The sequence below is a fragment of the Limnochorda sp. genome (genome assembly GCF_047459355.1).
In the GTDB taxonomy this organism is placed as follows: domain Bacteria; phylum Bacillota; class Limnochordia; order Limnochordales; family Limnochordaceae; genus Limnochorda.
Genome location: NZ_VSCV01000017.1, coordinates 1 through 50,214 on the forward strand (window position 1 = coordinate 1; position 50,214 = coordinate 50,214).

General features: G+C 72.5%; 36 protein-coding genes. 21 read left to right on the plus strand and 15 right to left on the minus strand.

The window, feature by feature from the left end; all coding sequences use genetic code 11:
- On the minus strand, window positions 1-1,847 hold a 1,847-nt coding region (gene pepF, locus FWJ67_RS07270; RefSeq protein ID WP_414482663.1), incomplete at its 3' end, for an oligoendopeptidase F.
- A gap of 31 nt (window positions 1,848-1,878) precedes the next feature.
- Entirely contained in the window at window positions 1,879-2,637 is a 759-nt protein-coding gene (locus tag FWJ67_RS07275) for an SDR family NAD(P)-dependent oxidoreductase (protein WP_304171830.1), read from the minus strand.
- 447 nt (window positions 2,638-3,084) lie between these two features.
- On the opposite strand from FWJ67_RS07275, the gene FWJ67_RS07280 reads away from it, so the two are divergent.
- Together FWJ67_RS07280 and tatA are read left to right on the plus strand one after the other, a co-directional pair.
- On the plus strand, window positions 3,085-4,149 hold the full coding sequence (locus FWJ67_RS07280; protein ID WP_304171828.1) for a glycoside hydrolase family 130 protein: 1,065 nt from the start codon (window positions 3,085-3,087) through the stop codon (window positions 4,147-4,149).
- Window positions 4,150-4,244: 95 nt separating this feature from the next.
- Complete coding sequence (gene tatA / locus FWJ67_RS07285; protein WP_414482373.1) at window positions 4,245-4,454, plus strand: twin-arginine translocase TatA/TatE family subunit; 210 nt, start codon at window positions 4,245-4,247, stop codon at window positions 4,452-4,454.
- 212 nt (window positions 4,455-4,666) lie between these two features.
- Here tatA and FWJ67_RS07290 read toward each other — a convergent pair whose 3' ends face one another.
- From FWJ67_RS07290 to rlmD, 5 genes are all read right to left on the minus strand, one after another.
- Entirely contained in the window at window positions 4,667-5,929 is a 1,263-nt protein-coding gene (locus FWJ67_RS07290) for a glutamate-5-semialdehyde dehydrogenase (RefSeq protein ID WP_414482664.1), read from the minus strand.
- Window positions 5,929-7,074 (minus strand): glutamate 5-kinase, encoded by a 1,146-nt coding sequence (proB, locus tag FWJ67_RS07295; RefSeq protein WP_414482374.1) that lies wholly within the window; start codon window positions 7,072-7,074, stop codon window positions 5,929-5,931. Before proB ends, FWJ67_RS07290 begins: the two co-directional genes overlap by 1 nt.
- A 20-nt stretch (window positions 7,075-7,094) precedes the next feature.
- On the minus strand, window positions 7,095-9,947 hold the full coding sequence (ppc, locus tag FWJ67_RS07300) for a phosphoenolpyruvate carboxylase (RefSeq protein ID WP_414482665.1): 2,853 nt from the start codon (window positions 9,945-9,947) through the stop codon (window positions 7,095-7,097).
- 120 nt (window positions 9,948-10,067) lie between these two features.
- Entirely contained in the window at window positions 10,068-11,459 is a 1,392-nt protein-coding gene (locus FWJ67_RS07305) for an MFS transporter (protein ID WP_414482666.1), read from the minus strand.
- Between the two features lie 49 nt (window positions 11,460-11,508).
- The gene (gene rlmD / locus FWJ67_RS07310; protein ID WP_414482337.1) at window positions 11,509-12,879 is read right to left on the minus strand and encodes a 23S rRNA (uracil(1939)-C(5))-methyltransferase RlmD; all 1,371 of its coding nucleotides are present in this window, start codon (window positions 12,877-12,879) and stop codon (window positions 11,509-11,511) included.
- Window positions 12,880-13,104: 225 nt separating this feature from the next.
- Between rlmD and wecB the strand changes: the two genes are divergently transcribed.
- From wecB to FWJ67_RS07345, 7 genes are all read left to right on the plus strand, one after another.
- On the plus strand, window positions 13,105-14,313 hold the full coding sequence (wecB, locus tag FWJ67_RS07315; RefSeq protein WP_304171813.1) for a non-hydrolyzing UDP-N-acetylglucosamine 2-epimerase: 1,209 nt from the start codon (window positions 13,105-13,107) through the stop codon (window positions 14,311-14,313).
- 96 nt (window positions 14,314-14,409) lie between these two features.
- Window positions 14,410-15,093, plus strand: a complete 684-nt coding sequence (locus FWJ67_RS07320; RefSeq protein WP_414482336.1) for a hypothetical protein — start codon at window positions 14,410-14,412, stop codon at window positions 15,091-15,093.
- Window positions 15,094-15,096: 3 nt separating this feature from the next.
- A complete protein-coding gene (locus tag FWJ67_RS07325; protein WP_414482335.1) occupies window positions 15,097-16,227 on the plus strand; it encodes a GerAB/ArcD/ProY family transporter in 1,131 nt (376 codons plus the stop codon).
- Window positions 16,228-16,230: 3 nt separating this feature from the next.
- Complete coding sequence (locus tag FWJ67_RS07330) at window positions 16,231-18,018, plus strand: spore germination protein (RefSeq protein WP_414482667.1); 1,788 nt, start codon at window positions 16,231-16,233, stop codon at window positions 18,016-18,018.
- Window positions 18,015-19,307 carry a Ger(x)C family spore germination protein gene (locus FWJ67_RS07335; protein ID WP_414482333.1) on the plus strand — a complete coding sequence of 431 codons (1,293 nt, stop codon included), beginning with the start codon at window positions 18,015-18,017 and terminating at the stop codon, window positions 19,305-19,307. Before FWJ67_RS07330 ends, FWJ67_RS07335 begins: the two co-directional genes overlap by 4 nt.
- Window positions 19,300-19,524, plus strand: coding sequence for a hypothetical protein (locus tag FWJ67_RS07340; RefSeq protein ID WP_304171805.1), 225 nt, complete (start codon window positions 19,300-19,302; stop codon window positions 19,522-19,524). The genes FWJ67_RS07335 and FWJ67_RS07340 overlap by 8 nt, the downstream gene beginning before the upstream one ends.
- Before the next feature lie 228 nt (window positions 19,525-19,752).
- Window positions 19,753-20,679 (plus strand): metallophosphoesterase, encoded by a 927-nt coding sequence (locus FWJ67_RS07345; RefSeq protein ID WP_414482332.1) that lies wholly within the window; start codon window positions 19,753-19,755, stop codon window positions 20,677-20,679.
- A 36-nt stretch (window positions 20,680-20,715) separates the two neighbouring features.
- On the opposite strand, the gene FWJ67_RS07350 is transcribed toward FWJ67_RS07345, so the two are convergent.
- On the minus strand, window positions 20,716-22,317 hold the full coding sequence (locus FWJ67_RS07350) for a gamma-glutamyltransferase family protein (RefSeq protein ID WP_304171801.1): 1,602 nt from the start codon (window positions 22,315-22,317) through the stop codon (window positions 20,716-20,718).
- Window positions 22,318-22,506: 189 nt separating this feature from the next.
- Here FWJ67_RS07350 and FWJ67_RS07355 point away from each other — a divergent pair, with 189 nt between their 5' ends.
- From FWJ67_RS07355 to FWJ67_RS07365, 3 genes are all read left to right on the plus strand, one after another.
- Entirely contained in the window at window positions 22,507-23,721 is a 1,215-nt protein-coding gene (locus FWJ67_RS07355) for an acyl-CoA dehydrogenase family protein (protein ID WP_414482331.1), read from the plus strand.
- A complete protein-coding gene (locus FWJ67_RS07360) occupies window positions 23,718-25,064 on the plus strand; it encodes a CaiB/BaiF CoA transferase family protein (protein ID WP_304171797.1) in 1,347 nt (448 codons plus the stop codon). The genes FWJ67_RS07355 and FWJ67_RS07360 overlap by 4 nt, the downstream gene beginning before the upstream one ends.
- A gap of 186 nt (window positions 25,065-25,250) precedes the next feature.
- A complete protein-coding gene (locus FWJ67_RS07365; protein WP_414482330.1) occupies window positions 25,251-25,817 on the plus strand; it encodes a hypothetical protein in 567 nt (188 codons plus the stop codon).
- Window positions 25,818-25,887: 70 nt separating this feature from the next.
- Here the strand turns inward: FWJ67_RS07365 and namA are convergent, their stop codons facing one another.
- Entirely contained in the window at window positions 25,888-26,937 is a 1,050-nt protein-coding gene (namA, locus tag FWJ67_RS07370; RefSeq protein ID WP_304171793.1) for an NADPH dehydrogenase NamA, read from the minus strand.
- Between the two features lie 107 nt (window positions 26,938-27,044).
- On the opposite strand from namA, the gene FWJ67_RS07375 reads away from it, so the two are divergent.
- Complete coding sequence (locus FWJ67_RS07375) at window positions 27,045-27,974, plus strand: MBL fold metallo-hydrolase (protein WP_304171792.1); 930 nt, start codon at window positions 27,045-27,047, stop codon at window positions 27,972-27,974.
- Here FWJ67_RS07375 and FWJ67_RS07380 read toward each other — a convergent pair.
- A complete protein-coding gene (locus tag FWJ67_RS07380) occupies window positions 27,971-29,158 on the minus strand; it encodes an acetyl-CoA C-acetyltransferase (protein ID WP_304171790.1) in 1,188 nt (395 codons plus the stop codon). The genes FWJ67_RS07375 and FWJ67_RS07380 overlap by 4 nt on opposite strands.
- Window positions 29,159-29,290: 132 nt before the next feature.
- Here FWJ67_RS07380 and FWJ67_RS07385 point away from each other — a divergent pair, with 132 nt between their 5' ends.
- Both FWJ67_RS07385 and FWJ67_RS07390 read left to right on the plus strand, forming a co-directional pair.
- Window positions 29,291-30,223 (plus strand): anion permease, encoded by a 933-nt coding sequence (locus FWJ67_RS07385; protein ID WP_414482342.1) that lies wholly within the window; start codon window positions 29,291-29,293, stop codon window positions 30,221-30,223.
- Between the two features lie 58 nt (window positions 30,224-30,281).
- Window positions 30,282-31,148 (plus strand): CheR family methyltransferase, encoded by an 867-nt coding sequence (locus FWJ67_RS07390; protein ID WP_414482341.1) that lies wholly within the window; start codon window positions 30,282-30,284, stop codon window positions 31,146-31,148.
- A gap of 67 nt (window positions 31,149-31,215) precedes the next feature.
- Here the strand turns inward: FWJ67_RS07390 and FWJ67_RS07395 are convergent, their stop codons facing one another.
- Window positions 31,216-31,347, minus strand: a complete 132-nt coding sequence (locus tag FWJ67_RS07395; protein WP_304172845.1) for a hypothetical protein — start codon at window positions 31,345-31,347, stop codon at window positions 31,216-31,218.
- A 265-nt stretch (window positions 31,348-31,612) separates the two neighbouring features.
- Here FWJ67_RS07395 and FWJ67_RS07400 point away from each other — a divergent pair, with 265 nt between their 5' ends.
- The 5 genes from FWJ67_RS07400 (at window position 31,613) to FWJ67_RS07420 (ending at window position 42,250) form a co-directional block, all read left to right on the plus strand.
- Window positions 31,613-32,641, plus strand: a complete 1,029-nt coding sequence (locus FWJ67_RS07400) for a thiamine pyrophosphate-dependent dehydrogenase E1 component subunit alpha (RefSeq protein WP_304172847.1) — start codon at window positions 31,613-31,615, stop codon at window positions 32,639-32,641.
- A 31-nt stretch (window positions 32,642-32,672) separates the two neighbouring features.
- Complete coding sequence (locus tag FWJ67_RS07405) at window positions 32,673-33,659, plus strand: alpha-ketoacid dehydrogenase subunit beta (protein ID WP_414482340.1); 987 nt, start codon at window positions 32,673-32,675, stop codon at window positions 33,657-33,659.
- Window positions 33,660-33,688: 29 nt separating this feature from the next.
- Window positions 33,689-35,122 carry a dihydrolipoamide acetyltransferase family protein gene (locus tag FWJ67_RS07410; protein WP_414482339.1) on the plus strand — a complete coding sequence of 478 codons (1,434 nt, stop codon included), beginning with the start codon at window positions 33,689-33,691 and terminating at the stop codon, window positions 35,120-35,122.
- Between the two features lie 512 nt (window positions 35,123-35,634).
- The gene (locus tag FWJ67_RS07415) at window positions 35,635-38,727 is read left to right on the plus strand and encodes a PD-(D/E)XK nuclease family protein (protein ID WP_414482668.1); all 3,093 of its coding nucleotides are present in this window, start codon (window positions 35,635-35,637) and stop codon (window positions 38,725-38,727) included.
- Window positions 38,720-42,250 carry a UvrD-helicase domain-containing protein gene (locus tag FWJ67_RS07420; protein ID WP_414482669.1) on the plus strand — a complete coding sequence of 1,177 codons (3,531 nt, stop codon included), beginning with the start codon at window positions 38,720-38,722 and terminating at the stop codon, window positions 42,248-42,250. Before FWJ67_RS07415 ends, FWJ67_RS07420 begins: the two co-directional genes overlap by 8 nt.
- Window positions 42,251-42,321: 71 nt before the next feature.
- Here the strand turns inward: FWJ67_RS07420 and FWJ67_RS07425 are convergent, their stop codons facing one another.
- Together FWJ67_RS07425 and FWJ67_RS07430 are read right to left on the minus strand one after the other, a co-directional pair.
- Entirely contained in the window at window positions 42,322-44,115 is a 1,794-nt protein-coding gene (locus FWJ67_RS07425) for an ABC-ATPase domain-containing protein (RefSeq protein WP_304172858.1), read from the minus strand.
- Between the two features lie 52 nt (window positions 44,116-44,167).
- Window positions 44,168-45,979, minus strand: a complete 1,812-nt coding sequence (locus FWJ67_RS07430) for a M3 family oligoendopeptidase (protein ID WP_304172861.1) — start codon at window positions 45,977-45,979, stop codon at window positions 44,168-44,170.
- Between the two features lie 236 nt (window positions 45,980-46,215).
- Between FWJ67_RS07430 and FWJ67_RS07435 the strand changes: the two genes are divergently transcribed.
- Window positions 46,216-47,184 (plus strand): aldo/keto reductase, encoded by a 969-nt coding sequence (locus FWJ67_RS07435; RefSeq protein WP_304172863.1) that lies wholly within the window; start codon window positions 46,216-46,218, stop codon window positions 47,182-47,184.
- Window positions 47,185-47,209: 25 nt separating this feature from the next.
- On the opposite strand, the gene acs is transcribed toward FWJ67_RS07435, so the two are convergent.
- Both acs and FWJ67_RS07445 read right to left on the minus strand, forming a co-directional pair.
- The gene (gene acs, locus FWJ67_RS07440; protein WP_304172865.1) at window positions 47,210-49,282 is read right to left on the minus strand and encodes an acetate--CoA ligase; all 2,073 of its coding nucleotides are present in this window, start codon (window positions 49,280-49,282) and stop codon (window positions 47,210-47,212) included.
- Between the two features lie 102 nt (window positions 49,283-49,384).
- On the minus strand, window positions 49,385-50,214 hold an 830-nt coding region (locus FWJ67_RS07445; RefSeq protein WP_414482670.1), incomplete at its 5' end, for a SulP family inorganic anion transporter.

Consider the following 50,214-nt stretch of genomic DNA (forward strand, 5'->3'; position numbering starts at 1 on the left):
TCCAGCAGCCGCTCCAGCTCCTGGACCAGCTCGTGGAAGGCTTGGATCGCCTGGCGGACGGGCTCCGGGCTGGTCATGTCCACCCCTGCCCGTTGGAGGACGGCCAGGGGGTAGTCGGAGGAGCCGCTGCTCAAGAAGGCCAGGTAGGCCTCCACAGCCGGCTGGCCTTCCTCCAGGATCCGCCGGGCCAGAGCCTGGGCGGCCGAGAAGCCCGTGGCGTACTGGTAGACGTAGAAGTTCATGTAGAAGTGGGGGATCCGGGCCCACTCCAGCCGGATCTCCTCGTCGTTGACCACGGCTGGTCCGTGGTAGGCCGCGTTGAGCTCGCCGTACAGCTCCGCGAGCCGCTCGGCCGTCAAGGGCCGGCCCGCTTCCGCCTCTTGGTGGATCTGCTGCTCGAACTCGGCGAACATGGTCTGGCGGAAGAGGGTGGTCCGGAAGGTGTCCAGCTGGTGGTTGAGCACGTAGAGCCGCCGAGCCCGGTCCGTCCACCGCTCCAACAGGTGATGGGCAAGAAGCGCCTCATTCAGGGTCGAGGCGACCTCGGCCACGAAGATGCAGTAGTTGGCGTAGACGTAGGGCTGGGCCCGGTTGCTGAAGTAGGTATGGAGCGCGTGGCCCATCTCGTGCACCAGGGTGAAGAGGTCGTCGAGGGTCTCCTGGTAGTTGAGGAGCACATAGGGGTGAACGCCGTAGACCCCGGTGGAGTACGCGCCGCTCCGCTTCCCCCGGTTCTCGTAGACGTCGATCCAGCGGCTCCGGAAGCCTTCCCGCAGCACCCGGACGTACTCCTCGCCCAAAGGCGCCAGGGCCGCCGCCGCCAGCTCCTGGGCCTCCTGCCACGGGATGCGAACGGTCACCTCGGGGACGATGGGCGTGTAGATGTCGTACATGTGGTGCTCGTCCAGCCCGAGGGCCCGCTTCCGGAGGGCCATGTACCGGTGGAGGGCGGGCAGCCCCTGGCGGACGGTCTCGATCAAGTTGGTGTAGACACTGACGGGGATGTTGCTGGGGAAGAGGGCCGCCTCCAAAGCGGACCCGAAGCGGCGGGCCCGGGCGAAGAAGATGTTCTTCTGGACCTGGGCGGCCAGGGTCGCGGCCAGGGTGTTCCGCTGCTTCTGGTAGGTGGCGTAGAGCCCTTGGAAGGTCTCCCGGCGGACCCGGCGGTCCCGGCTCTCCATCAGCTTGAGAAACCGGGCGTGGGTGATCTCCACCTCCCGCCCCGCCTCGTCGCGGACGGTGGGGAAGCGGATGTCCGCCTCGTTGATCATCTGGAAGATCTGGGCGGGGCTCTGGCCCACCTCGCCCGCCATGGCCAGGAGCCGTTCCTCGGCCTCGGAGAGGGTGTGGGGCCGGCGCCGCTGGATCTCATCCAGGGCATGGCGGTACCCTTCCAGGCCGGGCGTCTCCTGAAGGAAGCGCTCCAGCTGCTCCGGCGGAATGGCCAGGATCTCCGGCGTCGCAAAGGCGACCGCGCTCTCCAGGCGGACCAGGAGGTTCAGGGCCCGGGCCTGGCGGCCCTGGCTCTCGGGGTGGGTGGTGTCCTCATCCAGGCGCATGTGCGCGTAGCCCCAAAGGGCCTCGGCCCGCTGGCCCACCTCGTCGTTCAACTGGAGGAAGGCCAGGAGCTGCTCGCCCGACTGGCCCAAGGTGCCCCGGAAGGCCGCCAGCTTGTCGATCAGGCCTTCCAGCTCGTGAAAGGCCGCCTCCCACGCCTCATCGTTGGGGAAGATGTCTTCCAGGCGCCAGCGGTCCTCTTCGGGAATGCTGGCCCGGTCGGGCACCTCCACGGTGGTCTGGGCCCCGGAGGGGCCTTCGGCGGCCCACTGGAAAGGATCCTTTGCCATCGACTCCACTCCCCCTGGTGTCTGGATGCTCCTAGAACGCCCGCGACTGGCCGCCGTCGACGGTGAGGCACGCGCCCCGGACCCAGTTGGCCTTGGGCGAGACGAGGAAGGCGGCCACCCAGCCCACCTCCTCGGGCCGGCCGAACCGTCCCGAGGGGATCTCCTGCTCGACAAAGGTCTGGATCCCTTCGGGATCGGCCTTCAGGCGCCGGTCCCAGGAGCCGCCGGGGAAGAGGATGCTCCCGGGCGCCAGGCAGTTGACCCGGATCCCCTGAGGGGCCAGCTCCCGGGCTAGGCCCTTGGCCAGGCTGATCTCCGCGGCTTTGGCGGCGTTGTAGACCAGCCGACCCCCCGCCTCCCGGCCCCAGATGGAGGCGATGAAGAGGATGCTCCCGTACCCTTGCTGCTTCATGCCCGGCACCACCAGGCGGGCCAGGCGCAGGTTGGCCGTGGCGTTCAGCTCGAAGGAGGCCTGCAGGGAGCCGATCTCGTCCTCCGCGGGCGGCGTGCCCCCGGCGTTGAGAACCAGGATCTCGGGCGGTCCCAAGCGCTCGGTGGTCTCCCGGACAAAGGCTTCCGCCTCGCTGGCCACGGTGATGTCCACCGGCCGGGCGAAGACCGGTACCCCCAGCTCCCGCAGCTCGGCGGCCGCCTTCTCCAGGGCCTCCGCGCCCCGGGCGCCGATGGCCAGGCTCGCCCCCTCTTCGGCCAGCGCCCGGGCGATGGCCAGGCCCAAGCCGCGGCTCGCCCCCGTCACCATCGCCACCCGGCCCTTCAGCTCCAGATCCATGGCCACCCTCCTCTGGTCCGCCGTGGGCGGCCGACCCCGTGCCTTGTGATGCGGAGAACGGAGCCGGCCAGGGACGCACGCGCGTCTCGGATCTTATTATACTCTGGGGAGGAAGGCAGCCGGAGCCCATCCCCTCAACGGAAGGCTGGCCGCTTCCGAAGGGATTCATGAGAACGGAATGAAGAACGAGGTGTCGGGAGGGGCGGCCCCAGGGGCGCGAGGGCGCGCTTGGGGGAGCTTGGACCCGCCGGTTCACCAGGTTTCCGCAACCGAGGGAGAGAGCGTGTCTTCTCCCAAGGAGTGGCCGTTGACCCTCCCACCTTTCTATGTGAGGATTGAAGCCGATCGTCACTTTATTAAACCTAGCTTGGGGCGCAAACGGAGGGCACTTCTAGGGCCGTTCCCGGTTGGTCGCCACCGGCGTGGGCAGAAGGGGTTCTCAGACGAATGATCCGACGGAATCCTCACAACCCGATCATTACACCGGCGGATGTGCCTCCGTCCAGCCCGGAGATGGAGGTCATCGGCGCCTTCAACGCGGGCGCGGTGAAGGTGGGCGATGAGATCCTGCTCCTGCTGCGGGTGGCCGAACGCCCGGTGAGCGATGATCCCAACTACGTGGCCTTCCCCGTCGCTCGGGAAGACGGCGAGGGGGTGGAGATCCTTCGGGTGCACCGGGACTCGCCGGAGATCGACCTGTCCGATCCCCGTTCGGTCCGGTACCGGGGGGATCTGTACCTGACCTCCATCTCCCACCTGCGGGTGGCCCGGAGCCGGGACGGGGTCCGCTTCCACATCGACCCCGCCCCCACCATCCTGCCCAGTGGGCGGTACGAGGAGTACGGTATTGAGGATCCCCGGGTCACCTATCTGGAGGGCCGGTACCTCATCGTCTACACCTCCGTCTCCCGCCGGGGTGTGACCGTCTCCCTCATCGAGACGCCGGACTTCACCACCTTTGAGCGGCTGGGGGTCATCTTCCCGCCCGAGAACAAGAACGTGGCCATCTTCCCGGCCCAAGTGGGCGGCCGTTACGTGGCCATGCACCGGCCCATGTCCCATGGACTGGGCAGCCCCAACATCTGGCTGGCCTACTCCACCGACCTGCGGCACTGGGGGGACCACCGGCAGGTGATGGGCCCCCGGCGGGGGATGTGGGACGGGGTGCGGATCGGCGCGGGCGGCGTCCCCTTCCTCACCCCCGAAGGGTGGCTCGCCATCTACCACGGGGCCGACGGCCAGAAGTACTCCCTGGGCGGCGTGCTGCTGGACGGGGAGAAGCCCCACGTGGTCTTGGCCCGCTCCCAGGAGCCGCTGCTCACGCCCGAGGAGTCGTATGAGACCAGCGGGTTCTTCCACAACGCGGTCTTCACCTGCGGCACGGTGGTGGAGCCCGACGGGACCCTGAGGATCTACTACGGCGCCTCCGACGAGTCCATCGCGCTGGCGGAGACCACCGTGGATGCGGTCCTCCGCTCCCTGGAACCGGTGGCGGTGGGCGCGGCCGGCTGAGGTCCCAACCCTCGGCGTAGGCACCAGCCATCTCCGGCAGGTATCGGGCCCCCCGGCCCCGAAGGGGATCAGGGGAAGCCGGAAGGGGTGTGCCTATGCGTGTCGGACCCATGGAACTGGTCATCATCTTGGTGATCGCCCTGATCATCTTTGGGCCGGGGAAGCTGCCTGAGGTGGGCCGGGCCATCGGCAAGGGGATGCGCGACTTCAAGGAAGCCCTGTCGGGCGGCGGCGCCGAGACCGCCAGCAGCCAACCCTCGTCGGGCAGCGGCGACCAGGCCGGCAGCTCCGATCAGGCCAGCTGAGCAGCCAGGTCGGGTGGTGAAGACGTTCTGATTCCCGGGCCGCGAACGGCCCGGGCTTCTTCGCGTGGAGCCGGAGGCGTGCCGCCTCCGGCTTCTTGGTGCCCGTCCTGACGCCCTGGGGCCGGCTTCTGGCCCCTCCACGGCCAAGGCAGGCCAGCAAGGCCCGGGGCGGGCCGGCCCCGCCCCGGTTGGGGTTCCCGCCGGGCCGAGGCTCAGCGGATCTGGCCGTCGCCCTCCACCACGTAGCGGGTGGTGGTCAAGGCCTCCAGTCCCATGGGGCCCCGGGCGTGGAGCTTCTGGGTGCTGATCCCCACCTCGGCGCCGAAGCCGAACTCGCCGCCGTCGGTGAACCGGGTGGAGGCGTTGACGTAGACCGCAGCCGCGTCCACCTCCTCCTGGAAGCGGCGGGCCGCCTCCAGGGAGCGGGTGACGATCGCCTCCGAGTGGCCCGTGGTGTACCGGCGGATGTGGTCCAGGGCCTCGTCCAGGTCGTCCACCACCCGGACGGCCAGGATCAGGTCGAGGTACTCGGTGGCCCAGTCCTCGTCGGTGGCAGGTTCGGCCCAGGGGAGGAGCTCCCGGGTTCGGGGGCAGCCCCGCAGGGTGACCCCGTGGGCCCGGAGGGCCTCGCCCACCCGGGGCAGGAAGGCGGCGGCCACCTCCCGGTGGACCAGCAGGGTCTCCATGGCGTTGCAGACGCCGGGTCGCTGGACCTTGGCGTTGACCGCGATGCGGAGGGCCATCTCCAGGTCGGCGTCCTGGTGGACGTAGGTGTGGCAGTTGCCCGCGCCGGTCTCGATGACGGGCACCCGGGCCTCCTCCACCACGGAACGGATGAGGGCGGGCCCGCCCCGGGGGATGAGGACATCCACCACCCCGGGCGTGGTCATCAGGGCCCGGGCGCTCTCCCGCCCGGCGGGCAGGAGGCTGACCAGCTCCGCCGGCGCCCCGGCCGCGCGGGCGCCTTGGCGGAGGGCCGCGACGATGGCCTGGTTGGAGCGGAAGGCCTCGCTGCCGCCCCGCAGGAGGATGGCGTTGCCCGCCTTGAGGGCCAGGGCGGTCGCCTCCGCGGTGACGTTGGGCCGGGCTTCGTAGATGAGGCCCACCACGCCCAGAGGCACCCGCACCCGGTGGATCCGGAGGCCGTTGGGGCGGGTCCAGCTCTCGCCCCGGCCCAACGGATCCGGACGATCGGCCACCTGGCGGAGTGCGCCGGCCATCTGGGCGACCCGCTCAGGGGTGAGGGTGAGCCGGTCCCGGAACGCGGCGGGCCGGTCGGCCGCCTCGGCCAGATCCTGGCTGTTGGCGGCCAAGATGGCCTCCGTCGCCCCCAGAAGCTCATCGGCCATGGCCCCCAGGAGCTCGTCCCGCTCCCGGCTGCTGGTGCCCGCGAGCCACCGGGCTGCCTGACGGGCGCCCGCGGCCAGCTCCCGGACCGTCTCGACCATGGTCGCCATCCCATCCCGTTCGTCCATCAGTTATCCCCCTCCAGGAGCACCAGGTTGTCCCGGTGGATCAGTTCAGGGTGGGGGAGGCCGGCGATGGCCTCCCGGCGGGCCTCACCCGTACTGGCCAGGAACTGGGCCAGCTCCTGGCTGCCGATGGTGATGAGTCCCCGGGCGATCTCCCGCCCCCCAGGCTCCAGGACCGAGACCAAGGCGCCGGGGCCGAAGGAACCGCCCGCCTCGGTGACGCCTACGGGCAGCAGGCTGCCGCCCCGGTGGAGGATGGCCTCGCAGGCGCCCGCGTCGATCCTGACCCAGCCCCGAGGCCGGTCGTGGAGGGCGATCCACCGTTTCCGGGCGGGGAGGCCCCGCTTGGCAGGGAAGTAAGTGCCCGGCGGCCGGCCGGCCAGGAGCTCCTCCCAGGTCTCGGACGCTTCGGCATGGGCCAACACCGCCGCCACGCCGGAGCGGGTGGCCATGCGGGCCGCCTCCAGCTTGGTGGCGATGCCGCCCGAGCCCAGCGGCCCCGCCGGTCCCGCGGCCTCGAGAAGCTGGGGGCTGATGTGGGGGACCACCCGGATGCGCCGGGCCGCGGGATTGGTCCGGGGGTCCGCGTCGTACAGCCCATCCACGTCGGAAAGCATCACCAACAGGTCCGCATCGACCAGGATGGCCACCAGCGCCGAGAGGGTGTCGTTGTCGCCCCAGCGGATCTCCTCCACCGCCACCGTGTCGTTCTCGTTGATGATGGGCAACACATCCCACTCCAACAGGGTGGTGAGGGTGAGGCGGGTGTTCAGGTAGCGCCGCCGGTCCCGCACGTCGGCCCGGGTGAGGAGGACTTGGGCCACATGCACCCCCGCCGGGGCGAAGAGCTCCTCGTAGGCCTGGATGAGCCGGCCCTGCCCCACCGCGGCCAGGGCCTGCTTCTCCCGCAGGTTGGCGGGGGCCTGGTGTCCCAGGACGCCCCGGCCGGCGGAGACGGCTCCCGAGGAGACCAGGACCACCTGGTACCGCTCCCGCAACCGCACCAGCCGCTGGACCAGCCGGGCCATCCGGTCCCGGTCCAGGCCGCCGGCGGGCAGGCTCAGGCTGCTGGAACCCACCTTCACCACCACCCGCTGGACGCCCTCCAGGGTGATGGGTTCGTTGGCTTCGATGGCTGCTCCGTCCATAGGTCTCTCCTTTCCCGTGTCTAGCCCGAGTTGCGCAGGCCCGCGACCACCCCGTTGATGCTCCGCAAGATGGCATCCTCCAAGAGCTCCCGTTCGGCTGGGTCTCGGGCGGCCCGGTGCCGGCGGATCAGTTCCACCTGCAGGTAGCTGAGGGGATCCACGTAGGGGTTCCGCAGCCGGATGGACCGCTGGAGGACCGGCTGCCCGTCCAAGAGCTCCCGGCGGCCTGCCAGCTTCAACACCCACTCCCGGGTCCGGAGGAACTCGGCCTCGATCCGGGCGAAGACCTGGTCGCCGTTGGGGGCGAGACGCGCGTACAGGCGGGCCACATGGAGATCGGCCTTGCTCATGGCCATCTCCAAGTTGTCCATCAGCGGCTGCCACCAGCTCCAGCCCCGGGCGATCTCCCGGAGGAGCTCCAGGTTCCCCGGAGCCTCGTGGGCGAATCGCTCCAGGGCCGTCCCCACCCCGTACCAGCCGGGGATCAGGTGGCGGCTCTGGGTCCAGGCGAAGACCCAAGGGATGGCCCGGAGCCCCGCCAGGTCCCGGGTGCCCGGCCGGGCGCTGGGGCGGGAGCCGATCTTCAGCCGGCGGACGTAGTCGATGGGGGTGGCCTGGCGGAAGTAGGCTTCGAAGCCGGGCTGCTGGAGAAGCTCCTGGTAGGCGGCCAGGGCCAGGCTGGAGAGCCGCTCGGCCGCCGCCTCCCACGCGGCCGGCTCTTTCGGGGCGGCCGCCCCCCGTCCGGGCAGGCTGGACCAGATGGCCGCGGTGAGGAGCTGCTCCAGGTTCCGGTGGGCCAGCTCCGGCTGCAGGTACCGGGAGGAGAGGACTTCCCCCTGCTCGGTGATCCGGACCCGGGCGGGCAGGGAGCCCGGGGGGAGCCCCATCAGGGCCCGGGCCGTCGGGCCGCCGCCCCGGCCGATGGCGCCGCCCCGTCCGTGGAAGAAGGTCACCTCCACCCCCGCCCGCCGGCCCGCCTCCAGGAGCCGCCGCTGGGCCTGGTAGATCTCCCAGTTGCTGGTCAGGTAGCCGCCATCCTTGGTGCTGTCCGAGTAGCCCAGCATCACTTCCTGGTGGTCGCCGCGGGCCACCACCTGGGCCCGGTAGGCGGGGAGGTTCCAGGCCTCCTCCAGGATCGCCCCCGCCCGGCGGAGGTCGTCGATGGACTCCACCAGGGGGACCAGGTCCACCCGGCTCTGGGCCGGATGGGGCGGCTCCCAGCGGAAGAGACCCGCCTCCCGGGCAAGGAGGAGCGCCTTCCAGAGGGCCTCAGCCTCATGGACCTGGCTGATCAGGTAGGCGCCCGCGGCCTGGGGATCGATGGCCTCCTGGGCCCAGCCGATCACCTGGAGACTCTCCAGAACCTCGACCAGCTCGGGGTCGAGGGGCGTCTGCGGGCGTGTCTTTAGGAGGGGCGGCCCCGCCAGCAGGCGGTTCCAGTCGGCGGGTGTCTGGGGCTTGGGGAGGCCGGCCGCCTCCAGGAGCCGCTCCGCCGCCCACTCCACCCGCCGGCCGTCCTCCCGCACGTCCATGGCCGCGAGGTGGAAACCGAAGAGCTCCACCTGCCGGAGGAACCCGTCCAGCTCGGCCAGCCGGGGCCCGGCCGGGGAGCTGGCGGCCAGGGCCTCCCGGATCAGGCGGAGGTCCTCGAGGAACGCGGCCGAGTGAGGGTAGGCCCGGGGATCGGCGGGGCCCGCCGGGCTGCCCCGGAAGGGGCTGAAGGCATCCAGATCGGCCACCCCGTCGGGATCGGGCGCGGGCCGGGCCAGCTCCAACCGCCAGCGGACATAGGCCCATGCCTCCCGGAAGGGCTCGCCGGGAAAGCGAACCGTCGCCCACCGGTGCACCTGGGGGAAGTCGGCCCGGTACCGCTCCAGCAGGGGCTCCAAGAGGCGGGCGGCCACCCCCATCCGGACCGACTGGCTCATGCGGCTCCCCAGCCGGTCCACGTGGTGGAGGTAGCGGCCGAGGACCAGCCGCTTCTGGGCCAGGAGGGCCTGCCGGGTCACCTCAGGCGTTACGTGGGGGTTGCCGTCCCGGTCGCCCCCGATCCAGGTGCCGAAGCGGAGAAGACTGGGCACCCGGATGGGGGCGTCGGGGTAGGTGGCCTGGAGGGCCTCCTCCAGCTCCGCGAGCAAGCGGGGCGCCACCTCCAGGAGGGTCCGGTCGAAGTAGAAGAGCCCCTCCCGGATTTCGTCCAGGACCGTCGGACGCCGCTCCCGCAACTCGTCGGTCTGCCAAAGGAGCCGGATCTCCTCCCGCATCTCATCCAGGAGGCGCTGGCGGTCCGCGGGCACCAGCCGGGGATCATCCAGCCCTTCCAGGAAGGCGGCCAGCCGCTGGTGGTGGTCGATCACCGTCCGGCGGAGGGTCTGGGTCGGGTGGGCGGTGAGGACCAAGGTGATCCGGAGGCGGTCCAACACGGCCTGCACCGCCTGAGCCGGGAAGCCTGCCTGGCGGAGCTGGGCGGCCAGGTAGGCGGGCGAGCCCTCCTGGCCTTCGGGGCGCTCCAGGCGGACCTGGAGCCGGCGCCGGGCCCGGTGCCGTTCCTCAGCCAAGTTGACCAGCTGAAAGTACAGGGAGAAGGCCCGGATCAGGTGGCGGGCCTCCTGGTGGGGGAGGCAGGCGATGAAGGCCTCCAGCGCCGCCTCCTTTTCGGGATCGGCCCCATCCCGTAGAGCTTTGCAGGCGCGCCGGAGGGACTCCACCTGCTGGGCCAGAGTCGGAGAGACCTCTTGGGCCAGCACCTCCATGAGGAGCTGGCCCACCAGGCGGACATCCCGGCGCAAGGGCCGGTCCTGGGGGCGCCAGCGGACGGGGCGGGCGCTGGGCCCGACCGAGGGTTGGAGCCAGCGGTCGCGGGGATCGTTCACCGATGGGGCCTCCTGTTTCCCTTGGGTGGGGCCGCCGGGCGGGCCGGGGCGGCCCGCGGCCGTTGGAGTTGAACCTAATACTTACGCCAGTCCAAGGCAGGCTCCTGCCGCCTTCGCCCCTTAGGAGGAGTGGGCTGAGGACGGGGGGTGCCGGTCACCCAGCCTGGACCGGCGCCGCCGGAGCCAGTAGGGCCGCAGGTGCTTCAGCTCCACCGCCGGGGTGTCGGGCACCCGGACGGACCGGGCGAAGAGGGTGAGGGCCAAGAAGCGCAGGACGCCCGAGAGGACGAACATGCCCCGGGTGCCCAGGAAGCCGACGAGGACGCCGCCCAGCATGGGCGCCAGGCCCTGGGCGACGCCCACCATGGTGTTGTAAAAGGCGACGGGCCCCGCCTGCTGGCCGGGGGGGAGGAGGCGCAAGAGGAGGGTGAAGGCAGCCAGGTTGTACCCCGCCCAGGCCAGGCCGCCGGCCATCTCTACGCCGAAGGCCCAGCCCGGGGCGGGGGCCAGGGCCCAGAGGAGGGGGACGGAGGCCGCCCCGATGCCCGCCAGGACCATGATGTTCCGGTCGCCCACGGTGATGGTCCGGTGGCCCCAGTACCGCTGCCCCACCATCTGCATGGCCATGGCGCTGGCGGTGACCAGCCCCCAGATGGCCTCATCGCCGCCCAAGACCTGCTTGAAGTGGACGGCAAAGAGCGGCGCCGGCAGGTTGACGGAGAAGGTCCAGAGGAACGAGGTGAGGACATACCGGCGGAAGGGCTGCTCGGGGCCGAAGAACCGGGCCGCCCCCCGGAGCCGCTCCCGCCACCCCAACTGGGCCCCAGGGGAGACGGACGGGGTCGCCGGCGGGCGGTCCCCGGTACCCGAGCCGGCCGCGGGCGGGGACGCCGGCAGGGGGATCTCGGGCATGCGGGAGGCGTTGATGAAGGAGAAGAGTCCCGCCAGGGCCGCCAGGCCAAAGAGGGCGGTGTAACCGGCGGGGTAGCCGCCCAGGCGGACGAGCCAGCCCCCGAGGGCCGAACCGATGAGGGCGGCCAAGCTCGAGAGCATGTTCCGGTTGGCGAAGTACCGCCCCCGGAGGCGCATGGGAACCGCCTGGGCCATGAGGGCCGTCCAGGCGGGCGCGGCCATGCTGATCATGGTCGTCCGCAGCGCGAGCAAGCCGATGAGGAGCCCGACGGCCGCCTCCGTGGGCAGGCCGAGGAAAGGCAGGAGCCCGGGCAGGAGCCAGAGGAGCCGCCCGGCGTTCCCCAAGCGGTAGAGGCGCCGGTGGCCGAGCCGCTCGGCCAGCCGGGCCGCCGGAATCTGGACCAGATTGCCCAGCAGGGTGGGGATGGCGGACACCAGGCCGATGAGCGCGGGGCTGGCCCCCAGGTTCAAGGCGTACATGGGGATGAAGGGGACCATCATGTTCTCGGACCCGTTGCTCCAGACCCCTTCCCAGAGGCTCGCGTGCATGGCGGCCCGATTGGGCTGCCCCAGCCGCTCCGGCGCCCCCCGCCCGCTCACCCCCCCGCCTCCCCCCACCCTCGAGCTGGCCACCGTCCCCGCCCCCGCGTCAGCCCGCCGCCTCGATCCGGTCGAGCCGCACCACCGTCTCCACGTGGGGCGTGTGGGGGAAGAGATCCAGCGGCTGCACCTGGCTCACCCGGTAGCCGAAGGGGAGGAGGTGGGTCAGGTCGTCCCCCAGGGTCTGGGGGTTGCAAGAGACGTAGACCACCCGCTGGGGCCGGGCCCGGCCGATCTTCCGCATCACCTTCCCGCCGGCCCCGGAACGGGGCGGGTCGAGGAGGATGAGCTCGACGCCGCCCAGCTGCGCCACCGCCTCGGGCAACAGGAGCCGGACAGGCCCGGCGAGGAAGCGCGCGTTGGTCAGGCCGGCCTCCCGAGCCAGCCGGCGCGCGTGCTCCACCGCCTCCTCCACCCATTCAATCCCGATCACCTGGGCCGCCCGCTCGGCCAGAGGAAGGGAGAAGGTCCCCACGCCGCAGAACAGGTCCAGCACCCGGTCGGCCGGTCCCGGCTCCGCCAGGGCCAGGGCTGTCGCGAGGAGACGCTCCGCCTGCTGGGTGTTGGTCTGGAAGAAGCTCTCCACGCCGATCCGGTACCGCCGGCCCCCGAGTTCCTCTTCGATGGCCTCCTTCCCCCAGAGGCGGTGGACCTGGCTCACCGTCAGGGCATCCGAGGGTGAATCGTCCACCACCCAGAGGAGGCTGGCCAGCCCTGCCACCCCCTGGCGCAGGGCGGCCACCAACCCCTCCTGGTCCGGGAGTTCTGGGGCCGGGCTGGTCACCAGGGCGACCATCCGCTGGCCGGTGGCCCGGCCCTCCCGCAGGATGAGGGCCCGCAAGAAACCCGCGTGGGTGCGGGGATCGTAGGGCTCCAGCCCCTGCGCGGCCGCCCAGCGCTCCACAATGGGGACCGCGGCCAGAAGCCCCCCGGGCGCGAGCAGGCAGCCCCGCGCGGGGACCACCTCCTGCCAGCGGCCCCGCCGGTGAAAGCCGAGGAAAGGCGTGCCGTCCGAAGCCCGGCCAAAGGTGAGCTCCAGCTTGTTCCGGTACCCCCACGGCTCCTCCATGCCGAGCACCGGGGCGATGGGCCCCTCCACCCCCGCGCGGGCCAGGGCCTCCTGAACCTGCCGGCCCTTGAAGGCGAGCTGGCCGTCGTAGGCCAAGTGCTGCAGGCTGCAGCCGCCGCAGGGGCCGTAGTGGGGGCAGGGAGCCTCGACCCGCTGGGGCGCCGGCTGGAGCACCTCCACCACCTGCCCCTCCACCCGCCGGCGGCGGCGCCGGACCTCCCGGACCCGCACCCGCTCGCCGGGCAGGGTGCCGTGCACCCGGTACCGGTCCCGGCCCAAAGAGGCCAACCCGGCGCCGTCCCGGTCCAGCGCCTCGATGACCAGTTCGACCATCTGGGCCTCCGCGCCCATGCCCTGTCCCCCTTCATGCGACCCGCTCTGGATCCCCGTTCGCTCTCAGCCCAGGGCGACCCTGCTGCCGGTGCCTGGTCTTCCCGGGGAACGCTGGCAAGGGTCTAGCCTTTCCAGGATCGGGGTCCAGAAGGGAGGCGGGGTGGGGTCGTGGAAGAGGCTGCCAGGCCGCCGCCCCGTCCCTGGGGGCTGGGACGGCGCCGGCCCTGGTGGGGAGGGACGTTCATGAAGGTGATGGTGGTCTTCGGCACCCGGCCCGAGGCGGTCAAGCTGGCGCCGGTCATCCAGGAGCTGGAGCGGCGCCGGGTCCAGGGCGCGGCCGTCACCACCCGGGTGGTCTTGACGGGCCAGCACCGGGAGCTGGTGGCGAGCATGCTCGCCCTCTTCCAGATCGAGGCCCATGAGGACTTGAAGATCATGCGCCCCGGCCAGGGCCTCACCCAGGTGACCGTCCGGGTGCTGGAGGGGCTGGAGCCCATCCTCCAGCGGGAGCGGCCCGACTGGGTGGTGGTGCAGGGGGACACCACCAGCGCCTTCGCGGCGGCGCTGGCCGCCTTCTACGCCCATGTGCCCGTGGCCCACGTGGAGGCGGGCCTGCGGACCTCCAGCCTCTGGCTTCCCTACCCTGAGGAGGCCAACCGGCGGCTCATCACCCGCCTGGCCACCCTCCACCTGGCGGCCACCCCTTGGGCGGCGGCCAACCTCCAGCAGGAAGGGGTGCCGCCGGAAGCGATCCGGGTGACGGGGAACCCCGTGGTTGATGCCCTCCACCAGATCCGCGCCCTCCCCCTGCGGGTGGCCCCGGACCAGGAGAAGCGCGGGGAGGCCGATCCCCTGGCGGTTCCACCCTGGGCGGACGAGGCGCTCCGCTGGCTGGGCGAACCAGGCAGCCTGGGCATCCTGCTCACCTCCCACCGCAGGGAGAACTGGGGCGAGCCCCTGGAGCGGATCTGCCGGGCGGTGCTCCACATCCTCCGGGCGGAGCCCCGGGCCCGGGTCCTCTTCCCCTGCCATCCCAACCCCCGGGTGCGGGGGGTGGCCCAGGCCATCTTGGGGGGCGAGGCGCGGGTCCGCCTGACGGAACCTTTGGGCTACCTGCCCTTCTTGAAGGCGATGGAGCGGGCCAGCCTGATCCTCTCCGATTCGGGCGGCGTCCAGGAGGAGGCGCCGGCCTTCGGCCGGCCGGTCCTGGTCCTCCGGGAGGAGACGGAGCGGCCTGAGGCGGTGGAGGCGGGGGTGGCCAACCTGGTGGGAACGGACGTGGACCGGATCGTCACCCGGGCCCTGGAACTCCTCCGGCAAGCAGGCGCCAACCGTCAGACCCTCCCACCGGCCAGCCCCTTCGGCGACGGCCGGGCGGCCCCCCGGATCGTCAGCGCTCTGCTGGGCGAGCCCGTCGAACCCTTCCAACCCAGCCCTGGGCCGGGCGCATAGGCCCGCCTTTGGGAGCCCACCCTAGGCCCGGAAGGCCAGCCCTGGCGGGGCAGGCGCCGCCAGGGCTCAGAGCCTGCCGCGGGGGTGGTCGGGCTGTTGAGCGAGGCGGATCGGGCTGAGATCGCGGCGGTGGTTCAGGAGGTTTTGGCCAGCCGGGAGGCCGGCCGCCTGGGGCGGGGGGCCCCCCGCCGGGCCACCCGGAAGGTGCGGGCCGGGGGCGGGGAGCCCCAGGTCCCGGCGGGTGGCCCCAGCCTCGCGGAGGTGATGGCGGCCCTCCAGGAAGTCCGCCAGGAGCTCCACCAGCGCCTGAACGAGGAGGCCCAAGCCCGGCAGAAGCTGGCCGCCCAGCTGGAGGGCCTCCAGCAGCGCGCCGAGCCGGGGGGCGGTCCCTCGGGCCAGCAGAAGGCGGGCCAGCCGCCCGTGATCCCGGGGATCGGCCCCGTCGCCCAAACGGGGGCGGCCCCGGCCGGACCCGGTTCCGGGGAAGACGGAGGGGGATCGCTGGCAGGCGCGGGCGTCCCGGGCCGTCTGGGTGAGGGCCCAACCCCCGAACCGGGCGGGGACCCGAAGGCTGGGAGCGGCGGCGCCCCCGGCGCTGGCCCGCACCCCAGCCAGGACCCCAGCACCGTCCACAAGCTGGCCCAGGCCAACTTCGATCTGGCCGAAGCCCTCAACCAGAACCTGCGGGACCTGAAAATGATCGTCGACCGGTCCCAGGAGCTGGTGGCCCGCATCGAGGAGCTCCTGCTCCGCCGCCGCCGGGCCCAGCAGGGGGCGTGAGCCTTGCCCTGCGCCCGGGCCCCCGAAGGGGGGCAGATCAGCGCGAGCCAGGCGGCCGGGCTGGTCTTCGCCATCGTCCTCCCACCGGCCGTCCTCTACCTGCCCTCGCTCCACGCGGTGGTGGTCCGGGCGGGGGTCGACGGCCGCATCTCCATGCTGGTAGGCGCCGGAACGGCCATGCTCCTCCTCCTCGTCTCGTGGGCCCTGGCCTTCCGCTACCCAGGGCGGACCTTCCCCGAGATGCTGGTGTTGGAGTGGGGTCGTCTCGGGCAGGTGCTGACGGGGCTGTACGTCCTGGGCCTGGTCATCCACGGCGCCTTTCAGGCCCGGGCCTTCGGCCAAGCCATCGGCCTCACCCTCCTGCCCCGCACGCCCGTCCTCCCCATCATCGCCTTCCAGCTGGTGGTGGCCGTCTGGGCGGCCCGCAAGGGGATCGAGGCCATCGCGCGGATCAACGTGGTGGCGGCGCCCTTGATGCTCCTGGGCCTGGTCACCTTGCTGATCCTGGCCTGGCGGGACCTGCAGCTGGACCGGCTCCCCCCGGCGTGGAGCGCTCCTCTCGTCGATATCCTCCGGGGCGCGGCCGCCCCTTTGGCCTGGTTTCTCGAGGCGGGCCTCCTCGCCCACATCGCCTTCCCCTACGTCTCCAACCTCCGCCGGGTGACATGGCCCTACTTTCTCTGCCTGGGCCTGGCAGGGGTGTTGCTGTCAGGCACCCTCTGGATCTCCCAGGCGGTGTTGGGGGTCCATCTCGCCCGCCAGTCCATCGCGGTGGTGGAGAAGGTGGCCCGGGAGGTGGCGCCCGTGGAGTTCTTCTCCCGGGTGGAGGCCCTCTACCTGGCCGTCTGGCAGCCCGCCTCCATTGTGGAGTTCGCCGTCCTCATCTATGGGGCCGCCTTGGTGACCGCCCAGCTCTTCGCCCTGCGGGAGTACCAGAGCCTGGTCCTGCCCCTGGGGCTTCTCATGGGGATCGGGGGGGCCTTTCTCGTCCCCGGTGTGGCCGACATCATCAGCTTCTCCACCCAAGTGGTCCCCGTCTACGCTGTCCTGTTCGGCTTCGGGCTGCCCCTGGTCTTCCTCCTCGTCTCCCTGGGCCGGCGGGCGGGCGGCCGGGCAGCCGGGGGAGGTGGGTGAAGGGTGCCGACATCCCACCATGGGGAGCGGGAGGGCGACGATACCTCCTTCGACGGGCTGGCCGAGGCGTACTGGGCGGCGGAGGCCCAGGCCCTCCCGGGTGAGCTTCGGGAGGCGAGTCAGGCCCTCCGCCAGGGTCTGGAACGCTATGAGGCCACCCTCGACCAAGCCGCGGAGAGCCTGGACCGGGGCCAGCGCCTTCAGGTTCTCCTCTCGGGCACGGCAGAGCTGCGCGAGCTCCCCTTGAGCCCCTCCCTGGACCAGAACGTCCAGAGCCTGGAGGCCCTCTTCCGGCACGCGGCCGACTGGGTCCTCCGGCCCTTCCGCCTGGCCGGCGGCCGGCGGGCGGTGGTCGCCTACCTGGACGGGATGGTGGATGTGGCCGTCATCGACGACCACCTGGTGAAGCCTTTGATGTACGATGCCTTCCCCTTGCGGGCGGGACCGGTGACCGCCACGGTGCAGGAGGTGCTCAAAGCCCACGCGATCGCCGCTTCCCAGGTGAGGGAAGGGGCCACCCTGGGCGAGGTGGTCAACGGCATCCTGGACGGGGACGCCCTCCTCCTGGTGGACGGTGAGGGGGTTGGCCTCATCGTCAGCCAGCGGGGGTGGCAGAAGCGGGCCCTCAGCGAACCCCCCTCCGAGTCGACCATTCGGGGACCCCGGGAAGGGTTCACCGAGACCCTCCGGACGAACACCGCGCTCCTCCGCCGCCGGCTCCGGACGCCCTCCCTCAAGTTCGAGGCCATGACGGTGGGGACCCTCAGCCGCACCGATGTGGTCATCGCCTACCTGGACCGAATCGCCGCCGACGCCTTGGTGGAGGAGGTCCGGAGCCGCCTGGAGCGGCTGATCATCGACTCGCCCCAGGGCGTCCAATCCCTCGATGAGCTGATCCGGGACGCGCCCACCAGCCTCTTCCCCACCATCCGGGTGACCGAGCGGCCCGACGCGGTGGCGGGGGAACTCTTGGAGGGGCGGGTGGCCATCCTGGCGGCCAACACGCCCTTTGTGCTGGTGGTGCCTGCCACCTTCTGGGGCCACTTCCAATCGCCGGAGGATTACTACCACTCGTTCTACGTCGCGTCGGCCCTGCGGCTTCTCCGGATCGTCTTCGCGTTCTTGGCCCTGACCCTGCCGGCCACCTACGTGGCCATCACCACCTTCCATGCGGACATGGTGCCGACCAGCCTTCTTATCACCATCGCCGCCGCCCGGGAAGGGGTCCCCTTCCCGGCGCTCCTGGAAGCGTTGATGATGGAGGTGATGTTCGAGGTCCTCCGGGAGGCGGGCCTGCGCCTCCCCCGGCAGGTGGGGCAGGCGGTGAGCATCGTGGGCGCGCTGGTCATCGGCGAGGCGGCGGTCACCGCGGGCATCGTCTCCGCCCCCATGGTGATCCTGGTGGCCATGACCGGCATCGCCTCTTTCACCATCCCCTCCTACGAGATGGCCCTGGCTGTTCGGCTCCTCCGCTTCCCGGTCCTCCTGGCCGCGGGGTTCCTGGGGCTCTTCGGCGTGGGGGCGGCCATCATGTTCATCCTGGTCCACCTGGCCGACCTGCGGAGCTTCAGCGTCCCTTACCTCGCCCCCGTGGCCCCCCTGCGCCTGGGCCGGGTGGCCAGTGTCTTCGTCCGCCCGCCCTTTTGGGCCCAGATCTTCCGTCCCAGCCTGACGGCCCAATTCAACCGGCAGCGGGCGGTCGGGGGCCTGAAGCCCCAGCCGCCCCAAACCCCGGCGCCTTCCGCCGGCTCCCCGGATGGGACAGGCCCGGAGGGGGAGGACGGCCCGTGAGGCGGCTCGCGCCCCTCCTCCTGGTGGCCCTGCTGGCCGGCGGGTGCTGGGATCGGACGGAAGTGAACGACATCGCCCTGGTGACCGCCATGGCCATCGATGTGGGATCGGAGCACCCCTACCGGCTCAGCCTGCAGATCATCCTCCCCCAGCTGGTGGGGGCGCGAAGCCCCGGGGGCGGGGGTGGGAGCAGCCCCAGCCAGGCCCAGCAAGTGGCCATCGTCGGCCGGGAGGGGCGCTCCCTCATGGAGGCCGCGGACAGCATCCAGCGGGAGGTCTCCCGGTGGCTCCGGTTTGGCCATACCAGCTTCATCGTGCTGGGGGAGGAGCTGGCCCGGCGGGGTATCACGGACGTGATCGGCTTTCTCGCCACCCACCGGGATGTCCGCCTCCGAACGCCCGTCTACGTGGCCGAAGGGGATGGCTTGGCGGTGCTCAAAGCCCAGCCCCTCTTGGAGGGGACGCCGGGGGAGGTGGTGGAGGAGCTGGGCTCCATGCAGAACCTCCCCCGGGCGACGGTGGGCAGCGTGGCCGATGAGCTGGGCCGGGAAGGGATCGAGCCGGTGATGGCCCGGATCTCCACCACGCCCGCCCTCAGCCCCGCGGGCTTCGACGGGGGCGGGGGTGGAGGCGGGCAGGGCGCCGCGTCCACCCGGTTGGAGCTCCGGCTGACGGGGGCGGGCCTCTTCCAAGGCGACCGGCTGGTAGATTTCGTTGGCCCTCAGGAGGCGATGGCCATCGCCTGGGTCCGGAACCGGACCCTAGAGAGCCTCTTCACCGTCTTCCCGCCTGAAGGGGGCCTGGTCACCTTCAACGCGCTGAGGCTTCGGTCCCGCCTGGAGGTGGTGCCGGTCGATCCGAGGCCTCAGGTCCGGATCCACCTGACGACCATTGGGGAGCTCCTGGAGAACAGCGCCCGTCTCGACCTGACGGACCCGGTGGTGGTGAACCGGCTGGAACGGCTCGTGGAGGCGACGGTGGCGGCGGAGATCGCCCACGCCATCGAGAGCGTGCAGAAACGGGGGACCGATGTCTTTGGCTTCGGTTTCGCCCTCTTCAAGAGGGACCCCCGGGCCTGGCGGGAACGGTGGGCCCGGGAGTGGGACCGGGTCTTCCCCACCCTCCCCGTCCAGGTGACGGCCACCGTCGACGCCCGCCGGATCGGCCTGGTGCCCGAGCCGGTGGACGCGCCGGAGCGGCCCGTCCGGCAGTTTCCGCCGGGGGAGGAGGGCGCCATCCCCCAAGATCCCACTCAGGTCCCGCCGGGGGGCGAGCCCCCTGTTGAATAGCCTCGCCTTCAGCCTGGGGGTGGTGGCCGCGGCCCTGTGGGAGGGCTTGCGCCTCTGGCAGGCGGGGCTCCGGCGGGAAGCGGCGGTCACCTGGGCCCTTTGGGGCCTGGGGCTGGTGCTGGGGAACGTGGCCATCCACGTGCAGCCCGGCTTCAGCCTGATCCTCTGGATCAACCAGTTCTTCAAGCCTGTCGGCCGTCTTTTGACGGGGCCCTGACGCCTCGCCGGGGCTCCCCGGCCGCCCCCGGCTCCCGGCCGAGCCCCGGCCAGCCAGGCCGGGTCGTCCGGAGCTCCGCCCGGGCCGGCCCAGCCCTTCCTTCTCGGGCGGCGCCTCTGGCTTAGGGAGGAAGTGCCCGCCGGGCGGGGAACTTAGGGCCCGGGCGGGCTGGGGTACCCGTTTTCGGTCGGTAGGGCGATCTATGGGGCGACGGCTGGAGGGTGAGGGATGAGCTGGTTGGGTTGGAGCGTGGCCGGGGTGGCCGGGGGGCTTCTGGTCTGGAGTTTGGTGGAGCCCCACTGGCCGAAGGTGGAGCGGCGGCGGCTGGAGCGGGATCCGGAGATGCCCGGGACCCAGGGATCCTCCGCCGGTCCCGCGGCGCCTCTGCGGCTCCTCCACCTCGCCGATCCGCACCTGCGGAAGATGGGCTGGCGGGAGCGGCGCACCATCGCTCTGGCCGAACGGCTCCAACCCGATCTCATCTGCCTGACGGGCGACCTGGTGGCCGGTTCCGAGAGTTTGGCCGTGCTGGAGCCGTGGGCGGCGGGGCTGGCCCGGGTGGCCCCGGTCTTTGCCGTTCTGGGCGATCACGACCTGATACTGGGACCGGAGGCGTTCCGGGAGCTGGAAGAAGCCTTGCGGCGGGCAGGGGTTCACCTCCTGAGGAACCGCTCCTCCTGGGTGAGCGGGCCCGGCTGGCGGGTTTGGGTGGTGGGCGTCGATGACGCCGGCAAAGGGATGGCCGACCTGGCCCGGGCCATGGCCGGCGACCGGGAGGCGGCCCGCCAGCGGGGGGTCCCCCTGGAGGGCGACGAGGTGCGGGTCCTCTTGAGCCACCGGGCGACCGTGGTGGACGAGGCGGCTCAGAAAGGCTTCCACCTGGTGCTCGCGGGCGACACCCACGGAGGCCAGGTGAACCTGCCGTGGCTGGGCCCCATCGCCGCCTGGCTCAAGGAACGGACCCCCTACCCGGGCGGCCTCTACCGGGTGGGCCGGGCCTGGCTCCACGTCAGCCGGGGCCTGGGCTGGAGTCACTTGCCCGTCCGCTTCCGCTGCCGGCCGGAGGTGGCCCTGCTGGAGATCCCGCTCCTCGCCACCGCGCCGACGGCCGGCGACCCCGCGCCCGCCGCCGTGGAGCAGCCTGCGTCCCGCTGACGGGGCCAGGGCCGGGAGCGGCCCGGGCCGCTCCCGCTAGAAGCCCATGGCCAGGCCGTCTTTCCGGGGGTCCGACCCGGCGATGTAGAGCCCCTGCTCCCCGTCCCGCCAGATGACCTGGCCGCCGCCGAAGCCGAAGGGACCGCCGTCTTCCACCACCGGGTGGCCCCGCCGGGCCAGCTCCTCCCGGGCCGCGGTGGGGATGCCGGGCTCCACCGCCACCCGTCCGTCGGGGAGGAGGTGGACCCGGGGAGCGTCCAGCGCGGCTTGGGGATCCAGCTGGAAGTCCAGCAGGTTGAGGAGGACCTGCAGGTGGCCTTGGGGCTGCATGTCCCCGCCCATGACGCCGAAGGCGGCGACGGGCTCGCCCGCCTCGGTGGTGAGGAAGGCGGGGATGATGGTGTGGAAGGGCCGCTTGGCGGGGCCCACCTGGTTGGGATGGCCCTCTTCCATGGTGAAGCAGGCGCCCCGGTTCTGGAGGGCGATCCCCGTGCCCGGGACCACCACCCCCGAGCCGAAGCCCATGTAGTTCGACTGGATGAAGGAGACCATCATCCCATCTCCGTCGGCCGCGCAGAGGTAGACGGTGTCCCCGGTAGCCGGGTGGCCCGCCGCCACCTCGGGGTTCCGGGTTTCGGTGAGGAGCCGGCGCCGCTCGGCCAGGTAGGCGTCATCCACCAGCTGCTCGGGCCGGACCCGCAAGCTGGCCGGCTCGGAGATGTGCGCGTACGCGTCGGCAAAGGCGATGCGGAGGGCCTCCACCACGTAGTGAAGCCGCCGCCCGTCCAGCAGGTCGGGCCCCAGATCCAGGGGGCTGAGCAAGGCCAGGGCCTGCAGCGCGACCAGCCCCTGGCCGTTGGGGGGCAGCTCCCAGAGCCGGAAGCCCTTGTGGCTGACGCTCAGAGGCTCCACCCACTCGGGCTCGTGCTCGGCCAGGTCCTCCACGGTGAGCAGGCCCCCCTCCCGGGCGGCGTGGGCGGCCATCGCCTCCGCCAGCTCCCCCCGGTAGAAGGCCTCCCCTTCGCTTTCGGCGATGAGCCGCAAAGAGCGGGCCTGGTCGGGCAGGCGGAAGAGCTGGCCGGCCTGGGGAGCCCTCCCGCCGGGGAGGAAGGCGGCCCGGAAGTCTTCCCGGTGGGCGAAGCGCTTCTCCGCCTCCTGCCAGGCCTGCGCGGTCAGGGGCGGGACCCCGTGGCCCTCGGCGGCGTAGTGGATGGCAGGCTCCAGGAGCCGGCGGAAGGCGAGGCGTCCGAAGCGCCGCGAGAGGGCCACCCACCCGGAGACGGCGCCCGGCACGGTGACGGGGAGCCACCCATCGGTGGGCATGGTCTCCCCGTGGGCCTGGCGGACCACCTCGGGGGTGAGGGCCCGGGGGCTCCGCCCCGAGGCGTTGAGGCCATGGAGGCGCTTTCCATCCCAGACCAGGGCGAAGGCGTCGGAACCCAGCCCGTTGGAAGTGGGTTCCACCACCGCCAGCGCGGCGGCCGCGGCGATGGCCGCGTCCACCGCGTTGCCGCCCTCCCGGAGCATCTCCAGGCCCGCGGCCACGGCCAAGGGGTGGCTGGTGGCCACCATGCCCCGACGGGCCATGACCGGCGAGCGGCGGGACGGGAACGGAGAGCGGTACGTGAAGGGCTGCATGCCATCCCTCCTCTGGCTGTGCTTCCCATCATACCCGAGGGGGGCCGTCGGGGAGAAGGGCCCGGACCCCCAGCCGGGAAAATAGATGAAAAAGAGTGACTCTTCTGGCAGGATCCGGGCCAGCGCCCACGGAAGGGAAGGGGTGGATGATCCCTCCCGCGGCCGGGCGGGAGGTGAGGAGGGCGGCGGGTGAACCTGGAGCTGAGCGAGGATCAGCGGGCCATCCAGCGGCTTGTCCGGGAGGTGGCCCGCGAGGAGCTCCTGCCCCGGATCCAAGCCTTGGACCGGGAGGAGCGCTTCGACCCCTGGGTGGTGAGACGGCTGGGCGAGCTGGGGCTCTTGGGGCTCTGCCTCCCCCGGCGCTACCAGGGAGGCGGCCTGGACTACCTGAGCCTGGCCCTGGCCTGCGAGGAGCTGGAGTACGTCGACTCGAGTTTCCGGGAGATCCTCTCGGTCCACACGGCCCTGGTGGGGCTCACCCTCCTCCAGTGGGCCGGCCCCGAGCAGAAGGAGCGCTTCCTCCCGCCCCTAGCCACGGGCCAGAAGATCGCCGCCTTCGGCCTGACGGAACCGGGTGCCGGGTCGGATGTGGCCGCGCTGGAGAGCCGCTACCGGCAGGAGGGGGAGACCTTCGTGCTGAGCGGGGAGAAGGTCTGGATCTCCCTGGCCGATGTGGCCGACCTCTTCCTGGTCTTCGCCCGCCGGGAGCCGGGCCGGGACCCTGGGGCGATCAGCGCCTTCCTCCTGGAGCGGGGGATGGAAGGCCTGGAGACCTACACCCTCCGGGACAAGCTGGGGCTCCGGGCGGCCAACACGGGCGGGATCCGGATGCGGGAGGTCCGGGTGCCAGCGGCCAACCTGGTGGGGCTGGAGGGGGAGGGCTTCAAGATCGCCATGTCCGCCCTGGACAACGGCCGCCTCACCGTGGCCGCGGGGGCGACGGGGATGATCCGGGCCTGCCTGGACGCGAGCGTCGCCTACGCCCGGGAGCGGCAGGCCTTCGGCAAGCCCATCGCCCACCACCAGCTCGTCCAGGAGATGATCGCCCGCATGGTGGACGGTTACGAGACCAGCCGGCTCCTCTACGCCTGGGCGGCCAGCCTGAAGAACCAGGGCAGGCGGTGCACCCGGGAGACCTCCCTGGCCAAGCTCCACGCCTGCGAGGCCGCCTTCCGGGCGGCCGCGGACGCGGTGGAGATCCACGGGGCGGCGGGCTTCTCCGACGCCTTCCCCGTGGGGCGCCACCTCCGGAATGTGTTGGGGGAGCGGATCTACGAGGGGACCCGGGAGATCCACCTCCTGATCCAGGCCGGGTACGCCCTGGGCCTGCGGGAGGACCGGCCCCTCCGCTGCGCCCTGCCGCCCTGGCCCTTCCCTGAGGATGAGGAGGCGGGGCCCCGATGAACGGCCATCACCAGGCGCTGGAGGGGCCCCTCCACCGCCCGAGGGGGAAGCCCCAGGGACCAACGGGGTTCCCCGCCCCTGCCCCGGGGTGGGAGGCCAGCCCCCAGGCACCCCCCGGCCCTTTGGCCGGCATCCGGGTGCTGGACCTCACCCGGGTCCTGGCTGGCCCCTACGCCACCATGCTGCTCGCCGATCTGGGGGCGGACGTGATCAAGGTGGAGCGGCCGGGCAGCGGAGATGAGACCCGGGCGTGGGGCCCGCCCTTCGTCGCGGGGACGGCCGCCTACTTTCTCAGCGTCAACCGGAACAAGCGGAGTCTGGCCCTCAACCTGAAGGACCCCCGGGGGCAGGAACTCCTCCGGCGGCTGGCCCGCCAGGCCGACGTGGTGGTGGAGAACTTCCGGGTGGGCGACCAGGAACGGCTGGGTTGCAGCTATGAGGCCCTGGCCCGGGAGAACCCCCGGCTCATCTACTGCTCCATCTCAGGCTTCGGCCAGACGGGCCCCCGGCGCCGGGAGCCGGGCTACGACGTGATGATGCAGGGCTTTGGGGGCCTGATGGCCATCACGGGCACCCCTGCGGGGGAGCCGGTTCGGGTGGGGGTGGCCGTCATCGACCTGGGCACCGGCCTCTACGCGGTGGAGGCGATCCTGGCCGCCCTCTTCCACCGGGAGCGGACGGGCCAGGGCCAGCGGGTGGAGGTCTCCCTTTTGGACACCGCGGTGAGCTGGCTCACCTACGCCGCCCAAGGCTACCTGGCCACCGGGGAGGAGCCGGGCCGGTACGGCTCGGGCCATCCCAGCATCGTCCCTTACCAGGCTTTCCGGGGACTGGATGGGGCCTACTTCATCGTGGCGGTGGGGAACGACGCCACCTGGCAGCGGCTGGCCCGCCTCCTGGATGAGCTGGAGGGGACGGCCCTGGGCCAGGAGGCCCGCTTCGCCACCAACACCTCCCGGGTGGCCCACCGCCAGGAGCTGATCCCCTTGCTGGAGGCGCTCTTCGCCCGCCGCCCGGCCGCGGTCTGGCTGGACCACCTCCGCCGGGCCCAGATCCCCTGCGGGCCCGTCCATGACCTGGCCAGCTTGCTCGCGGAGGAGCAGGTGCTTGCCCGGGGGCTCCTCCAGCAGGTGCCCTACCCCGGCGCGCCCCCCGCCGCCCTGCCGGGCGCCCAGCCGGGCTGGCTTCCCGTCCTGGGGCCGGCGGTGAAGCTGGCGGCCACGCCGGCGGCGGTCCGCGCCCGGCCGCCCCACCTGGGGGAGCACACCGAGGCCATCCTCCAGGAGCTGGGCCTGAGCCCGGCGGAGATCGCCCACCTCCGGTCCCAAGGGGTGGTGGGCTGACGGGGGCAGGCGCCTGGGACCGGGGACCCTTTACTTGTCGCCCGGAGCCGGTCATGATGAAGGGGGGCCCGTTCCGAAGAGCAGGAAGGGACGGGCCCGCCACGAAGAACCCCTCGCAAGGTCTCGACGAAGGGGGAATCGGCCATCAGCGGGGTCAACGAGGAGCTCAACCAGAAGAAACTCCACGTGCTCTACCAGGTGGGCATGCACCTGCACCCGAACCCGCTGGCGACCTTCGTCATCGGACTCCTGGCTGGGGTGGTGGACCGGGTCCACTTTGTCCGGAGGACCGAGGGGGCCCCGTTGGCCATCGAGCTGGCCATCGGCCGGGCCCAGCTCTGGCCCGCCGGGCCGTTGCGGGTTCGGGCCCGGGGCTTGGAGCTGGGTGACCCCATGAGCCTCGCCTCGGCTGTCGCCTTGGGGAAGGATCCCATCTGCGTTCGGGTCCAGGGTGGGGGTCTGGAGGAGAACGAAACCTACCAGGAACTCGTGGTGGAGAGCTTCGAGGAGATCGCGGCCGAAGGCATCACGCCCGAGGAGAAGAAGGAGCTGCGGGCCGAGATGCTCCGCAAGCAGATCGACCAGGCCCTCAACATCTACCACGAGTGCACCGTCCTCTTGGAGGAGGGGGACCCGGCCCGGAGGGCGGAGCTGGAGCGGTATCTGGCCCTGGCCCGGGAGGAGCTCCGCCGGGCCACCCGGGAGCTTCACACGTTGGAGGAGGAGCTGGCCCAGGCGGGCCAGCCCTCCTGAGGCCACACCTTCAACCCTGGCCGCCGGCCCATCGGCCGCCGGCGCCCGCGGCTGGTGCCCGGACCACCCTTCATTGATCCCCCGGGCGCTTGGCCCGGTGGTACTGGTGGGGCCAGGGAGCCTGGGCGCCCAGAGCCCGGGCCGCATCCAAGGGCCAGTGGGGGTGGCGGAGGAGTTCCCGCCCCAGGAAGATCAAATCGGCCCGGCCGTTCTGCAGCACCTCTTCCGCCATCTCTGGGGTGGTGATGAGCCCCACGGCGCCCACCGGCACCCCTGCCTCCCGGCGGATCCGCTCCGCGGGCCCGAGCTGGTAGCCCGGGTAGGTGGGAGGCGCCACCGGCACCAGGCCGCCGCTGGAGCAGTCCACCAGGTCCACCCCGGCCTCCGCCAGCTGCCGGGCCACCTCCACCGCTTGATCGGGGTCGAAGCCGCCGGGCGCGTAGTCGGTGGTGGAGATTCGGGCAAAAAGGGGCTTCTCCGCAGGCCAGACGGCCCGCACCCGGCGGGCCACCTCCAGGGGGAAGGCCATCCGCCCCTCCAGGGAGCCGCCCCAGCGGTCGGTCCGGTGGTTGGCCAGCGGCGAGAGGAACTCGTGGAGCAGGTACCCGTGGGCCATGTGGAGTTCGATGACGTCAAAGCCCACCTCATGGGCCCAGCGGGCCGCCTGGACGAAGGCCTGGGCCACCTGCTCCAGCCCCTCCTCGTCGAGCGCGGCGGGCGCTCGCCAGTCGGGGGCGAAGGGGAGGGAGCTGGGGGCGACGGGCTCCTGGGGCCCGTGGCCCTTCTGGGCCGAGAAGGCCTTCCGGCCGGCGTGGGCCAGCTGCACGCCGCAGGCGGCGCCCTGCTCGTGGACGAAGCGGACGATCCGCTCCAGAGCGGGCAGTTGGGCGGGATCCCAGAGGCCCAGGTCCCGGGTGCTGATCCGGCCCCGGGGTTCTACGGCCGTCGCCTCCAGGAGGATCAACCCCACGCCGCCCGCGGCCCGGGCGCCGTAGTGGACCAAATGCCAGTCGGTGGCCACCCCATCTTCCGTGGCCGAGTACATGCACATGGGCGACATGACGATCCGGTTCCGCAGGGTGAGGGAACGGATGGGATAGGGTGAGAAGAGCAAAGACACGGGGCGTTCCACCTCCGGGGAGAGTCTATCCCCCCCGGGAAGGGAAGACAAGGGACCGGGCGGGGCCTGGAGGCGGGCGGGGTTGGGGGCAGGGAGGAGGATGCCGCATGGCGGAAGAGGCGAGGCTGGTGCAGCCCGTGGATGGGGAGACCTTCCTCATCGACCTGGCCTACCAGGGCCAGCCCGAAGGGGTGGGGGTCTACCTCCTGGTCGATGAGCACCCGGCCCTGGTCGATGTGGGGCCCACCCCCAACCTGCCCCGGCTCCTCAGTGGTATCCGGGCCGCGGGCCTGGAGCCTGAGGCCATCGAGTACGTCTTCTTGACCCACATCCACCTGGACCATGCGGGGGGCGCCGGGGTGCTCGCCCGGTCCCTCCCCCGGGCCCGGTTCCTGGTCCACCCCCGGGGGGCTCCTCACCTGGTCGATCCCACCCGGCTGGTCCAGAGCGCGGGCCGCCTCTTCGGCGAGGCGATGGCCACCCTCTACGGCGAGGTGGCTCCCCTGCCCGGGGACGCGGTCCGGGCCCTGGAGGACGGCGAGGAGGTGGTGCTGGGCCGGCGGCGCCTGGTGGCGGTGGCCACGCCGGGCCATGCCAAGCACCACCACGCCTACTGGGAGCCCGGCCGACGGTGGGTCTACGCCGGGGATGTGGCGGGCATCGCCCTGCCCGGGACGGCGTACGTCCACCCGCCCACACCCCCGCCCGACTTGGACCTGGAAGCCTGGGAGGCCAGCATCGACCGGCTCCTGGCCCTCGGGCCCCAGCGGCTCCTCTACACCCACTTTGGCTGGCAGGATGAGCCGGCGACCCGGCTGGAGGAGCTGCGAAAGCGGTTGCGGGCCGAGGGGGCGTGGGTGAAGGAGGGCCTGGAGGCGGGCCTGGAGCTGGACGCCTTGGTCGCCCGGTACCAGGCCCGGGTGGAGCCTGAGCTGGAGGCCGCGGTGGGGCCGGCCCGGGCTCGGCGGTACCGGCTGACGGTCAACGGGTGGATGAACGTTCTGGGCTGGAAGCGGTACTGGGAGCGGCGGGCCTAGTCCACCCGGATCACCGTCGCCTCCCCCTGGCCGCCGCCGGAGCAGATGGTGGCCACCCCGTACCCACCGCCCCGCTCCCGGAGGGCGTGGATCAGGTGGATGAGGATGCGGGCGCCGCTGGCCCCGATGGGGTGGCCCAGGGCGATGGCGCCCCCGTCCACGTTGACCCGTTCAGGATCCAGCCCGCCCATCCGGATGGTGGCCAGGGTTACCGCGGCAAAGGCTTCGTTGACCTCCCAGAGGTGGACCTCCGACGGCTTGAGCCCCGCCTTGGCTAGGGCCTGGGCGGCCGAGAGCCAGGGGACGGTGTGCAGATCCCCCGGCTCCTGGGAGACGGCCCCGTGGGCCACGATCCGGGCCAGCGGTTCCAGCCCCAAGGCTCGGGCCCGTGCCTCGGCCATGACCACCAGGGCCGCTGCGCCGTCGTTCAGCCCCGGCGCGTTGCCGGCGGTGATGGTGCCGTCGGGGCGGAAGACGGGCGGGAGCGCGGCCAGCCGCTCCAAGGAGGCGTCCCGCCGGGGCGGCTCGTCCCGGTCGACCACCACCGGCTCCTCGCCGGGGCTGGCGCTGGGAAGGGTGAGGGGGGCGAGCTCCGCGGCGAAGCGGCCTTCGTCCTGGGCGGCCACCGCCCGCTGGTGGCTCCGCAGCGCCCAAGCGTCCTGCTCGGCCCGGCTGATCCCCAGCTCTGCCGCGCCCTCCACGCCGTAGACGCCCATGTGGCACTGACCGAAGCGGCACCAAAGGCCGTCGTGGATGGCCCCGTCCACCAGCTCCCCGTGACCCATGCGGAGGCCCCACCGAACCCGGGGCAGGAGGTAGGGCGCCCGGGACATGCTCTCCATGCCCCCGGCCACCACCGTGGCCGCCTCGCCCGTCCGAATGAGGAGCTCCGCCCAGTTGACCGCCCGCAGGCCCGACGCGCAGACCTTGTTCACCGTCTCCGCCGGCACCTCCCGGGGGAGGCCCGCCAAGAGGCTGGCCTGCCGGGCGGGCGCCTGCCCGGCCCCGGCCTGGAGGACCATGCCTAAGAGGACCTGGTCCACCGCCTCGGACCCGATCCCCGCCCGCTCCACCGCGGCCCGGACCACGTGGGCCCCCAGCTCCACCGCCGTCCAGGGCTGCAAAGCGCCTCCGAAGCGCCCAAAGGGGGTACGGGCCGTTGCCACCACCACCGCCGCCGTCATGAGCGTCCCCTCCCGGCCATAGGTCTTGGCGAGCGACCGGGCCGGCGAGCCTCGCGAAGAAGACCGTTTTGCCCGGCGATTCAGAAAGATTCGCCCTGAGCTGGGCCGGCTCCTCCCGGGCGCCGAGGGGGGATGGCGGTGCTGGTGGCCCTCTGGATCCTCGCAGCCCTGGGGGCCTTTGCCTTGGGGGCCAACGACGGAGCCAACCCCACCGCGGCGGCGGTGGGGGCCGGGCTCCTCCCCGCCCGGCGGGCCCAGCTCCTGGCCGCCGGGGCCGGGGGGCTGGGCGCCTGGCTCGCCGGCCGGCGGGTGGCCGACACCCTCACCCAGGAGCTGGTCCCCCTGGCCCAGCTGGCCCCCGAGGCGGCCCTCCCCTTGGCCCTGGCCGCGCTGGCGGCGGCCAGTCTCTGGGTGCTGGGTGCCACCGCCGCGGGCCTGCCCGTCTCCACCTCCCACGCCCTGGTGGGCGCGCTGGCGGGGGCGGCCTTCCGGGACGGCCGGGTTCCCGTCGATCTGAGCCTCTTGGGGGCGATTCTGGGGTCCTGGCTCTGGGTGCCCCTGGGCGCCGGGGTGGCCGGGGGACTGGCGGTGCTGCTGGGCCGGGCGCCTATCGCCCGCCGCCTCCGGCCCGGGGCCCAGCCCCTGGCCACGGCCATCTCCCTCTGGCTCGCCTTCTGGTGGGGGGCCAACGACGTGGCCAACGCGGTGGGGCTGGTGGCCCAGGTGGGCGGGGCCGACCCCCGGGCGGCCATCGGCCTGGGCGCGGCCTGCTTGGCCCTGGGTGCCGTCGTGGCCTCGGGCCGGGTCTTGACCACCATGGCCCGGGGCCTGGGTCCTCTGGGGATCCCGGAAGCCCTGGCGGCCCAGGGCTCCGTCAGCCTGGCCCTCGCGGGGGCGACCCTCTTGGGCTACCCCGTCTCCACCACCCACGCCATGGTGGGGGCGCTGGCCGGTGTCCTCTGGGCCCGGGGGCGGCCCGTCAACCGCCGGCAACTGGGCCGGGTGGTGGCTGCCTGGCTCATCACCGCGCCCGCGGCGGCCCTGGTGGGCTGGCTGGTGCGGTGAGGCGCGCCCCGGGGGCCTCACGGATCGGGCCGGGGGGTCGATAACAGAGGGTGAAGCCGTGGACGGGGGGATGGGGGTGGCGACGGTGGCCGGTGGCGGGTGGCAGCTGGGTTCGGGCGGGGAGCACCAGCCGGGGATCGATCTCGCGTGGGCTGCTTTCTTGCGCCGGTTCCACCAAGAGATCGGCCTCAACCTGGCCGCCTACAAGGGAACCCAGCTCCGGCGGCGGGTGGAGCAGTGGATGGAGCGCCACGGCGAGCTGAACTACTTCACCCTCCTCCGCCGGCTCCGGCAGGAGCCCGAGGCCCGGCAGGCCTTCATCGACTACCTGGGCATCAACACCACCTCGTTCTTCCGGGATCCCACCGTCTTCGCCACCTTGGAGCGGGTGGTGCTGCCCGACCTCCTGCGCCGGCCGGGTCCGGTCCGGATCTGGAGTGCCGCCTCGTCCATCGGGGCCGAAGCGTACTCCATCGCCATGCTCCTGGCCGAGAAGGGGGCCCTGGAGCGGGCCGAGATCCTGGCCACCGACATCGACCAGGCCGCCCTGGAGCAAGGCCGCTCGGGAAGGTACACCGAAGCCCAGCTGACAGGCCTCAGCCGGCTGAGGCAGCAGCGGTACTTCCGGGCCGACGGGACCACCTTCGTCATCGATCCCGACCTGCGGCGGCGGGTCCGCTTTGAGCGGCTGGACCTCTTGGCCGATCCCTACCCGTCCCCGATGGACCTCATCCTCTGCCGGAATCTCTTCATCTACCTGGCCCAATCGACCCAGGCGGAGGTGACGGGCCGGCTGGTCCAGGCCCTGCAGCCCGGGGGCTACTTGGTCCTGGGGGGGACCGAGTACATCTCCGATCCCGCCCGGTTCGGCCTCAAGCGGGTTGACTTCTGCGTCTACCAGGTTCAGGTGCCCGCTCAGGGCTGACGGGAGCCCAGCTGCGCTGGGCTCCCGGGTCTTCTCGGGCGGCGCCCCAGCGAGGTGGGGGCCGGGTTCAGTCGTTCAGGAAGAGCAGGAGCAATACCAGGAAGATCACCAGGCAGGCGCACCGGCCGCCGTTGCCGTCCTGGCCCCCGAAAATCCCGAGGCCCCCGCCGTCTCCGTCATAGTGCCGTCGACGCGACATGCCGTTCACCTCCGCTGCAGCCTATGCCCGTCCCACCCGGGCAGCGTAGGTGCACCCTCCCCTTCGCGGACAGGCAGGAGTCCAAGGGCACGGCCCGGAACGTAACGAGCACGAAGCCCGCCGGGCAGGATCGCATGGCTCTTCGGAGAATAGGTACTCTTGCCACGAATCTGAGGGAGGTCTGTCCGGAATGGCCGCCCCTGGCCCGTCGGCGCGGCCGGCGGGTCAGGTTCTGGCGCGCCCAAGCCTGCGGAGGAGGGAGAGCATGGCGACCGGCGATCGGGTCGATCTGCTCGAACGGTACCAGCACGGCCGCCACCGGGAGCTGGGCCTGACCGACGAGGATGTCCGGCGCATGTACGAGGTGATGCTCCTCGCCCGGCGCCTGGACGAACGGATGTGGATCCTGAACCGGACCGGACAGGCCCCTTTCGCCATCTCAGGCCAGGGCCATGAGGCCGCTCAGGTGGGCGCCGCCTGGGCCCTGGACCGGGAGCGGGACTGGATCTACCCCTACTACCGGGACGTGGCCCTGGTGCTGGTCTGGGGGCTCACGCCCCGGGATCTGATGCTCCAGCTCCTGGGCAAGGCGGCCGACCCCTCCAGCGGCGGCCGGCAGATGCCCAACCACTTCTCCAGCCGCCGCCTCCGCATCGCCCCCCAGTCCAGCGTGGTGGGGACCCAGATCCCCCAGGCGGCGGGAACGGCCCTGGCCAGCAAGCTGGAGGGCACCGGGGCGGTCACCCTGGTCACCTTCGGCGAGGGCGCCACGGCCCAGGGCGACTTCCACGAGGGGGTCAACTTTGCCGCCATCCACCGGCTGCCCGTCATCTTTTTCTGCGAGAACAACGGCTACGCCATCTCCGTCCCGGCGGAGAAGGAGCTTTCCGTTCCCGACGTGGCCGACCGGGCCTTGGGTTACGGCATCCCCGGCGTCACTGTCGACGGCAACGACCCCTTCGAAGTCTACCGGGTGGTGCGGGAGGCGGTGGAGCGGGCTCGGGCCGGCGAGGGCCCTAGCCTCATCGAGGCCAAGACCTACCGGCTCCTCGCCCACTCCAGCGACGACGACGACTCCACGTACCGCCCCCGGGAAGAGGTGGAGGCCTGGCGGCAGCGGGATCCCCTCCCCCGGCTGGCCGCCTACCTGAAGGAGCACGGCTTGGCCGACGACGCCGATCTCCAGGCCTTGGAAGAACAGGTCCGCCAGCAGGTGGACGACGCGACGGAGCACGCGCAGGCCGCCCCCTACCCCCGGGCCGAGCACCTGCTGGACCACGTCACCGGCCCCTGACCCCGCGTCCTGCACGGGAGGGAGGATGACCATGCCCGTCATGACCCTGATCGAGGCCATCCGCCACGGGCTCACCCAGGAGATGGAGCTGAACCCCCGGACCCTTGTCTTGGGGGAGGATGTGGGGGTGCGGGGCGGGGTTTTCGGCGCCACCCGGGGCCTCTTGGAGCGGTTCGGGCCCGAGCGGGTGATCGACATGCCCCTGGCCGAATCTTCCATCGTCGGCGTGGCCATCGGCGCCGCCGTCGCCGGCTGGCGGCCCCTGGCCGAGATCCAGTTCGCCGACTACATCCACCCGGCCATGAACCAGATCATCAACGAGGCGGCCCGCATCCGCTACCGGACCAACGGCGACTACACCTGCCCGGTGGTGATCCGGGCCCCCTTCGGCGGCGGCGTCCACGGGGCCCTCTACCACTCCCAAAGCGTCGAAGGCCTCTTCTACCACGTGCCGGGGCTGAAGATCGTCATCCCCTCCACCCCCTACGACGCCCGGGGCCTGTTGCGGGCGGCCATGGAGCAGGAGGATCCCGTCCTCTTCTTCGAGCACAAGCGCGCCTACCGGCTGGTGAAGGGGGAGGTGCCCGAAGAGCCCTACTCGGTTCCCATCGGTCCCGCGGCGATCCGGCGGGAGGGCCGCCATTGCACCGTGATCGCCTACGGGTTGATGGTCCACCACGCCCTGGAGGCGGCCGAACGGCTGAGCCGGGAGGAGGGGATCGAGGCGGAGGTGATCGACCTTCGGACCATCCTGCCCCTGGACCGGGAGACCCTGATCGCCTCCGCCCAGAAGACGGGGCGGGTCTTGATCGTGCACGAGGACAACCGGACGGGGGGCGTGGGCGCGGAGGTGGCCGCCATCCTGGCGGAGGAGGCCCTCTTCTACCTGGACGCGCCCATCAGGCGCCACACCGGTCCCGATGCGCCGGCCATGCCTTTCAATCCCGTCCAGGAGGCAGCCTTCTTGCCCAACCCCTACACCATCGCCGACCAGATCCGGGAGCTGGTCCGTTTCTAGGCCCTCCGGGACGAGACCGGAGGAAGACCGTGAACCTGGGGGGAGCGCTGGTGCCCGTCGAGATCACCATGCCGAAGCTGGGAGAGAGCATCGTCGAGGGGACCGTCGCCCGCTGGCTGAAGCAGGTGGGCGAGGCCGTCGAGCGGTATGAGCCCCTCTTGGAGGTGGTCACCGACAAGGTGAACACCGAAGTGCCCTCGCCGGCGGCGGGCATCCTCGAGGCGATCCTCGTCCCGGAAGGGGAGACGGTGCCGGTGGGCACCATCCTGGCGCGCCTGCGGGCCCCCGGGGAAGCTCCCGGCAGCGCCCCGGGGGTGGGCGAGCCGGGGGTGGCGAGTGGGGCGGAGGCGGAAGCCCGCCCAACCCCCCTGCCGGCTGAGGATGAGGCGGCCGGCGGCGGAGCGGCTGGTGGTGAGGCGGGCCCCGACGGCTGGCCCCGGGGACGCTACTCCCCCGTGGTCCGCCGTCTGGCCGCGGAGTTCGGCATCGACCTGCGGCAGGTGCCGGGGACGGGGCGGGGCGGCCGGGTGACCCGGGAGGATGTGATCGCCTACCTGGAGCGGCAGACCGCGCCCGAAGCCAGCCCCGAGCCAGCAGCGCGCCCCGCGCGGGCGGTCCTTCCGGAGGCCGCCGCTCCCGAACCGGCAGCCCTGACGGAACGGGCCGGGCCGCCAGAACCGGCCGAGCCCCAGGCTTTCGAGGTCTCCGTCGCCCCGGGAGCCCGCGCCGGGACGCCTGCGGGCTCCGAGGACGAGGAGGCCGCGGTTCGGGTGGACCGGCTGAAGCCTTCGCCCGTCCGGAAGCTCATCGCCCAGCGGATGGTCCAGAGCCGCCAGGAGATCCCCCACGCCTGGACCATGGTGGAGGTGGACGTGACGGGGCTGGTCCGCCTGGTGGAGGCGGAAGGCGCGCGCTTCCGGGAGCGGGAAGGCGTCCCCCTGACCTACCTGCCCTTCGTCATCGAGGCGGCCGCCCGGGCCCTCCGGAAGTTCCCCCTCCTGAACGCTTCCTGGCAGGGGGAGGAGATCCTCGTCCACCGGCAGATCCACATCGGCGTGCCGGTGGCCCTGGAGGAGAGCGTCATCGTCCCCGTCATCCGGGATGCGGACCAGCAGAGCGTGGCCGGCCTGGCCCGCACCCTGCGCCGCCTGGTGGAACGGGCCCGGAGCGGCCAGCTGACCGTGCCCGAGGTGGAGGGGGCCACCTTCACCGTCAACAACACAGGGGCCTTCGGCTCCATCCTCTCCCAGCCCATCATCTTCCCGCCTCAGGCGGGGATGCTCACCCTGGAGGCCATCGTCAAGCGCCCTGTGGTGGTGGAAGGGAACGCCATCGCCATCCGGTCCATGGTCAACCTCTGCCTCTCCCTGGACCACCGGGTGGTCGACGGGCTGTACGCGGGCCGCTTCCTCCAGCAGGTGAAGGCCCGCCTGGAAAGCTACACCCCCGAGACGCCCATTTGAATCGGGACCCGTCAGGGGCACCGGGCCCTTCATTCGTCTTCGCTCCTCGCCCTCGGCAGAGATCCCGGGGCGGTCGCGGTGCCGGACCGCCCCTGCCCGGGTTCAGGAGGGTCGGGCCCGGCGACCTCCGCTCCCAGGCTGGCCGGGCCCCTGCGGACCCTGTGCCTTCCAGGACCTCTGAGGGACTCCGGAGCCCACCTCGGCTTCGGGTGAGCCCAAGGCTTCCAGGACGTCGAAGCTGGCCACCTCCGGCTCCACCGGGAGCAGAGGCTCCGGCTCTCCCCGCCTTGGGCGCCAGGGGGGCTTGGCCTGCACCACCGTCACCTCCTCTCCCGCTAGCTGTGGGCGGGGAGCCCGCCCCCTATCCGCCCAGCCCCCGCCAGTCCTGGAACGCCTCCCCAAGCCCGCCGCCTGCTGGCCCGACAGGCAGGGTCTGGCGCTCATGATATAATCGCGGCGAACGACAGGCCCGGCGTCCTTCTTTGGGCGGGGCCGGGAGGTGGGGTCCCCGGATGGCCACCATCCCCACGTTGGCGACCATCCTCCGGGAGCACCCGGGGGAGCCCTTGGTTCTTCTGGTCCGGAGCCGGCCCGTGGGCGACCAGTTGCTGGCCCGTCTCGCCCAGGAGGGGCTTTCCTGGGCCAACGTCCGGGTGGCCACGCCCCTGGACCTAGCCCTGGACCTGGCCGTTCCGTTCCTGGCCGCCCGGGGCCTGGTGCCCGCCAGCGGGGCCCAGACCCTCTTTTTGGTGGACCGCCTCCTGCGCGCCGGTCTGGGCGGGGCCTGGCTCCTGGGGAACGGCTCCCCCAATCGCCCCGCCCCCTCCGACGGCTTGGTGGCCGCGGTCCACCGCAGCCTGATGGAGCTCCGCCAGCACGGGTTGGAGGCGGCCTCCCTCGACCCACACGCTTTCACGCCCCCGGCCAAGGGCGAGGCCCTGCGAGAGCTCCTCGCCGCCTACGAGGCGACCCTCGACAGCTTGGGCTTGGTGGACCGGGCGGGCCTCCTCCGCCTGGCCATCGAGCGGCTGCGGGAGCAGCCCCCCGAAAGGACGGGAACCCGCTACCTGGTTCCGGTGGAAACCCTCTTCCAAGGCTTGGAGCAGGTCTTGGTCCAGCACCTGACCCAGGGCCGGCTCATCCCCTTCCAGCCCGGATGGGGGCCACCCCAAAGGATCCACTTCTTCCACGCCACCTCGCCCGAGGCGGAGCTCCGGGAGGTGCTCCGGCGGGCGATGGCCCAGGGCCTCCCCTGGGACCGGGTGGAGGTGGTGGCCACCGACCTGGCCACCTACGGGCCCATCCTCCACGCCCTGGCCGCCCGCCTGGGCATTCCCGTCACCTTCTCCGAGGGGCTCCCCCTGGCGGAGAGCGGGCCCGGCCGGGGCGCGCTGGCCTACCTGGAGTGGGTGGCCCGGGGGTTCCCGGCGGCGGTCCTGGCCGGCGCCCTGGCCGGTGGGGACCTGGTGCCGCCCCGGAGGGAGGGAGGCGGGGAAGGGGGCAAGGGGGAAGGCGGCGAGGGCGGGGCCGGGGCGGCGCGCGGCTGGGGCCGCCGCTTGGCCCAGACCCTCTTAGAGAGCCCCATCGGGTGGGGGTGGGCCCGGTACCGGGCCTGGGTGGAGCAGACCCTGGCCGCCTCTGCCGATGGGCGGCGGGACCCGGCCGCTGAGGCCCGGGTGGCGCTGGCCCGCTTCCTGCAGGAGCTCCTCCGCCTTACGCCCGATCCGGAGCGCTCGGACGGGGTCCCCTTGCCCCAGCTGGTCACCGCCCTGGGCCAGGTGGTGCACCGCTTCACCGTCACCACCACCCCCTTGGACCGGGGCGGCTGGGACGCCCTCCTCCAGACCCTGGCGGCGCTGGAGGGGCTAGCGGGCCGGGTGGCGAGCGCGGCCGGCCTCCCCTTGGCCCCGGCCGCCCTGGTTGAGGCGGCGGGCGCCTGGCTAGAAGCTCCCGAAGGTGAACCCCTGCCCCGGCTGGCCCTCCGCCTCCGCCGGTGGCTGGCCGAGGTGCCGGTAGGCCAGGGCGAGCCCCAGCCAGGCGCCCTCCACCTGGCCAGCCTGGAGCACGGGGGGTATGCCGGCCGCCCCTACCTGTTTGTGGTCGGCTTGGACGAGGGCCGATTTCCCGGGAAAGGCGGGGCGGACCCCCTCCTCCTCGACGGGGACCGGGCCCGGCTCCCCGGCGAGCTTCCCTCGTCCGCCAGCCGCCAGCAGTGGCGGCGCCGGAGCCTGGAGGCCCTGGTCGCCCGGGCGGGAGGCACCCTCACCTGCAGCTTTGCCGCCTGGGATCCGGTGGAAGGGCAGGAGGTGGCCCCCTCCCCGGCCCTCCTGGACCTCTTCCGCCAGGCGACGGGCGCGCCCCAGGCCGATTACACCGCCCTCCGGGAGGCCCTGGGGGCCCCCGCCGGGCGGGTGCCGGCGCCGGGCGGGGCGCTCCCCCTGGACGGGGGCGAAGCCTGGCTGGACGCGCTGCGGGTGGGCCCGCCCGGCGGGGAACGGCTGGCCCGTCCTGAAGGGGAGGGGCTTCAGCAGGCCTTCCCCTTCCTGGCCGCGGGCCAGCGGGCCAGGGAAGCCCGGGCAAGCCCGGTCCTCACCGCGTACGACGGGCTCGTCACCCCGGCCGGGTCCCTTGATCCTCGGACCGGGGGCGAGGCCGTCTCGGCGGGCCGGTTGGAGAGCCTGGCCACCTGTCCCTTGCAGTACTTCTTCCGCTATGTCTTGAAGGTTGCGCCCCCGGAGCGGCCCGAACTGGACCCTGACCGGTGGCTGGACCCCCTGGCCCGGGGCAAGCTCCTCCACGAGTGCTACCGCCGCTTCTGGGAGGAGCGGCTCCAGGCAGGCCGGGCGGCTGACCCCCTGGGCCCTGAGGACTGGGCCCGGATGGAGGCCATCGCCCAGGAGGCGGTGGCAAGGCAGCGGGAGGCCCTCCCGCCGCCCAGCGAGGGCGTCTTCGAGCGGGAGCGACAGGAGCTGGTGGCGGAGGCCCTCTTCTTCCTGGAACTGGAGGCCCGGCGGGATGACGGGGGCGTGCCCGTCCTCCTGGAGCGAGCCTTCGGCATGCAGGGGGAGCCGCCGGTGGTCATCGAGCTGGGCGGGGAGGGAGGCGCGGCCCAGCGGCTCCGCCTCCTGGGCCGCATCGACCGGGTCGACCGGCTGCCCGACGGCACCTACGGGGTCTGGGATTACAAGACGGGTTCGGCCCGCCGGTACGAGAGCGAGCGGATCTACCTGGACGGGGGGCGCCAGCTCCAGCACGTCCTTTACAGCTGGGCGGCCGAGGCCCTCCTCCGGCGGGAGGGGCTGGACGAGACGCCCCGGGTGGCCCGGTCGGGGTACTGGCTCACCACCCGGCGGGGGCGCGGCCACCGCGCGGACAGGCCCCAAGATCCGGGCAAGCGCCGGGAGGCCCAGGAGCTGCTCCAGATCCTTCTGGACGTCGCCGCCTCCGGCTGCTTCGCGCCGGCGCCCGACGCCCAGGACGGCTGCGACTTCTGCGACTACCGCCGGGCGTGCGGCGGCCCCGCCGCGGTCCGGCAGGTGAGGGAGAAGATCGAAGCCGGCGAGACGCGGCTCCGGTTCTGGCGGGAGGTGCGGGCCCATGACTGATCAAGCGGCCGGCGGGCTCAGGCCCGGCCGTCCCGAGGACAAGCCCTCGCCCCAGGGGACGGACCCTGGGGCTCTCCCACCCCCGCTCCCCGACCAGGCGGCCCGGACCCGGATCGTGGAGGACCTGGAGACCTGTTTTCTGGTCGAGGCGGGGGCGGGCTCGGGCAAGACCCACAGCCTGGTCTCCCGGATGGTCAGCCTCATCGCGTCGGGCCGGGCCCACCCCTCCCAGATGGCGGCCATCACCTTCACCCGCAAGGCGGCCGCGGAGCTCCGGGAGCGGTTCCAGATCCGCCTGGAGGCGGCGGCCGCCGCCGAGACCGACCCTGTGCGGCGGGCCCGGCTCCAGGCGGGCGTGGCCGCCTTGGACCAGGCCTTCCTTGGCACCATCCATGCCTTCTGCGCCCGGCTCCTGCGGGAGCGGCCGGTGGAGGCGGGCCTCGACCCGGCCTTTGAAGAGCTGACGGAGGACGAGGAGGAGCGGGGGCTCCGGGCCGCGTGGGAGGCCTACCTGGAAGAGGTCCGCCAGGAGGCGCCCCAGCGCCTGGAGGCCTTGCGGGCTCTGGGGGTGGAGCCCCAAGAGCTCTACGGCCTCTTCACCACCCTGCACCGGTACGCGGACGTGGAGCCGGTGACCGCGGACCGGCCCCGGCCCGAGCTGGCCCCCGTCCGGGAGGCCCTCGCCCGGTTTGTGGCGGAGATGGAGCGGCTCCTTCCGGCGACGGAACCGCCCAAGGGCTGGGACCCCCTCCAGACCCGCCTCCGGCGCCTGAGGCAGGAGGTCCAGCTCCTCCCGGAGGATGACGACGCCGCCCTCATCCAGGTGCTTACCCACTTCGAGGCCCGGCCGTCCGTCACCAAGAACCGCTGGCCCGACCCCGACACCGCGGAGGCGGCCCTGGCCGCCTTCCAGGCCTTCGCCCAGACTGTGGCCGGGCCCGCCCTGCACGCCTGGCGGGAGTTCCTCCACCGTCCCCTGATCGACTTCGTCCGGCCCGCCATCGCCCGGGCGGCCTGGCAGCGCCACGAGGCGGGCCAGGTCTCCTTCCAGGACCTCCTCCTCAAGACGGCCCAGCTCCTCCGGGACCAGCCCGAGGTCCGCCGGAGCCTGGGGGCCCGCTACACCCACCTCTTGGTGGACGAGTTTCAGGACACCGATCCGGTCCAGGCCGAAGTCCTCTTCCTCTTGACGGGCGAGCCCGTGGAGGAGCGGGACTGGCGGCAGCTCACTCCCCGGCCGGGTTCCCTCTTCCTCGTGGGAGACCCGAAGCAGTCCATCTACCGCTTCCGGCGGGCGGACATCGACGTCTACCAACAGGTGAAGGAGCTTCTGGTGCGCGGGGGCGGGGAGGTGCTCCAACTCACGGCCAACTTCCGCTCGGTCCAGCCCCTGATCGAGTGGGTGAATGAGACCTTCCGCCGGTCCTTCCCCGAGCGGGGGGACGGGGTCCAGCCTGGGTACGCGCCCTTGGTCGCCGTCCGGCCGGGCCGGGAGCGGGCCCCCGTCCGGGTGCTGGAGGTGCCGCCTGTCTTCCGCCATACCCAGGACGGCATCGCCGAGGAGGACAGCGCCCGGGTGGCCGCCTGGATCGCCTGGGCCTGCCAGGGGGGGCTGGAGCTGGAGCGGACCCCGGAGGAGCGGGCCCGGGGGTTGGACGGCCGGCCCCGGCCGGGCGACTTTCTCCTGCTCCACTGGGACCGGGCCAAGCTCCTGGCTTACGCGGAGGCCTTGGAAGCCCGGGGGATTCCGGCGGAGGTCACGGGGGCCAAGGGCTACGCGGGAGCCTGGGAGGTGGCCGCCTTCCTGGACCTGCTGGAGGCCCTGGCGGACCCGGCCGACCCCGTCCAGCTCCTGGCCGTCCTCCGGGGCCCCCTTTTCGGCCTGAGCGACCAGGCCTTGTACGAGCTGGGGGAGCGGGTCGGCGGGCGCTGGGCCCTGCTTCTGGACCGGAGCTTGGACGAGCTTCCAGAGCCAGGCCGGGCCGCCTTGGCCCAGCTCCAGCACTGGCTCCGCCTCACCGAGGCCCTCCCGCCCCAGGCAGCCCTGGAAGGGATCCTGGAGGAGACGGGGCTCCTCCCCTGGACGGCCGCCCTTCCGGCCGGCGCCTCCCGGGCGGGGAACCTCCTCAAGCTGGTGGAGGTGGCCCGCTCCCTGGGCGGGGGGCGCTCCTTCCCCCGGCTGGTGCAGGCGCTGGGGGAGGTGGTCCGCCAGCAGGAGCTGGAGGCGGGGAGCCTCTTCCCGGGCCGGCCCCAGGCGGTGCGGGTGATGAACCTCCACCGGGCCAAGGGGCTGGAGGCCCCGGTGGTGATCCTGGCCTACCCGGCAGGCGCCCGGGAGCACCCGCCCACCTTCCACATCCGCCGGGAAGGGGAGGCTGCCCGGGGGTTCTTCCCCGTCTGGGGCCCGCCTGCCAGCCCCTTCGGCCGGCCTCAGCTCCTCGCCCTGCCCCCCGACTGGGAGGCGGCGGCGGCCCGAGAGGCCCGGTACCTGGAGGCCGAAGACCTCCGCCTCCTCTACGTGGCGGCCACCCGGGCCCGGGAGCTCCTGGTGATCAGCCGCTACCCGGCCAGCCCGGAGCGGAGCCCCTGGCACCGCCTGGAGGTGGCGGGGGCTTTGGACCATGCCCCCACCGTCGACCTCCCGAAGGAAGGGGGCGAGGCGGCCCCGGTCCGGGTCCGGGTGGAGCCGGCCCAGATCGCGGCGGCCTGCGAGGCAACCCAGGAGGCCCTGGCCCGGGCCCGGATCCCCACCACCATCCACCTGGCGGCCAGCGATCTGGAGGGGCGGGGCCCGGCCGCGGAGGGGTTGGCGGCCTGGGACGGGGAGGCGGTGCCGCCAGGCCTGGAGGAGGTGGCCGCCGCGCAGGAAGAGGCCGAACCGGGGGGCCGCCGGTGGGGGCGGGCCTTCCACCGGCTGGTGGAGCTTCTGATCCGGGAGGGCCGGCTGGCTCCGTGGCGGGCGGCCCCCCAGGAGGGAACGAGCCCCGGCCGGGGGATGGACGGGCTCCCAGAAGAGGCCCTGGCCCGGTACGTGGCCCAGGAGGCGGGCCTCGCTCAGGAGGAAGGGCCCGACCCGGCCGCGGTGCTGGTGGGATGGGTCCAGCCCTTCCTCGCCTCAGCGCTGGGACGGCGGGTGGCCCAGGCCCAGCGGGTGGAGGTGGAGGTTCCCTTGGCCTTGGCGGTGCCGGCGGGGGAGCTGGCCGCGGTGACCGGCGGGGTCATCGGCCTGGGATGGCCGGGGGCGGGCGGGGACGGGACTCCGTGGCTCCCACCGGAGACCGCCCCCGACACCCCCGCGGTGATCCACGGCCAGGCGGACCTGCTCTTCCGGGAAGGGGACGGCTGGGTCCTGGTGGACTTCAAGACGGACCGGTTGCCCGCCGGGAAGGCCGGCCCGCTCGTGGCCCGGTACGGGCCCCAGCTCCGGCTCTACGCCACGGCCTGGGAGCGGGTGACGGGCGAGCCCGTCAAAGAGCGGTGGCTCTACCTGGTCCGGGCCGGGCAGGCCTACCCCGTGCCGTAACCTTCAGAGCCTCGGAGTCCTGGACCCTCTGCTTGGACGCTGAAGCCTCTGCCTGGACCCTCTGCCTGCCGTCAGTGGGCGCCTGCATCCCCGGGGAGGCGGACCCGCAAGGTCCGGAGCCGGTTGAGGGCAGCCCCCACCTCCAGGAGCCGGGGCATGGCCAGATCGCCCAAGGGCGGGCCCGGGGCGGCCAGCAGGTCCAGGCCATGGGCCTCCAGCTCGGCGAAGGCCTGCTCCAGCCCGTCCCGCAGCGGGGTTTGACCGTCACAGAAGCGGACGGCTAGGCGGGCCAGGAGGAGGGCGATGGCCCGGGTCTGGGAGGGGTGGACGATCTGCTCCACCGCCGACAGATCGATGGACTCCGGGCCGAACTGGATGGTCTCCGTCTCCCGGGCCCGGATTTTGGCCCGGCGCCCGCCTGGCCGGTGGGGGTCGAGGCTGTCCGGGAGGGGCAGCCGGGGCGTGACGGGCGGGAAGGGCCCGTCGGTTTCCTCCAGCCGGCCGGTGGGGAAGGCTCGGGCCACCTCCCGGGCCCGGGCCGTCACGTCCCGGGCCTGGTACCGGTCCATCTGGATGACGGTGTCGGCCACGTCCAGGTAGTCGCCCGCCCCGCCCACCACCAGCACCGTGGAGACACCCCGATCCCGGGCGAGGCTCCGGACCCGGTCGATGAAGGGTGTGATGGGCTCCTGCTCCTTGCTGATCAGGGCCTGCATCCTGCGATCCCGGATCATGAAGTTGGTGGCGCTGGTGTCCTCGTCGATCAGGAGGACCCGGGCCCCCAGCTCCAGGGCCTCCATGATGTTGGCCGCCTGGGAGGTGCTCCCCGAGGCCGCCTCGGTGCTGAAGCGACGGGTGTCGGCCCGGAAGGGGAGGTTGGTGATGAAGGGGCTGATGTCCACCTGCTCCACCCGGCGGCCGTCCTCCGCCCGCACCTTGACGGCCGTAGGATCTGTCACCACCCGTTCCCGGCCGTCCCCGGGGATGTGGTCGTACACCCCCAGGCTCAGGGCCCGGAGGAGGGTGGACTTGCCGTGGTAGCCGCCGCCCACGATGAGGGTGACCCCGCGGGGGATCCCCAGCCCCCGGATGGGCCCCCCATGGGGCGTCTCCAGGGTGACGGCCAGGGCGTCGGGAGCCCGGAAGGGGACCACCTGAGGCCCCCGCAGCGGCCGGTCGCTCACCCCGCTCTCCCGGGGGAGGATGGCGCCGTCGGCCACGAAGGCGATCAGGCCCCGCTCGGCCAGGGCCTCCCGGAGGACCTGCTGGTCCTCCACCGTATCCAGGTGGGTCTGCAAGCTCCAGCGGGGCCCCTCCCGGGGCCCCCGGCCCACCAGCTCCACCCGGCCCACCGTCAGCACCTGCTCCACCAGGGCGGGGATCTCCTCGCAGAGGAGGTGGATCGCCTCCTCGCCCAGGATTCGCCGCCCGGCCGCGGGCAGCCCCGCCACGAAGCGGACCTCCACCCGCTCGGACGTCACCACCACCGCGGTCCGCTCCAGGATCTCCTGGCCCGGGGTGTCGATGGCGATCAGGCCGCTGGTGCCGCTCCCCCGCCGGCTGGGCGGCCGGTGGCCCGCTAGGGCCCCGGCCATGCGGCGGGCGATCCAGTCGGCGGTGGCGATCCGGCGGGCCCGGGTGGAGGTGGCCCAGGCGGGAAGGCCCATGGTGGCCGAGTCCCGCAGGATCCGCATGCGGGACGGCGCCGCGAAGGGATCGCCCTGGACATGGTCGATCACCAGGGTGAAGGTGCCGAAGTCGTAGGCGCCAGCGATGGTCTTGTAGGCCGGGTAGCTTTGCCGGTCGATGCGGGCCAGCTCCCGGCGGAGTTGCGCGGCGGTGCGAGGGCTGTGGGGTGCGACCATAGGTCCCTCCTCCTCGATGGGGCTCCTCCCCGACGGACTTCGTCCCCGGTGGCTAGCCAAGCTCCAAGAACCGCTCCACATCGGCCACGGCCAGCCGGGCCGCCTCCGCCCAGAAGTCGGGCTGGGTGAGGTCCACGCCCAGGTGGCGCTGGGCCAGCTCCTCCACGGTCATCCGGCCCGTGTCCTGGAGCAAGGCGACGTACCGCTGGGCGAAGGCCGGCCCCTCGGCTTGGGCCCGGCCGTACAGCCCGGTGCTGAAGAGGTAGCCGAAGGTGTAAGGGAAGTTGTAGAAGGGCTGGTTCGTCAGGTAGAAGTGGAGCTTGGACGCCCAGAAGAGGGGGTGGTACTCGCCGAGCTCGTCGCAGTACGCCTCCCGCTGGGCCTCCACCATCAGCCGGTTCAACTCCTCCACCGTGAGCGGCCCCTCGGCCCGGGCCTCGTAGAAGCGGCGCTCGAAGAGGAAGCGGGCGTGGATGTTCATCAGGAAGGCGACCGCGTCGTTCAGCTTCTGATCCAGGAGGGCGAGGCGCTCCTCCCGGGAGCTGGCTGCCTCCAGGGCCGCATCGAGGACGATCCGCTCCGCGAAGGTGGAGGCCGTCTCGGCCAGGCTCATGGGGTACCGCTGGGCCCACAGGGGGAGGGCGTTCACCACGTGCTGGTGGTAGGCGTGCCCCAGCTCGTGGGCGATGGTGGAGAGGTTGTCCGGCGTGCCCGAGAAGGTGGTGAAGATGCGGGACTGGCCCCTCACCGGGAAGGAGGTGCAGAAACCCCCCGCCAGCTTGCCGGGCCGGTCCTCCGCCTCGATCCACCGTTCCGCAAAGGCCCGCTGGGCAAGCTTCGCCAGGTCGTCGCTGAAGCGGCGGAAGTGGTCCAGGATGAAGGCGGCTCCCTCGTCGTAGGTGAACCGGCGCTCCACCTCGCCCAGGGGCGCGGTCACATCGTGCCAGGCCAGCTTCTCCACGCCCAGGAGGCGGGCTTTGTGCCGGAGGTAGGCGACCAGGGGCGCCTTCGCCCCCTCCACCGCCGTCCACATGGCCTCCAGGGTCTCGGCCGAGAGGCGGTTGAGGGCCAGAGGCTCCTGGAGGAGGGACCAGCCCCGCTGGCGGTAAAGAGCCAGGCGGAACCCCGCCAGGTGGTTGAGGGTGGCGGCGAAGAGGTCGGCCGCCTCCTGCCAGGCCCCCTCGTACTTGGGCCAGAGCGCGGTCCGGACGGCCCGGTCCCGGGCGTAGAGACGGTTGGCCACCTGGCCCACGGAGAGGAGGCGGGTCTCGCCCTCTTCGTCCACGGGGATCCGGATCCGGCCGCTCAAGGTGTCGTACAGGCTGCTCCAGCCGTGATACCCGTCCACGGCCAGAGCCGTCGCCAGCTTCTCCCGCTCCGGCTCCATCCGCTCCTGGGCCCGCCGGCGCCGTTCCTCCAGCGCAAAGCGGATGGGCTCCAGGCGGGGCTCAGCCAAGAGCTCCGCCCAGGCCCGGTCGGGTAGGGCCAGGAGCCCCTGGTCCAAGCTGATGAGGAGCTGGTGGTAGCGGGCGCTCAACTGGGTGAGCCGGCTCTCCCAGACCCGGGCCGGCTCGTCGTGGACATCCTGGGCGATGAGGCAGCTGACGAAGGCCTGAGCCTCCTGGAGGTGCGCTCCCACCTCCTGCAGGTCGGTGATGCCTTGGACCCACCGCTCCCGGGCTTCGTCGTCCAGGCCGGCTGGCCCGCCCGAAATCTGGCCGGCGCTGGCGGCCAGGTCGGCCACCCACTGGGCCAGGGGTTCCACCCGCTGGGCGATTTGATGGACGAAATCGGCAAAGGCTTGGGACCGGCTGCCCCCCGGGAAGAGGCTTTCCAGATCCCAGGTGAGGCGGTTGCGGGACACGGGCCCTCTCCTCCTTGAAGCGCTTCTGTCGGGGAGAACCTTCCGCTGCCGCGCCCGTCTTCCCTGCCCGGGGCCGGGGCGGGTCGCCGGGCCTCCCGGAGCGGAGCCGACGCCCGGTGGGCCGGCCCGCCCGGGTCCCAGGGGCAGGAGATGGGCCAGCCTGGGCGAAGCTCCCGGAGGACCAGTCTGCCCCAGACGGGGCGGGATGGCAGTCGATGGGGAAGGAGGCGAGTGCCGTGGAGTACCGGATCCTGGGCCGGACAGGCCTGCAGGTGTCAGAGATCGGCTTCGGAGCCTGGGGGATCGGCAAGAGCGAGTGGATCGGCGCGGAGGACGAGGAGTCCCTCCGGGCGCTCCACCGGGCCATCGACTTGGGCGTCACCTTCATCGATACGGCGCTGGCCTACGGGGACGGGCACAGCGAGCGGCTGGTGGGCCAGGTGGTGCGGGCGCGGACCGAGACGGTCTCGGTGGCCACCAAGGTGCCGCCCATGAACCACGAGTGGCCGGCCCGACCCGGCGTGCCCGTGGAGGAGGTCTTCCCCGGCGAGTACATCCGGCGGTGCGCCGAGCAGAGCCTCCGGAACCTGGGCCTGGAGACCATCGACCTGCTCCAGCTCCACGTCTGGAACGACGAGTGGGTGGGCCAGGGCGACTGGCTGGAGGCGATCGAGCGGCTGAAGGAGCAGGGGAAGATCCGCTTCTTCGGGGTCTCCGTCAACGACCACCAGCCGGCCAACGCCCTCAAGCTCATCGAGACCGGGGTGGTGGACACGGTCCAGGTGATCTACAACATCTTCGACCAGAGCCCCGAAGATGAGCTTTTCCCCGCCTGCCAGCGGCATCAGGTAGGGGTGATCGTGCGGGTCCCCTTCGATGAGGGCGGCCTGACAGGCAAGATCACGCCCGAGACCACCTTCCCGCCGGGCGACTTCCGCAACGAGTACTTCGCCGGCGACCGGAAGCGGGAGGTCTTCGAGCGGGTCCAGCGGATCGCGGCGGACTTGGGCGTCTCCCTGGAGGCCATGCCCGAGATCGCGCTCCGGTTCACCTTGAGCCACCCCGCGGTCTCCACCGTCATCCCCGGCATGCGGACCGTCCGGCACGTGGAGCTGAACTGTGCGGCCGGCGACGGGAAGGGCCTGCCGGCCGCACAGGTGGAGGCGCTCCGGAAGCACCGCTGGATCCGGAACTTCTACGACTGAACCGCTCGGCCCCTCGGCCTGGCGGCTACGACTGGGCCGTCCGGGCCGGGGGCGGGGAGGCATTCCCGTGGAGCTGGGCCCGGATCTGCTCCACCACCTCGGGGTTGGCCAGGGTGGAGACGTCGCCCAGCTCCTCGCTTCCCCGGGCGATGGCCGCCAGAATCCGGCGCATGATCTTGCCCGAGCGGGTCTTGGGGATGTCGGGGACGGGATGGACCGCCCGGGGCCGGGCGATGGGGCCGATCTCCCGGACCACCGCCTCCGCCACCCGGCGGGACAGGTCCGGTGTGGGTGGGTGCTGGGGATGGAGGACGACGAAGAGCTCGGGGAGCGATCCTTTGATGGCGTCGGGCACCGCCACCACCGCCGCCTCCGCCACCTCAGGCACGGTGAGGGCGGCGTTTTCGATCTCCTTGGTCCCCAGCCGGTGGCCGGCGACGGTGATCACATCGTCGATGCGGCCCAGGATGCGGACGTACCCGTCGGCCGTCTGGACGGCGCCGTCGCCGCTCATGTAGGGCCAGTCCCGCCAGTCCCGGCTGGCCGGGTTTCGGTTGAAGCGGGCGTAGTAGGTCTGGACGTACCGGTCCGGGTCGCCCCAGATGGTCTGCATCTGGCCCGGCCAGGGGTTCCGGATGCAAAGGTACCCTGCCTGGCCTGAGCCCGGCGGGATCTCGTTGCCCGCCTCGTCCAGGATGACCGGCTCCACCCCCAGCACGCCGGGCCCGGCGCTCCCCGGCTTCATGGGGTGGAGGGCGGGCGCGGTGGTGATGAGGAAGCCGCCCGTCTCCGTCTGCCACCAGGTGTCGACGACGGCTGCCTCGCCCCGGCCCACCACCTGGTGGTACCAGCGCCAGACGTCGGGTTCGATGGGCTCGCCCACGGTCCCTATCAGCTTGAAGCGGTGGCGGTAGCGGGTGGGCTCCTCGGGCGCCGCCCGCCGCAGGGCGCGGATGGCGGTGGGCGAGGTGTAGAAGATGCTCACCCCCAGCTCCTCCGCGATCCGCCAGGGCCGCCCCGGATCGGGGGAGGTGGGTACCCCTTCGTAGATCACCGTGGAGGCGCCCAGGCTGAGGGGCCCGTAGACGATGTAGGAGTGGCCGGTGATCCAGCCGATGTCCGCCAGGCACCAGAAGACGTCCTCGGGCTTGATGTCCAGGTAGGCTTGGGCGGTGCCGGTGGCGTAGGCCAGGTACCCGCCGGTGCTGTGCTGGGCCCCCTTGGGCTTGCCCGTGGAGCCAGAGGTGTACATGAGAAAGAGGGGCGCCTCCGCCGGCATGGAGACCGGGTCCACCGTCTGGCGGCGGAAGGCGGGCAGCAGCTCGTTGACCACCACATCCCGCCCGGGGACCAGGGGCGTGGGGCTGGAGAAGCGGCCGGGGTACCGTTGCCAGATGAGGACCTTCTCCACGGTGACCCCCGCCCGGGCCGCCTCGGCCACGGCCACATCCGCCTTCTCCTTGTGGTTGAGGAGCTTGCCGTTCCGGTGGTAGGCGTCCATGGTGACCAGCACCCGGGAGCCGGAGTCGACGATCCGGTCGGCGCACGCCTTGCCGCTGAAGCCGCCGAAGACCACCGAATGGATGGCGCCCAGGCGGGCGCAGGCGAGCATGGCGACGGGGAGTTCGGCCACCATGGGCATGTGGATGGTCACCCGGTCGCCGGCCTGCACCCCGGCCACATCCCGCAAGATGGCGGCAAACTCGTTTACCCGCCAGAAGAGCTCCTGGTAGGTGAGGTGCTGGATGGGCTCCGTCTCCGGTTCGGGCACAAAGGTGATGGCCGTCTTGTTCCGGCGTTGCTTCAGGTGGCGGTCCACGCAGTTGGCGGCCGCGTTCAGCCGGCCCCCGACGAACCAGCGCCAGAAGGGCGGGGTGCTGGTGTCCAAGACGGTCTGCCAGGGCTGGTCCCACGTCAACAGCTCCGCGTACGCCGTGAAGCAGTCGGGGAAGTGCTCGAGGCTGAAGCGTCGGTACGCCTCCCGGTCGGTCAGGTTGGCCTGGGCGATGAACTCCGGGGTGGGGTGGACGTAGGCCTCCTCCCCCCAGTGAACCCCGATGGCGCCGCTGGCCGGCTGGGCCTGGGCCTGCTCCCCCATGCTGCCACCTCCTGAAAGGACCTTCTCGAAAAGTCATATTTCCAGAGAAGAACGACAACGCCTCGCGGGGGAGCCACCCGCGGCCCCGGCCTGGGGGAAGGCTTAGGCCCGCCCCTGGAGCGGCGCGGCCCCAGGGAAGGCCACCGGTTCCCGGGCGTCCTCGTCCTGGCCGCGGGCTGCCTCCGCCTCCGCCCGGCGCAGGACGGCCTTCAAGCTCCGGCCCACCCGGTGGCGGCACAGGTCATCCAAGACCCCCAGCCGGGCCATCCGCCTGAACAGGGGGCCCCGGACCCCGGCGATGTAGAGGCTCTTGCCCGACCGCTCCAGGTCCTGGGCGAGCCGCTTGAGCATGAGGAGGCCCGACTCGTCCACGGCCGTCACCGCGGCAAGATCCAGCACCAGCACGGGCTTGGTCACCTGCTCCACCTGCCGGCGCAGCTTCTCCACGCCCACGAAGAAGAGGGGCCCCCGGAGGATGATCAGCTGCACGTCCGGGTGGCGGGGCACCACGGGGCGGGGCAGGGCGGGCACCGTGCCGGAGCGGGGGGTTTCCAGCCAAGGCGAGGCGAGCTCCGCCACGGTGAAGAGGGCGGCCAAGGCCAGCCCGCCGGCGACCGCCACCGTCAGGTCCTGGAGCACCGTCAAGACCAGGGTCAGTCCCAGGGTCGCGCCGTAGGTCCAGCGGGTCCTGGGCAGCAGGCGCAGGCCCTCCAGGTCCACCATGCCCACGGCCGTCACCATCAGGATCCCCGCCAAGGCGGCCAGGGGGATCCGGGCCGCCCAGGGGCCCAGGAGGACCATGATGATCAAGAGCACCACCGAGTGGACCATGCCCGACAGGCGGGTGTGGGCGCCGCTCTTGGCGTTGACGGCCGTCCGGGCGATGGCGCCCGTCACGGGGACGCCACCCACCAGGGCCGCGGTTAGGTTCC

Coding starts and splice junctions, on each gene's coding strand:
- FWJ67_RS07275 (WP_304171830.1), bottom strand. CDS start 2,637: ATGGATCTGGAGCTGAAGGGCCGGGTGGCGATGGTGACGGGGGCGAGC.
- FWJ67_RS07425 (WP_304172858.1), bottom strand. CDS start 44,115: ATGGTCGCACCCCACAGCCCTCGCACCGCCGCGCAACTCCGCCGGGAG.
- FWJ67_RS07290 (WP_414482664.1), bottom strand. CDS start 5,929: ATGGACGAACGGGATGGGATGGCGACCATGGTCGAGACGGTCCGGGAG.
- FWJ67_RS07350 (WP_304171801.1), bottom strand. CDS start 22,317: ATGCAGCCCTTCACGTACCGCTCTCCGTTCCCGTCCCGCCGCTCGCCG.
- FWJ67_RS07360 (WP_304171797.1), top strand. CDS start 23,718: ATGAACGGCCATCACCAGGCGCTGGAGGGGCCCCTCCACCGCCCGAGG.
- rlmD (WP_414482337.1), bottom strand. CDS start 12,879: ATGGGCGCGGAGGCCCAGATGGTCGAACTGGTCATCGAGGCGCTGGAC.
- FWJ67_RS07405 (WP_414482340.1), top strand. CDS start 32,673: ATGCCCGTCATGACCCTGATCGAGGCCATCCGCCACGGGCTCACCCAG.
- FWJ67_RS07280 (WP_304171828.1), top strand. CDS start 3,085: ATGATCCGACGGAATCCTCACAACCCGATCATTACACCGGCGGATGTG.
- FWJ67_RS07420 (WP_414482669.1), top strand. CDS start 38,720: ATGACTGATCAAGCGGCCGGCGGGCTCAGGCCCGGCCGTCCCGAGGAC.
- FWJ67_RS07380 (WP_304171790.1), bottom strand. CDS start 29,158: ATGACGGCGGCGGTGGTGGTGGCAACGGCCCGTACCCCCTTTGGGCGC.
- tatA (WP_414482373.1), top strand. CDS start 4,245: ATGCGTGTCGGACCCATGGAACTGGTCATCATCTTGGTGATCGCCCTG.
- FWJ67_RS07400 (WP_304172847.1), top strand. CDS start 31,613: ATGGCGACCGGCGATCGGGTCGATCTGCTCGAACGGTACCAGCACGGC.
- FWJ67_RS07345 (WP_414482332.1), top strand. CDS start 19,753: ATGAGCTGGTTGGGTTGGAGCGTGGCCGGGGTGGCCGGGGGGCTTCTG.
- FWJ67_RS07415 (WP_414482668.1), top strand. CDS start 35,635: ATGGCCACCATCCCCACGTTGGCGACCATCCTCCGGGAGCACCCGGGG.
- wecB (WP_304171813.1), top strand. CDS start 13,105: ATGAAGGTGATGGTGGTCTTCGGCACCCGGCCCGAGGCGGTCAAGCTG.
- proB (WP_414482374.1), bottom strand. CDS start 7,074: ATGGACGGAGCAGCCATCGAAGCCAACGAACCCATCACCCTGGAGGGC.
- FWJ67_RS07395 (WP_304172845.1), bottom strand. CDS start 31,347: ATGTCGCGTCGACGGCACTATGACGGAGACGGCGGGGGCCTCGGGATT.
- FWJ67_RS07385 (WP_414482342.1), top strand. CDS start 29,291: ATGGCGGTGCTGGTGGCCCTCTGGATCCTCGCAGCCCTGGGGGCCTTT.
- acs (WP_304172865.1), bottom strand. CDS start 49,282: ATGGGGGAGCAGGCCCAGGCCCAGCCGGCCAGCGGCGCCATCGGGGTT.
- FWJ67_RS07375 (WP_304171792.1), top strand. CDS start 27,045: ATGGCGGAAGAGGCGAGGCTGGTGCAGCCCGTGGATGGGGAGACCTTC.